Source organism: Allomuricauda sp. R78024 (genome assembly GCF_044596045.1).
Taxonomy (GTDB): Bacteria; Bacteroidota; Bacteroidia; order Flavobacteriales; family Flavobacteriaceae; genus Flagellimonas.
Window position 1 is genome coordinate 3,076,239 of sequence record NZ_CP138995.1, and the last position, 57,671, is coordinate 3,133,909.

A 57,671-nucleotide genomic window follows, 5' to 3' on the forward strand; every position below is an offset into this window, starting at 1 on the left:
CGGCTTCTCCAGAAGGAACCTGACTCATATCCGCACCACTTACCCATGGCAACCACTCAAACATTTGAGAATCATGTGCTGCTAAAGCCCTCACTTTTGTATCTATTACTTCATCTACCACCACTGCAATATCTTTTGAAAATGGATATGGTTTTTGAAAATTATCTTTCATATAGATAAAAACGGGGTTCTTTTTTAAAGGCGGAGTATCCGGTGTAACATTAGGTACGATAACCAAATATGCAGCATCTTGGACTACGATTCCCGCGTTTCTATGATCAGGATGGTAATCGTTGGGGCGTAAGCCTAAAACGACATCAGCATTCCATTCCCGAATTTTTCTGATTACTTGATGCCTAACATTCAACGTAGGAATTAATTCCCCATCATGGTTATCTAATACATCATATTCAATTCCTAAAATTTCTGCAGCTTTTTTGGCTTCGGCGCGTCTTCTTTTGCCTAGTGCACCACCTCCTTGGGTCTGATGACCTGCATCACCGTTGGTCAATGCTACAAACTTCACATTATGCCCCATTTTAGCAAATAATGCAGCAGTACCACCAAACTTGGAATCGCAGTCATCTGGATGGGCTCCAATAGCAATAATATTCAATACTTTTTTCTCCTGTGCTTGGACCATAAATCCAACACACATGCAAATAATAAATAAGATATTTTTCATTATAAAGTTCTTTATTTAAGGGTTTTAAACTGATAATTGATAGTACAACTTGTCTATTTTGAGTTCTAAATTTGACATCAATGCATTGCCTTTTATAAGCATAAGCAGGTAAAATTTGGTGTTGGGGATAACTAAACAAACTCAAATAACAAACTTAAAATTAATTATCATTCTGATTGAAATTGGGATTAATATCCAATTCTCTTTGTGGAATAAAAAACAGATTTCTGATGTCGCCTGCCTCAATAACATCTGATTCGGCTTCCAATAGTTTTTCAGTAACAACTCCAAATCTTTTTAAATCTGGCCAGCGATGGTTTTCAAATGCCAATTCCAATTGTCTTTCATCAAGAAGTTTATCCTCAAAAGAACCGGGTGTAGTTCCATCTATAGGACCCAATCCTGCTCTTGTTCGTACTTGATTTATCAAACCATAACTCTCTGTTGATTCACCTAATGCTTCTGCAAGCATCAACAATACATCTGCATATCTGAAGACAACAAAGTTTACGTCTGAATCATTTTCAGTTGGTGGGTCGCTTTCGTATTTTCTAACATAATTCTGTACCACTACTTCTGCATCTACGTTAATCCATTCAGTTCCCATAGAGGGTTCAAATCTTAAGTCACCTACCTCATAAGCATTTTCCAAAGTGGCGGTTGGTCTATTTCTTCCAAAACCTTGACCTGTTTGCAAATCTGAACTTGGCGAAAAATCATTGGTAAAAGCACTTCCTTGGCCAATACCTCCGCTAATGAACTGTACTTCAAAAATAGATTCAACATTATTTTCATTTGATGCACCCCATAAATCTGCATAATTTGCAACCAATGAATAATTGTAGTCATTGATTATTCTGCGCAAAACAGTTTCTGCATCTGAATCCTGTCCTATGGTCAACAATACCTTTGCCAATAGTGTTGCAGCTGCTCCTTTGGTTGCTCTTCCTACATCACTTGCCGGGTAAGATACCGGAAGGTTTGCTTCCGCAATGGCTAAATCTGTGACCAATTGTCCATAAATTGTATTTGCATCTACTTGAACCAATTCATCACCAGGTACAAACGGGGTTAGTTGCAATGGAATGTTACCAAAGGCAACGGCCAAATGATAGTACATTAAAGATCTAAGGAAAATTGCTTCTCCTATAATCCTTTGCTTTAAACTAGCCTCAATATCTATCGGGTCTATTCTATCCAAAATAACGTTGCAATTGGCAATTACTCTATACGAGCCACTCCATGCTATGTCTACCTGTTCATTTAAAGGGTCTTCCGTAAATGCATTGATTTCGGTAAATTGTCTTGCTAAACCAGTAGCATCTGGTCCTTGATCTGTGTTATCGGAGCGCATTTCAAACATGGTCCAATAAGCTCTTCCATAAACCCCTGGCTCTTGCAGTCCAGCATAACTGGCATTAAGTGATGCAACAAAATCATTGGCTGTGTTGAAGAAGTCAGCTTCATTTCGATTTGAAATTGGTGCTAATTCCGTAAAGTCCTCACTACAAGCTGATGTAATACACAGCGTTATTAGTATTATGATTATTTTTTTCATCTTTTACAGTTTTAAATTAAAAGGTCAGATTGACACCCATTGTAATGGATTTGGTCAACGGATAAGCTCCATAATCTTCCCCTGGGGTTAAACTATTGTTAGAAATATTACTGACCTCTGGGTTATACCCTAAGTAATCTGTAATCGTAAACAAATTGGTTCCAGTAACGTAAAACCTTAATCTGTTGATACTATTCCCAAAAAGTTTATCTGTAGGTAATGAATATCCTAAGGTAACATTTCGTAATCGAATAAAAGAGCCATCCTCTACTTGAAATGAAGAAGGTCTATTATTATTACCATGGTTTCCGGTTTGTCTATCGGCTCTTGGAATACTTCCATTTCCTGGATCTGAAGCAGAACGCCATCTATCATTGAAAACAGCGTATGAATTAAAGTTTGCCTCTCCATTTTTCAGGTGTCTAGAAGTCAGGTTCAAAATTTCATTCCCCTCTACTCCTTGAATAAGAAAGCTGAAATCCAGTCCTTTAAACGTAAACCTGTTGTTAATCCCCCAAGTAAAATCAGGAAAATAACTACCGGTAACCGTTCTATCATCTGGGGTTATTTCACCATCTCCATCAACATCCCTAAATCTAAAATCTCCTGGAGAAGCATCTGGTGCTTGTGTGTCAACTGGAGCTGCATCAATTTCTGCTTGAGTTTGATAAACACCATCAACCACATAACCAAAATAGCTTCCAACAGGATCTCCTATCCGCGTAACATGCCTTACCCCAGCACTACCTGCAGAGAAAATGGGTTCATCATTCTCTCCAAGCGACAATACTTCATTTTTATTAGTAGACAGGTTAAAATCGGTATCCCATGTAAAATCACCAACAAAATTTTTGGTCCTCAATGCTATTTCAAAACCACTATTCTCAATTTCCCCTATATTCTGAAGTGCTGTTTCAAAACCAGAAACTGATGAAATGCCCACTTGTAACAACATATCCACAGTTTTTGTATTGTAGTAATCTGCTAAAAGAAATACTCTATTGTCTATCAATCCCAACTCAATACCAATATTGGTTTGTTGTGATGTTTCCCAGGTCAATTCTGGATTGGGAATGGCGGTTTGTATTAATCCGTTGATTTCATTTCCACCTAGATTGTAATTGTCAGGAGAAAGTAGTCCGATTGCGCCATAGTTTGGTATCTCAAAGTTTCCTGTTCTTCCCCAGCTAAATTTGAGTTTAAGCTCTGAAATTGTTTCTATTGACTTAAAAATATCTTCCTCGTTTAAACGCCATCCTGCAGAAAACGATGGAAAATAGCCAGTTTGATTATTTAATCCAAAACGTGATGCTCTATCTGAACGAATAGACCCCGTAAACAGGTATTTGTCCTTATAGCTATAATTCATCCTGAACAGTGCCGAAGCAAGTGTCCATTGTTCTTGAATTGAATTTCCTGCAAATACTTGACCTCCACTGATGGTGGTAACCAGGTCGTCCGGAAAATTATCTGCCAATACTTCTTTTATGGTAATATTATCTCTTTGAGCGGTATATCCTAAAACTGCATTAAAAAAGTGATTACCAAACTCCTTTTCCCAGTTCAATGTATTTTCCCAAACCCAGTTCGTCTCGGTAGAAGATGTTGCTTGAGCATAGGATTCACCTTCACTCGCATTTCTATACAAAAGTGTATTTCCTCTATAGAAATCCTGGTTGTACAGGTTTACATATGTTCCCCCAAAAGTTCTAAATGTAAGCTCGGGCAAAATTTCATATGACAATGCCAACGATGCCCTAGTTTGAAATTGAAATATTTCATCATCAATTGCATTTAAAATGGCCAAAGGGTTACTTGCTGTTGTTGTACCACCACCCAAATACGATTGGTTGTTTAACTGGTTGACCGTACCATCTGCATTATACGGAGCTACGGTTGGGGAATGAACAATTGCAGAGTAAACAATACCAGGAGGGCGTGCAAAGTATGGTGCTGAAGCAGGTACTCTCTGATTTTCAGTTATTGACGGAGCAACTCTTAAATCTAAGTTCAATTTATCAGTCAATTGTGAGTTCAAATTCAACATCATATTATACCTGTCAAAATTGGATTTATCCAAAATCCCTTCTTGACTAAAATAACTAGCGGAAGCAAAAAAGCTTGTTTTGTTCCGTATTGGAGATGCATAGGAAAAGTTATAACTCTGCGTTATTCCCGTTTGAAAAATTACATCTTGCCAATCTGTATCCGTACCGTCCCAATTAATGAACGATTCTGGTAATTCAAAATTCGTATCCCCTCTGTCTCCATCGCCAATAGGATCACTAATGGATGCTCCATCAACCGATGAAAGGTAATTGTTGTTTCTAGCATCCGTAGTAAAATCAATAAGCTCTTGAGCGTTCATTAAATCAATCTTATTTGCTACATTTTGAATGCTGAAAAAAGAATCGAAAGAAAATTTCCCTTTATCAGATGAAGATCCTTTTTTAGTTGTTATCAAAAGAACACCATTTCCACCACGTGAACCATAAATTGCTGCTGCGGAGGCATCTTTAAGAACTTGTATGGACTCAATATCATTTGGATTTAATGTAGCTAATGGGTTTACCGGTGGTGGTTGAAAAGCGGCACGTCTTCTTGATACGCCTCCTATTACCGAAGTAGTAAGGTTTCTAGATATTGGAATACCATCTATAACAAATAATGGGTCGTTACCCGCTGAAATAGAAGCTGAGCCCCTAACTCTAATGTTTGGCGCAGCTCCTGGTTCTCCAGACACTTCTTGCACTTGCACACCTGCAACTTGACCAATTATTGCGGCCTCAGGTGATAATGCAGGTACTTCTACAATTGATTCGGCACTGATAGATATAACAGATCCTGTAACCCTCTTTTTTGCCAGTGTACCATACCCAACTACAATTACTTCATCCAATTGTGCTGCATCTGGTTCTAGGTTAATTGTAAAAGTGGTATTAGATCCAATTTCAACTTCTTTTGATCTAAAGCCTATATAGGATACCATTAAGGTAGTACCTCCTTCTGGTACAGAAAGCTCAAATTTCCCATCAAAATCGGTAATGGTTCCAACATTGGTGCCTTTAACAGCAATTGTGGCGCCCAGTAAGGGAACATTGTTGTCATCCAAAACAGTACCTGATATGGTTGCTTGTTGCTTTTCAATGGTTTTGTTTGGAGTTTTTTCTTTTTTGATTAAATCCTTTTTAGGTTTAATTACAATCTGTTTTGCTACGATTTGATGATTCAAATCCATCTCAGAAAACAGTTCTTGTAAAAATTCATCAATACAAGTGTTTGTCACATTTATGGACACTCTTTTGTCAATATTGATTTCAGAAGCCTCATAGAAGAAATTATAGCCATTGGTTTGGGCTATTTTTTCAAAGACCTTTTTTAATTCAATATTTTCAAAATTTGCAGTGACCATATCATTTTGTTCACATGTAGCAGCTTCTACATGAGCAAAACAAAGCATAGCTATACAAAGGAAACATGCCTTTATTAGCCAGTTGGTTTTGGGAGTTATTAAATAATTTTTCATCTAAGTTAAATTTTAGTTAGCATTAATTTTGAATGGTTCATTTTTAATCCATAGGCTTTAGTCTAGTTTAGTTTGTGGTTTATCAATTTTCAGAGTGTTTCCTTTCATTGCGTATGAAAAGTTGGTATGCGCTTGCATAGTCTTAAGTATCTCGTCAATATTTTCGTTTTTAAATCTTCCACTATACCTCATTTCATCAAGTATTTCGTAGTTGTTCTTAATGTCAATATTGAACCTTCTCTCTAGTTTTTTGATGATGCTTAGTAGGTTCTCATTTTCAAAGACCAGAACACCATTCATCCAGGCAATATGATTTGTCACATCTACATTTTCAATAATCAAATCAGTGTCAGCATTTTTCCCCACCGCTTTTTGGTTGGGCACCATAAGCTTTGGTACTGCTATACCATCCTCTTTATAGTTTTGAAATACTTGAACCGAGCCTTCTACAAGGATTACTTCTTTAAGAATCTCATCTTGATATGCCGAAACATTAAATTCTGTACCCAACACCTTGGTTGATAAACCTTCTACATTTACCTGAAATGGAACATCCGCCTTCGCAACCTTAAAATAGGCTTCACCAACAAGCGATACTTCCCTTAAATCAAATCCATCAAAACTTTTAGGGTACGTCAACTTTGAGCCAGAATTTAAATGCACCAATGAACCATCAGCAAAATGGACTTTAAATGTTTTTCCATACGGTACATTAATTGTATGATATTCAATGTTGTTGGATTCCCTTTCTTTTTTATTATCGGATGAATACTCTAGCAGCCCATTTGTTTTAAGTGCTACAGTTTTATCTTTTAAGGTGAAATCAGAATAATTTTCAAGAGAAAAGTACTTTGAAGACCCATTGTTTATCTCTAATGAAACGATATTCCGGTCCATTACCTGAAGACCTGATTGATCGTTGGAAAAGTATATAAATGCCGCAGAGGTTAAAACAGCGATAAAAAGAGCTGCGTACTTTAATACATTTAAGTGAGCTTTTTTTCTTTTAGATCTAGTAACAATGGATAACATTGAAAGATGCTTTTCAACATCTGATGAGTTGAAACTGTACTTAACCCAAATCTCCGTTTTTATAAAATTTTCAAAATAGGCTCTATTTTCAGGAACCTTTATCCATTCAATTAAAAAAGCTTTTTCCGCCTCTGAGGTTTCATCATCAAGAAACTTAGAAATGATGATATCTACTTTGTTATTCATTGATTATTTAGCGTTTTCTTAATAGTAGACTTTAAAAAAGAGGTCAACCCCTACTTTTAATTCTGTTTTTTTGAAAAAAACTTGAATAAATCGTAAAACGATATTGAAATGAAAGAAAAGTACTATAATCAGTTAAGTGTATTCTTTAGTCGAAGCATTGCCTTGGACATATGCACTTCTACTGTTTTTACTGAAATATTCAATTTTTCAGCAATTTCCTTATATGCTAAGCCTTCTTTTTTTGCTAGTAGAAAAACGGTTTTACACTTTTTTGGTAGTTTGTCAATTTCTTGATTCAAAAGTAGCATTTTCCGTTCTGTATCTTCTGGATCTTTCTCAATAAGGCTTGCGATTGCGGCATATTGCAATTCTTGTATAAGGGCAAGTTCTTTTACATTCTGTTTTTGCAAGTCTTTATAAAGGTTATATGCCATCCTGAACAGATATCGTTTGATGTTATCCTTTATAATTAAATTTTTACGCTTGTCCCAAAATTTAACGAAGGTTTGCTGCACAATCTCTTGGGCCATCACTTGATTCCCACATATTACAGCAATATAACTGTTCAATTCATTAAAATAACAGTTAAAAATATGGGTGAAAGCCGGCATAACGCCCTCTTTTAAGTCTCCTAGCAGAATTTCTTTGTTGCGATACTTATCTTTTTCCATACCCCTGTTTTTAACTTGTTATAACACCGAAATGTTTTCAGTAATAGGTACTTCCCTTCTCACAAAAGATGCCCTTTTTACTTTGTTATTTTGTAATTCAAAAATGGCGATGGCATGTATTGTTTTGCCCTCGTCAAAGCCCTCAATAAATTGAGATTCAACAACCACATTATCATTAACCATTCTATTTAGCGTAGTCACAAAAAGGTCTTTGTTTTCACTAAATCTTTTGCCATATACTTTTCTGGCATCTGCAATACCCGAGCACAAACAGTGTTGTGACTCATATAGGTATGATTTAAACTCTGGATGCATAAAGGATACAAACTTTTCCAGATTCCTTTCGTTGTAGGCGGCCATGAACTTGTGTATTATTTTGCTTGCTTTCATGTACCTTAAAGTTTTCTGTTAATTACATATCTGGCTTCTTCCACTTGTGATGTATCGCTGGACAAATGCCTCCATCTGTATCTTTCAGAAAACATATGGGACTTTCCTTCAATCATATCCGCGGCCATTGCGCCTAAAAGTGGTGCCATTTTAAGTCCGTGCCCACTTCCTCCCGTGCTCACAGACAGCCCTTTTATATCTGGGTGGTTATCTATCCAAAAATGTCCATCCAAAGTATCTATGTACAAACACCTACGTGTAAAAACCAAAGGCGCCTCTTCCAATTCTGGGAATGTCATTTTAACGAAAGACCTCATATCCGCAACTTCAGCATCCGTAATTTGTCTATCGTCATTTTCTGGGTGAACTGGGGTGCCATTGGAATGTTTTGCAATCTTCACTATGCCCTGTTTCTCTAAGTACGGAAAGCCGTACCAGCCAGAGTTTGAAATGTCCGCCGTAAATACCGAGAAATGTGGCGGAATAAAATTGGCCGGATTTTTAGGCTTAAGCCAAAATACTGGGTGCCCCGTAGACTTCATATAGGGTTGTAATTCTGGGAGCAAAATTGGAGTATGTGCTCCAGCCGCAACCAGTGCGTGACCACATTGGAAAGTTTCCCCTTCCTTTGTGTTTACTGCGGTTAACCTTCCATTTTTAACTTCAAAACTAGCAGCCGTTTGTCCTTCATGTATCACAACCCCTAATGATTGCGCATAATCAGCTAATTTTTGAACCGTCAAAGCAGAATCAGCATAGCCAGCCTTGCTATTAAAGTTTGCATCTATATATTCCGCGGTATTTACCGCTGGAAAACGTTCAGATATCTCTTTAGCATCTAAACGATCTGAGGCGTAACCCGCTTCTAACAAGTTTTGGTAACTATGTTTTTCAAAAGTGTGTTTTTCGCTTTCAATACTGTCTTTACAAAGCATTAAAAAACCAACCTCGTGATAGAGTTTTTCATCAAAAAAATCATTCCAAGAGTGCCATTTTTCAATGGACATTTCTACCATTTTAAAATATTCTTTATCAGACCCGTACTCCATTCTAACGGCTTTTGTAACATCTGTTGATGCTGCCATATGATGTGGTATGGTATCAGGATTAATCAAGCCAACACTGTATTTCCTCTGGGCCAATTCTACCGCTGCGGTAATACCATATATTCCTCCTCCAATAACTAGAATATCATATTTTTTCATAGTTCATATTTGCTTCGTTACCTGTTTTGGCCCAATCTGACAATCGCTCCAAAAAAGAAAGGCACTTCTTTAATTCGTTAGTTTCAATAAATTCATCCGCTCTGTGCCCTTGATCCATACTTCCTGGACCACATACCACTGTTTCAAAACCAGCTTTTGAAAAAAATCCTGCTTCAGAAGCAAATGACACCGCACTCGTGGATTCGTTTCCGTTAAAAGAATTAACCATTCTAACTATTTCTGAATTTTCTGAAGTATCCAGACTGGGCACAATTGAAAATTGTTTGCTTGTTTTTATTTTAAAATTGGGAACTGTCTCTTGTTTTTCGGCAGTTTTCTTTTCACAAAACCTTTCGAAACAATCAAGAATTTCTTGAATGCAATCTGACGGAATGTTTCTAACATCCCAAGCAAACTCACATTGGTCTGCAACTATATTTACAGCAGACCCTCCATTAATAGTACCTACGTGAATAGTTGAATATGGTGGATCAAACCGGTTGTCAAAATCCTGTTGTTCAATAAAATCATCCATCTTTCCCAATAACCACTGAATCAAATATGTGGCTTCCTCAATAGCACTTATACTTTTTCTAACCTCGGAGCTATGCGCTGCTGAGCTATAAACTGTTGTTTTAAAAAATGCAGCTCCTTTTTCCCCATTTACAGTTTGCATTAATGATGGTTCTCCAATAACAGCAAAGCTGGGTTGTTCCTTGTATGCAGATTTAATTGATGAAACCAGTTGTTCACTAGCCAAACAGCCAACCTCTTCATCATAGGAGAAGGCTAAATAAATCGGTTTCTTTAACTTTGATTCTTTAAGATGTGGAACCATGGCAAGGCAGCAGGCCAAAAAACCTTTCATATCTGAAGTGCCTCTTGCATAAAGCTTGTGATCTTCCTGCGTTAGTTTAAAATCTGGTTTTGACCACTGTTGCCCTTTGGTGGGAACAACGTCCATATGTCCAGATAAAATAATACCTCCATCCACTTCTGGTCCAATGCGACAATGAATACTTACCTTATCTTCTGATGAATTAAATACTTGATGATAGTCTATATTATTATTTTGTAATGTCGTTGAGATATATTCCGCTATTGACAAATTACTTTCACCGCCCAAAACAGAAAACGCAACCAAATCCCCAAGGATTGAAATGGTATTGTTAAGCCTATTTTGAATGTTCTTTTCCATCATTGTATTTAGGTATTTAATAAGCCATTGAGTAAAATAGTTATGAGCGATAAAGGCAATATCCAAATCAAAACAATCTTCCAAAAACCCTGTAGTTTCATTGTTTTAGTTCCTTCCAACAAGTGCATTTTGAGTTTCTTGTACCCAACTATATGTCCAGCAAAAAGTACAGTAAGCAATCCCCCTAAAGGCAACATTATTGTACTGGTGACATAATCCAATACCTCAAAGACCGTTTTATCAAATATTAAAAATGGATTATCAGAATAAGAAAAAACTGCCGCTATAGATATGACTACAATACTTCCTATTACAGATAGCAAGGCAATATTCTCTGATAATTTGTACCTATCCTTAAAGCTATCTTTTAAACCTTGTATCGCAGAGATAAGTGAAGAAAATCCTGCCAGAAATAACAACAGGAAAAACACCGCCCCAATAATCCAACCATATTCCAATTTATTGAATACCGTAGCCATTGTAACAAAAATTAGATTAGGCCCTGAATCTGGGCTAAGGTTGAAACTAAAAATAGCCGGAAACAACATGAGTCCTGAAATAAACGCAAAAAAAGTATCTGCCAGAACAATCCAAATTGTACTGCTTACAAGATTGTCTTTGGTACTGGTATAACTGCCAAAAACAAATGTCACCGCCATGCCCACGCCAACCGAAAAGAAAAGTTGGCCCATTGCACTCATAATCACTTGAAAATTGATTTTAGAAAAATCAGGTGATAGAAGCCAACGATAACCCTCAACTGCCCCATCTAATGTAGCGGCCCAAATGGAGAGTCCCAGTATTAAAATTACCAAGCCAAACATCATACCTTTGGAATACCGTTCTAAACCTGATTTTAAGCCCTGTCTTACTACAAAAAATGCAGCAAGCATAATCGAAAAGATTACAATAATAACCGTTGACAAGTTTGATGCGACCTTATCAAAATGACCAGGAATACTTGCAACTGGCAGTTTTGAGATTTCACCAGATAAGCACTCCCAGAGGTATATGCCTATCCATGCCATAATCATGATATAGAAACCCATAATTAATATGCATGAAATAGCACCCAACCAACCAATGCTGTTCCAAAAAGGTTTCTTACCAAGTTTTCCAAAGCCAAGTAATATTGTGGTTTTGGACATACGGCCTAAAGCAATTTCAATAGTTAATATAGGAATACCTATAAGAAGGATTAAAACAAAATAAACCAACAAAAAAGCTGCGCCACCCCCCTCTCCAGCAACATATGGAAATCGCCAAACATTACCCAAACCAATTGCAAACGCAGAGGTGGTAATGATAAAGGAAAATTTACTGCTCCATCGATTATTGGACATACATTAATTGTTTTCAAAATTTTAACCCTTTTGATATAATCAAGTTAGTTTTGAAAGGTTTTCAAAACTTTTAATCTTTAGAAAATATCTTGCGATAGAAATCAATACAATGAATGTATGAAAAATAATTAAAATTGCAATATTAAAATTGTTATTTGTTAAAAAGCAATATTAATAGTGTTTATTTTGTTACATTAAAGCATGGTTCTTTTAAATATTTCGTTTCTTGTGGCTTATGAAAACAATAAATGACATAGACTTATCAAAACTCTCTAAAAAGAGACGATTAATAATTCAATACGCTTTGGATTACCCTGATAAGGTGGTGTTAATGCGAATGGAAGAACTTGGAGATAAGTTAAGTGTTAACCCTGCTACTATTGTTAAAGCTTGCAAGGCCATTGGACTTAATGGTTTTTATGAATTGAAAGAACTTTTAAAGAATGAGGTTCAACTTACAAGGGTAGATTCTATTTTCAGTTCAATGATAAAGGAGGTTAGAGCCCACTCCAATCCGCAGAAGGTTGCACAAGATGCTATACTTGGCGATATAATGATGCTTCAAAAAACCTATGATACCATTGACTTTGAAGTAATAGAGAAAATTGCAAATGCCATAATTAATTCAAAACAAACCTACATCATCGGATTGGGGCATATTGGGTTAGTAGCCAATTACATGGAGCGAATTTGCCGATCAGCGGTTCCTCAAATACATGCCAGTACTGAATATCATGGAGAGCTTTTTTTGAATATGGCTCATTTTTCAGAAGATGATGTTGTGATAGGTATATGTTTGGATAAATGCCAAAATCAAACCATAAATGCGCTTAGGGTGGCTAAAACAGAGAAGAATGCTACCACTATTTCTATAGTAGACAGTGACCTTTCGCCATTAATTGAATGCAGTGATCACCACATCACTATAAACAGTTCCAACAGCTTTTACTTTGGCAGCATGGTTGGCGCTTATTGTATTGTAAATGCTATTTTTTACAGTATCGCAAACATCTTAAAACCAGAGACAGTCTCCCATTTCAAGTTTTTTAGGACGATGTCCGAAAAGGACAATGTTTATAAAATATAGTCCTCAGAACTACTGAACTGATTCTATGCTATTTTGTATTTGAACTTTTTTATCCTCTGGACCATATTTGAGAGCAAGTTCAAAGGCTTTTCTAGCTTCCTTTTTTCTTTCGAGCACCTTTAATGCATTTCCTCTATTAAAATGTGCTCGCCAATAGGACGAATTTTTCTTTATGGCCTGTCCAAACACGTATTCTGCCTTATCGTAATTCTTTTCTTTTAGAAGTCTTCGTCCATATCGTTCCAGATAAACATCACTTCCTACCGTTATAGCTCTTTCTATGGCCTTTTCGGCAGCAGCATTATCTCCCAATTGTTTCAACAATTTAGCCTTAACATCCCAATTAGAGAAATTCTCTTGAAACTGAATAGATTTGTTGACCCATTCAAGTGCTTCCTTGGTATTAATTTCATATTCTGCACAGTAATCTGCGGCCTGGCACCAACTGAACCATTCCCAATAAGCATCTGAACGCAATTGTTTTCTGATATTGTCTAAAGCAAGTTCGTCAATATTAAGCGTCAAATTTAATTCAGCGCTTTTATCAACCCAGCTTAACACAATGGAAACTCCACCTCTCTCACGCTTCTTGAAATCGAAACTCATCCACTCCCTCATCTCCGAGGTATTCTGGACTGGTACTGTTACGCGCAGCGCATCTTCATCTTCCTCGTAAAAGTAACTTCCCCAAGAAGTATGGTTTTTTGAAAAGATAAATGTCCATTGATTTGCTTCCGGAAGCAAGTGAATTCCATAACTCCCTGCTGCTAACTTCTGTCCTTCAATTTCAACATCATCCGTAATTGTGAATACCGTGTTCTCGTTAGCTCCTGCTCTCCACACTTTACCATATGGAACCATATTGCCCCAAACCACTCTACCTCTTGCCCCTGGGCTATGGTAGTTAACAGTAATGTCTGTATACCCAATACGCTGTGTAATAATAGACTGCTGACTTTTATCTGGTAAGGTGATTGGGTTATGGATATTAAAGTGCTGAGCACCTACATCTACCATTAAAAACAAAAAAAACAGGACAGGTAAGTATAATTTAGAATTCTTCATTGCGGAAGTTTAAATTGATTTTTTAAGTTCAATTAGTTGAAATCACTTCTCAAAACTAACAAAAAGCCACCTTGAATAATTATTTAATAAACCTTAATGTTCTTTATTTGGTTTGAATGGTAACATTTTTCAAAATCTGGTCTCCTACAAAAAGCTGATAAAAAGCAAACCAAATCGATGAAAAACAATCCTAATGTGAACTTGCCTATGTTTCATTGATTCACAATTGGATATTACTATATTGGGAAGTCGAAGCAAAAATTCAAGCAATTAAAAATGTTGGACAAGGATTTTACATCTAATCGGTACTCGGCCATCCTAGGGAATTTAAAAGACAATAATTACTTAACTCAAAGTGATGTTGATGTTCTTTTGAAAGACTTGGTTGCCAACAATTCCGTGATACTTACAAATGTTGGCGACGAAAAAGCAGAAATAGTTAGAAGAGCTCTATTTGCAAACAATAATCTTAGAAATTTTAGATAAGCCAAGATTGGATAATCTTTTTTGAACTTTTTTATTTCCGTTTATCAGCCTCAAATTGAAATCTTCCTAATTGGTCGGAAATAATTCTGATTAAACCACTGTTCAAGAAAAATACTCCCAGCGAAGATTTGGGAAAAGATATAAAAATGAAAAACCTCTATTTTTCATAGAGGTTTTATCTTTGTGATCGCAGCAGGATTCGAACCTGCGACCGTCTGCTTAGAAGGCAGATGCTCTATCCAGCTGAGCTATGCGACCTATTTTGCGGGTGCAAATATACAATTAACATTAATTAATGTCCAATTAAATAAACCAATTATTAAAATACATTCGAAAAAAATCTTCTATAACTTTTTTGGAATATCATTTTTAAAACAAAATACTTAAAATGGCTATCTTGAAAATTTTATAACTCTTCTTCTTTGATAAAATCTTGTCCTATTAAAATTTAAATCTACTATGTTAGAAGTTATTACAATAAGCAATTCAAACGGAGCGCAATTGGAAATTTCCAACTATGGAGCCACCATACTATCTTTAAAAATACCAGATAAAAATGGGGATCTTGTAAACGTAGTCGTTGGACTTGAATCACCAGAAGAGTACCCCAAGCAAAGTCATTTGGATAGTCAACTATTCTTGGGTGCTATTATTGGAAGGTATGCAGGGAGGATTTCTGGAGGAGCTATCTCAATAGAAAACCAAGAATACCCAATTCATAACCAAAATGGAGTGCATCTACATGGAGGAAAACAGGGTTTTGATAAAAAATTCTGGAATATTGATAAGGTAACTAAGGATATAAACCCATCGATTAAACTGTCATATTTAAGTGAGCATTTAGAAGAAAATTATCCCGGAAATCTTAGTGTTTCAGTAGTCTATGAATTAATGGAATCCAATTCCGTAAAAGTGACTTATCAAGCAACTACGGATAAAACTACATTGGTCAACTTAACAAACCATTCCTACTTTAACTTAGATGGTGGAGGAAGCATTCTGAAACATTGTTTACAAGTTCATAGCGATTCCCATATAGAAGTAGATCAACAGTTACGTCCTACAGGCAATATAATTCCCTCTGCGAATACCAGATTTGATTTTAATCACCAATCACAAATTGAGAATTCAAACTTTGTTGGCCTTGACGATACTTTTGTCCTAAAACAAACTCCATCCAAAGTGGCAACACTTCTATCCAAATCTAATGGAATTTGTATGAACGTTTACACAAACCAACCAGCTATGGTCATTTATACCCCAAAATCTTTCCCAAGCCTTAATTACAATGTTAATAGTAGTTACGGTAGGTTTCCTGCAATCTGTTTTGAGACACAGAATTTTCCTGATGCTCCAAACCACCCTCATTTTCCCTCAAGTGTATTGAAACCAGGTCAAATCTATTTGCATGAAACCATTTTTGAGTTTGATACTTTGAATGATTCTTGAGGGTTATTTAAAATTTCCCGTGTTCATTTCTTTTATACCATTATAAATTCTTCTAATAACAGAAAAGGCATCTGCATTTACTTATTTACTGTTTGTTCCTGTAACATTTGAGTGGTGACTACAGTTCTAAATCCTAAGTGTTCTAATGATGAATCAATACTAGTAGCCATTCGCGCCGAAACCCTATAACTTGCACAATAAGAGTCACTACATAAAAATGAGCCTCCTTTCATTACTTTTTCTTTGGCATAAGGATTCTGTTGGTTATAGGGAGAAATTGCTCCCGTTGGGTTTAAGGGCACCTTTTTAGCATTGGCCTGTTTCTGGTAGTGATGAGTGTTATACCAATCGCTAGTCCATTCCCATACGTTTCCTGCCATATCATACAACCCCAAACTATTGGGAGCATACGATTTTATTGGCGCACTTCCTTCAAATCCATCTTTCTGTGTATTTTCCACAGGAAACTCTCCTTCCCAGGTATTTGCATTTTCACCTAAAAGCGAGATATCATCACCCCAGAAAAAAATGGAATTTCTTTTATCTCCCTTCGCTGCCAATTCCCATTCCGCTTCAGTGGGTAATCTTCTCCCTGCCCAATCACAATAGGCAATAGCATCCTCAAAAGAAATGTGTACTACAGGATGATCGTCTTTTCCTTCAATGGAGCTTTCCGGACCATATGGGTGTTTCCAATTTGCTCCAATGGTCCACCTCCACCATTGCGAAAAATCATAAAGATTGGGTACTGAATTCTTAGTTTTTTTGAAAGTGAGTGACCCAGGTTGTAAAATACTATCATGCGGCTTGGGCGTTCCCTCTGGGAGTTGTTTTTTCATTTCCTGCCAATCAATTTCCCTCTCTGCAACAGTTACATAATCTGTTTCATTAACAAATTTTCTAAACTGCTCATTGGTCACCTCAGATATATCCATAAAAAAACCATCTACAGCAACTTTATGTGCTGGCCCTTCATGATTCATGGCCATTTTGTCTTGGGCAACAACGCCTTTACTGAAATAAGCTCCAGGAACCCAAACCATACCTTTTGGAGTTTCTACCCCTTTAGGAACCTGTATGTATGGGTCTCTCTCAATATTATTGGAATCTGATTTCTCCATCAATTTTGATTTTTCACTCCTGCTTTCTTTTACATCTTGCTCTTTGCAACTCATTTTGAAAGTGACAAAAACGATAATTGCTAACCATGATGTATACCTAATAAACTGTTTCATTTAAGGTTGGAATTTGGAGACTCAGCAGATTGTTTTGAGTTTTTTTTAAATATAAATAGAACTATTCTAATGAAGGTCTTAAAAGCAAAAAACCTGTGAAGGAAAAGATTGATCCCAATAGAAATTAAGATAATATTTGGTTGGGATCAAGTCTTATGGAATTTGTTTAATTTATTCATCATTTCAGTTTTTGTGAAACATTCAACTAAAACGAAGGTTAAATCAAGGTTTGTGCAGGTATTCTACACCCTTACACCATAAGAAATTTGAGCATATAAAAACCACAAAAAATCCAATACGGCATTGAATAGGATATCATTAAATATGGTCTCAAAGCGGCATAAAAAAACCAGTAAATCAATATTTACTGGTTTTTATACGATTAGGCTTTATTTGTTTTGCTCAAAAACCTATAAGTCGGGGTGGCAGACTTAACCACCCTTTTATATTGCACTGTTATTCAGTATTTTACTTCATTTTTTCAAAATGTGCACACCTAATTGCACACTAAAACCAAAAAAAGAACTTTGAAGATATAATTTGATCTTCTTTGATATCATAAAGATACAAATTTTATTAGCCTATTCAACTACACCGTTTATTTGTGTCATAATCGTTTTTCAACCAAGTAAAAGTATCCTCCATGCTTTTTACAATTATGGCTATCAGTTAAGTTTTTGCTCAACAGTTATTCTATTTGATTGCTTTTAGAAATGGAGGTTGGATAAAAGATAATTATTGCTAAAAACCAATTAAACTTTGGCAAATATTTTGTAATTTGCCAAAATTTAATTAAAGAATAACAAAATTGGACAACACAATAAGAGACAAAATACAATCTTATTTTAAGGGGCAAAGAACCATCCCCAAGAATAAGTTGGTAGAATGTATTTTAAAAGATTTCCCTGAACTAAAGGAAAGTTCTATTAATGTGTATTTGTCACGTTTAAAGAAGGAAGGGCTTCTAAAAAATCCCGCCAGAGGTCTTTATGCGATGAAAGGCAAAGAAGAGTTTTGTCCAATTGTTGATGTTAGGCTAAAGCGTCTATTCAATAAGATTAAGAAAGACTATCCTTTTATAGAATTCTGTATTTGGAATACAAAATGGTTGAATGAACTTATGAGACATCAGCCGTTTAAATTTTATACCATTTTAGAATTAGAAAAAGATGTGACAGAATCAGTCTTTTATAGTTTAAAAGAACAAGGGAAACAGGTCTTTTTAGATCCAGATGCCGAAACATTTGAGTTATATATCCATAATAGTGACGATGTAATTATTTTGAAGCAGCTTATATCAGAAGCACCTCTTCAAGAAGTTGAAAATATAGTAATTCCATCATTGGAAAAACTATTGGTCGATATGATTATTGATACAAAAGTATATGCAGCACAACAAGGAGAATTAGACTTTATTTATACATCGGCATTTGAAAAATTTGAAGTTAATAAAAGTAGGATGAAACGATATGCATATAGACGCAATAGAGAAAAAGAAATAGAAAATATAACTAATTTAACTTTGGCAAAAATACAAATTTTTGCCAAAACTTAATTGCTAATGATTGAAGCTATAACATACCATCCAGATTGGATTTACGAAGTCAAAACAAAGCTAGGTAGGAAATATGACCCAAAACTTATTGAGAAGGTTATATATGCTTTAGTATTTCTAGAACAGCTTAAAGTTAACGGATTAAATTTCATCTTTAAAGGAGGAACAGCGTTATTATTGGCTACGAAAGAGCCAAAAAGATTTTCAATCGATATAGATATTATAACAGAACATACTCAAAGTGAAATAGAATCTATTCTAGAAACAATAAGTAAAGAAACAATATTCACTCATTGGGAAGATGACAATAATAGAAAGCATAGTCCTGATGCCCCTATAGGACATTTTAAAATGTATTATAAAAGTAATGTTGATGGTAGTGTAGAACCCATATTGCTTGACATTTTATACACGCCAAATCCGTACCCTGAACTCATGGGACTACCTATTGCGCACGATTGGATTAAAACTACTGATGCAATTACAACAGTAAAGATGCCAACCTTTGATTCTATATTAGGAGATAAATTAACGGCTTTTGCTCCAAAAACAACAGGAATATTATATACCAAAGGAAGGCCTGTAGAAATTATTAAGCAATTATTTGATGTAGCTTTTTTAATGGATAATATTACTGATTTGGAAATGGTACGCAACAGTTACACAAAAGTGGTTAAAGAAGAGATAGCTTTCAGAAAACTAAAATTATCATCAGACAATGTTTTAGAAGATACACAAGAGGCTTGTTATGTTCTTTCAATAAGAGATATTAAATCTGAAGAGTTTAAGCATCTCCAGCTTGGAGTTAGCAACTTTACAAACTTTACACTTACCAAATTTAATATAGAAGAAGCCATAACAGCAGCTGCAAAAGTGGCTTACTTATCTGAAATTATAAAAAATACTGAAAAAACTACGATTGAAAAATTTGATAATCCATTAGAAGTCAAAGATTGGTTGATTGAGGAAGCTCAATTTAATAAGCTAAATAAACTTAAAAAAAGTAATCCAGAAGCTTTTTTTTATTGGTATAAAGCATCATTGTCTTTTGCTCCTAACGACCTTGTTTTTTCTATGAACTCTGCTATATTAAAAGATAAAAACAAAGTAAGTCCTAAAAAGAAATCTGTCGGTAGCAATACTTTTTCCAGCAAAGAAATTAAATCCTTAAATGATGCAATTTATTGGCAGAGGGCTAGGGATGGTAAGTTTTCTGATAATGATCCATTACTCTCTATTAAAGATAAATTGAATAGTAATACCAAGGTTGTTATAAGCAATTTTAGTGAAAATGAAAAATCACTAATACTTAATACCATAAATAAAAACATTAGTTATTTAAATAATTATAAATATATAGGTTTAACAGAAGAGCAAGCAATTTCAAATAAGCAGGAAATTCTAATTCCTCTCTTTAAATTAAGAGAAAAATTAAAATGATAGAATCCCATTAATTATGGACAAGAACACCAACATATGGCCTAAAGTTATTACTGTAGATAAAAGTCTTATCAAGACTTTGAGTCAATCTACATATGATAGTTTTCCAAATGCTCTAAAAGAATTAATTACTAATTCTTACGATGCCCTTGCAACAGAAGTGAAAGTGGATGTTGATTTGAAAAATGAAAGGATAACAATTAGCGATAATGGATCTGGAATGTCCGAAAGTGATTATGAATTCTATTTAAGAATAGCAGGAACCAAAAGAAATATTGAAGATTTCACAAGTGTAAAGAGAAAGAAAATTGGAAAATTTGGTGTTGGTTTTTTATCTGTATTTCCGTTTTTTGAAAACTATAAAATAGTAACGAAGAAAGCAGGAGTAGAAGAAGAAATGCATGCTAATATTCCATGCAATTTATATTTCGGAGATAATCAATTTATTAATATTGGAGACATAAAAATTGAGGGAGGAACCAGAATTAGTAATCAAGATGTTTCAGCACATTTTACTACTATAATATTAAACGGTTTCACCAATGTTGCTAGAGATTTTTTGTTTCCTAATCGTGAATCACAAATAGGTAAATACTCTATTGATAATCCGAAATATTTTAGTCCCATAAAAAAATTAGAATGGGTTTTGGCTGAAGATTTACCATTAAAATTTGAAAATCCTGTTTTCCAGAATTTGTTTGCGGATAAAAACAATAGTCTCCCTTTTTCTGTTTATTTTAATTCAAATGAATTACTGAGAAAGGTTTATGCTGATGAACGAATACTAGACCAACATACCGAAACCTATAATTCTATTGGAGAAATAAAATTCAGATATGTAATAACCACTGACGAAACCCCTATTCATCCAAACGAAGGAAGGTTTTTGAAAATAAGAAATTTAAATGTCGGAGTAGGGAATAGAGAGAATTTTATAGGAAAAGTTAAACAAGGTGGATACCCGAGGCTTCAACAATTAACAGGGGAAATACATATTTTAGATGGGATGAATAAGGATATTAAAGTCTCGAGAGACAACTTTAATTACAATCCTGATTATGAAAAATTAAAAGCTTTTTTTGCTTCAAAGATGATTCATTATTCAGCTAAATTACAAAAGGAAAGTGATGACAGAAAAGCTGAAGATGAGAAAACAATACGTTCACTAAAAAATATCAAAAAGGTTGATAGCTCACCCCTGTTAAAAGAAAAAACTGGTAAGACTGCAAGTGATGATAAATCTAACATTTCCATCACTTCTGAAAAAACTGTCATAATTAGCCCTGAAAAACAGAGTGCAGACAATATCAAAAAAAATGAAGATATAGATGTACATAAAAGTAGTATCCTAAATGTTGCGGGGCATACATTTTATGTAAAAACAGATGATTGGGATTATAATGATTCTGATTTTCCAGCGTGCAAATTAATTGATGAGAAACAACTAATAATAAATTCAAAATACCCCCTATTTAGAGGAGTCAAACATACCGATGTATTTATAAAGATGCATTTGTTTCTATTATTGAATTATAAAGATGGCCTAATTAATAATGCCAGCTACTCCTCTATGGCTAAACAAATTTTAGAATTTTACAAAGAATATTATAAAACTAATTAAATGAAAATTAAAGAAGTAAATATCAAAAACTTTAAGAGTTTCAAAGAGCTTAATTTTAATCCAGATCATTCTTTTGGAGTGGTAAATATGATATATGGCTATAATAATAGTGGCAAATCAAATCTTATGAAATTTTTGCATCTATTATTTAAAAAGAAATATGGTGGAGAAATTGTGATTTTGACTGAAGATGATGGTACTGAAAAAAGGGTTAATAGGTTTGAAGACAATACCCAAAATTTTTGGGAAGGGCAATTAGTTGATTCCCCATTTTTCTTCACTAATAATGATGTATCGAAGAATGTTTGGTTTTCTGTAAAAATTGAAGAAGTAAGAGACTCATTGCCTGATATTCCTGAATTATTAGCACTTTATGATGATAATAACTCATTTACTATTGAAGGTGAATTTGAATATAAGGACTATGGTGTGTCCAATGTAAATTTGTTGAAGTGTTTTCTAAATGGCATTGAAATTTTCGCTAATGGAGCATATTTTGATAGTACAGCAGCTCTAAAAGGAAATAGTCTTGTTTTTAATCAGTTATTATCAACTTTTAACAATTCAGTATTACTAATTGATAGTGACAGGTATTTTAGCAATGAGTCTGACAAATCTAAAAAAAGGGAGCTAACTCCGAAAAATTTCAAAAATTGGTTGTATCAACTTTATCTTGACCCTGCTTCTTATGAGCAATACATGGATTTGCTTTCTAATTTAGAAAGTTTTAAACCTAAGGCGGCAGGAAGTAAACCATTATTAACAAAAAATTTAAATAATTATCCATTAAACGATATTGATTTAGGGTTTTCCAAAAGCAAAGATATTTTAACAATTATGCTAAACAAAAACGGAAGATATCCTATTGAAAACTACGGCACGGGTGTACAACAACTAATGTATATTCTTGCGAAGTTTATTAGCACAAATCCAAAAGTACTTTTGATTGAAGAATTAGAACTCAATTTGTCACCTGAGTATCAAAAAGAAATTTTGAATTATTTCAAAAGCCTTACTAAAAACACTTCATATAATTTAGAACAGATAATATTTACCTCCCATAGTTCTTATATGGCAAAAAATGATAAGGTTGATAGATTTTATGCAGTAGCAATTAATGATAATGGGAGTTCAAAAACTGCTCTTATTCCGAGAAATTATGCTCAAACATATTTTGATGACCCCTATGCACAAGATACAATTCCACTAACTTAATGACAAATAAATTACATAATCATAAATCAGGGTCTTATGAAGGCATATACTCTTTACATAAATATTGGTCGAAAAAGCCTCCAAATATTATTAAGAACTTAATTGAGAAAAATTCAAAAGAAGGTGATTTAATAATTGACCCCTTTCTTGGGTCAGGAATATCAGTAATCGAGAGTGTTGTTTGCAATAGAAGAGCTATAGGTGTGGATATAAACCCTGCGTCAGTTTTTATTACACGTCAATTGCTTTCTCTAATAAATATTGAATTACTCAATGTAGAATATAAAAGAATTGAGGATTTTGCAAAACCAATAATTAACGAGCTATATGAAATTAAACGTAATAATACTTCTCATATAGCTTCGCATTTTATATGGAAAGACAAAGTTTTAGATGAAGTTTGGTTTAAAAATGGTAAGCCAAAATATGAAAAAACCAAGGCGCAAAAGGATGATATAATAAAAGCGAAGTCCTTTACCTATGAAGGAATAAAGCAAAGGTTTCCAAAAAATAAAATGTTTGAGAATTCTAGAATTAACGTCAAGAAAAATGACAAGGTTCACCAACTTTTTACTCCTAGAAATCTTTATGCTTTATCAATTTTATTTAATGAAATTGAACAGGTTAAAGATGATAAAGTACGGGATATATTAAAGTTTTGTTTTACGTCTTCTATGGGGCAAGCAAGTAAAATGGTTTTTGTTATAAATAAAAAGATTGATAAGAATAACGGAGAAAAAACTAAGCTTAAAAATAAATCTGTAGGAAGTTGGGTTATTGGCTATTGGCAACCCAAAGAACATTTTGAAATTAATGTATGGAATTGCTTTGAAAGAAAGTATGAAAAAATACTAAAGGCAAAATCTAACCAGCTTCAAGACTTCCCTTTTACCGAAGAGTCCAATTCATTTTCGAACTTATTAAATAAAAAATCTGGTTTCCATTTATCCAATCAGCCTGCTCAAAAATTTTTGATTAATATTCAAGACAACTCTGTTGATTATATCATTACAGACCCTCCTCATGGGGATAGAATTCCATATTTAGAATTAAGTCAATTATGGAACAGTTGGTTAGGAAATAAAGTTAATTTTGAGGATGAATTAATCGTAAGTGGCTCTAAAGAAAGACAAAAGGATCAGGCTAGTTATAATAATTTATTAAACGATACTTTTCGTGAAATATATAGGATTTTAAAACCTGGTAAAAAGTTCACATTAATGTTTAATAGTTTAGATGATGAAACTTGGATTAATATTATTAACTCTTTGAATGAAATAGGGTTTAAACTTAAAAATATAGAAACATTAAGCTATTCTGCAAATTCAGTTGTGCAAGATAATAGAGAAATAGGTTTAAAAACTGATTTTGTTTTGACATATGAAAAAGCCACTACTCCTCTAAACAATATCTATTTACTTAATGGAGTAAAAGGTGAAGCTACTCTCGGCAAATTAATTGGAAATGTAAAGGAGAAAAAAGAGGGCATTGAAAAATATGAGATATTAAACGAACTTTTTTTTAAACTTTTAAAGAAAAACCAATTTTTTAAATTAAGTCAGGCGATTAAGCTTATCAATAACTTAAATTAGTTTTTAATAGAATATGGCTAGCCATATTCTATTAAAAACTAATTTCACTTATTAGATTGTTCTCTAAAGTTTTTGGAAAAAATAATACGACGATTGTCTTTAAGTTTCTAAAAATTCTAACAAAAGACTCTATAATAATCCACAAATAGAATGATTAATAATTTTCAGAAAAATCACCAATGTCATAGACTCTCATCTTTTCAGATTTCTTTTAAACTTATCAAGCTCTCCTTCAGTAAGCCCTAACTTAAAATAAGGTTTCCCAAAACTGCTTTTTACAAGTTTGACGTTGTCCAATACATAACTAAAGTCCTTTTTTAGAAAATCCATTTTATCTTCTAATCGGTCATAGCTAATTCTGGGAACGGTAGTCTCTTCAATCCACTCTTCTTCTGGTTTTCCATTGGGAAATTTCTTTTCTATAAAATCAAAATCATCCTCAAAATCACTATCGTTTTCCTGATGTTCAAATAAGGATTGTAACATCGCCATGGTTGGTAAGGTTTGGCTCTTTTCTATATCCTTTATAATGGCAATCGATGCATTGGTTCGTTTTCGGTTCTTTATGATTTCCTCTACCATACTCTTTCCAAAACGGTCAGATGGCAAAAAACCATGCCACTCGAAAAAGTCCATGACCATATCCAATGTTTTGGAATAGTTACCACTAACTTTCCTTGAAAACTTTTTGAACCTTAATAGGGTCTTCTTTTTTATCCGTACCGTTTTAAAATCATCCATTTGGGTTATGTTTTATAGTCTATATTGTGACAATATTTTTTAATGTTTATGGGGTTTTTCAAAGGTTTTGTGACAATTTGTTTTATCGTCTCAAAGCTTATAAAAACCCAAACCATCTATAAACAGGGGCTTTACGGAGTAAATGGAAAACGTAGCGCTGCGCCAGCACGCTACCCTCTTGCTTCTCCATTTTTCCCGCTGGTCAAAATTCCGAGCCACCTGACTAAAAAGTCAGATGCCTTTTTTAGGAACTTACATTCCTTCCTATATTACATATTGATGTGTATGGTTCATCTGGAAAGTCAAATCAAAAAAAGTAGATAACCGTACTTAAAAAAATGCTGTATTCAGCTTTATAAATATAGTGTATTCACCATCGAAAGAAAAACGTTGTCTGCCCCCATTTGATGTGTTTTGGCACTAAAAAATATGGTTCTGGAAAAAACTGAAAATTAAAAAATATAATGATGATGGAATGCTTGTTGGACTGGAAACAACTCGACCTTGGGAAGGGTTGTTCCATTTCAACAATGCCAGGGCAACCTAAGTACCCTTATTTTACCACACAGTAGCTCATACCGACCCTACGATCGGTATTATATATCTTTGTTTGCTGCTGTTCCATATATATTTGAACTGTTGTACCTGTACACGCCACATAGTTTATAATTGGTGTATGCTGCTTGTCCCCGCCCTATTCTTGTGTTCGTGCTTGTTTTCCCGCAATCCGTATCGGGAACTTCAATATCACCTCATGGTTGCCCCTTCTATAATTGCTTACCGGTGTCAGGGAAGCGTCATGGGCATAGCCTATCCGCACACTGTTTTTCTTTTTTTTAAAACGCCCTCGGCCCATCGAATAAAGGGTTTGATCGTTCGTTCCCAAAATTATTCTTGTCCAAGTGTCCGGAACAGGGACGGGCCGCTATCGGACATGGACATATTAAACCCAATTTTTTTTATTATTGCTATGGGGAAGCAGGGAACGATCAATAATTGACATAGATCATCCTTGCTTCGTGGCCCAGTCCCGGTTCGTTGTAGTCTATCACACATACGTAGGAGCCAACGGGCACCAGTCCGCGTTTATCGGTGCCATCCCAACCATCGCCCGGTCCACCATAATGGGAACTGAACAGAAGGCGTTGGCTCAGGTCATATATCATCAACACGTTGTTCCCATATTGTTCAAGACCTTCGATCACCAAGGTATCGCCAATGCCATCGCCGTTGGGGGAAAACCCTCTCTTGAAATCCACAAGGGGCCTAGGCTCAGGTTCAGGGGTGCAATTTCCGCTCGCCTCCACGGTCACCGTGGCGGTCGCCGTTGCCGTTTCACTACCTTGTGTGGCCGTAAGCACAACGGTTGCCATACCCACATCGTCACAGGTAAAAACATCCCTGTCCAGACTCAATGAAATGGTGCTGATGTTGTTACAACCGCTCCCGGAACCATTGTCGATCTGGCCAGGGCCGATGGTGGCCGTTCCATCGGCATCCAGTTGAACGGTAATATCCTTGGCAACGGCCACAAGGCTGTTGACAGTACTTTCCACGGTCACCACAGCGGTCGAGATATCCGTTTGATCTCCAGAGGTAGCGGTAAGGGTGACCGTTACAGTGGTGCCCACATCACTGCAATAAAAGGTATCGATGTCCAGGCCCAGTTCCGGGGTGCCGCCACAGCCATAAGCGGAACCATTGTCCACATCCCCTGGCAGGATGGTCGCCTGCCCGCTGGCATCGAGCTGAACGGTGATATCCTTTGCATTGGCCACCAGGTCGGGATTCTCCTCCACGGTTACCAAGGCGGTGGCCGTAGCACTTTCCGTACCTTGGGTCGCGGTCAGGGTGACCGTTACAGGAGTGCCCACATTGCCACAATCAAAGGTATCCATATCCAAGCTCAGTTCCGGGGCGTTGCCACAGCCATAAGCGGAACCATTGTCCACATCCCCTGGCAAGATGGTGACCTGCCCGTTGGTATCCAGCTGAACGGTGATATCCCTTGCGGCCGCTACAAGTAGGTCGGGATCCTCTACTACGGTCACCGTGGCCGTTGCCGCCAAATTGGCCATATCCGTTGCATTTGCAGGGACATCGATCCGGACGGTACCGTTACAGGATGTTGGGGCGATCTCTACGGTATATGTGGAACCGCTGCCCGTAAAATGGTCTGCCGTGGCATTGACCAGATCAATGTCGTCCACAGTAAAACCTGTCACATCCATATCAAACCGAATGGTGACCGTAAAGGACGATAGATTGATCGTTTCCGCCGGCGAGTCTATTGAAACCTCGATCTTTTCCGATATGGACCTGAAGCCGCCCCACCCGTTATCCTCATAAGCTTGTCTCTTGCCCGTGGGCACCACAAGGTCGATTTGGTGGCGGTTCGCATTGGCAAAGGCAGTTGCATCGAGTACCGGTGGATCATTGGCCTCTACCGTCACCAACGCAAGGCCCGGGTTGTTATGAAAGGCGAAGCCATCTATACGTTCCACACCGCCCGGTAGGGTAACCGCTGTCAATTGGTTGTCACTAAATGCCCCTTCCCCGATACTGGTGACACTGGATGGAATCCCAACATCGGTCAGTCCCTTGTTCTGAAGGGCTCCTTTTCCGATGGCGGCCACCGTGTAGGCGTACTCGCCATCATCCGCCGTTTCGGGGATGGTGACGGCCGTGTCCGTACCGGTATAGCCCACCACCATTACCTCGGTTCGGGAGGTAATTCCGTATATGATGTTATCAACGGTAAAGATCCCGTAGCTGATGGACCTGAACCCGTGCCACCCATTGTCCAGATACTCCTGTTTCCTGCCCATGGGCACCACAAGGTCTATTTGGCCGCGGTCCGCATTGGAAAAGGCAAGCTCATGGAGGGATGGGGGATCGTCGGCCTCCACCGTCACCAGGCGAAGGTCCGGGTTCCCCTGAAAAGCATACAGATCTATGGTCCTTACATTGCCCGGTATGGTCACCCTTTCCAAATCGTTCTCAAAAAATGCCTGTTCCCCGATATATTCCACATTGCCCGGTAGGGTCACCTCTTCTAAACCGGTTTGGGCAAAGGTCCACTTCTCGATTCTGGTGATACCGTTCGGTATGGCCACCTCGGTAAAGTCGTTATGTCCAAATGCCCGTTGCCCAAGGCTGGTCACACTTTCCGGAATCTCGACACCGGTCAATCGGTTTTGCCAAAAAGCATCTTGCCCGATCGATGTCACACCATCGGGGATGTCGACCTCGGTCAATTGGTTCTGTGCAAAAGCAGAATTCCCGATTGATCTCACGCCATCGGGTATGATAACCTTAGTCAATTCCCTTCCTAGAAAAAAATCATTATTAAAAGCTGAGTCCCCAACAGCGGTGACCAAATACATATTGTCTTCTAAGAATGAGTGGTATGTGACTTCTGAGGGAATTTCCACTTCACCTGCCGGACCACTATATCGCAAGAGCTTTACTTTATTGGGAGATATCGATGTGATTTCCCAAAGGAAGTGATGAGCGAAATGTTCCCGCCCTATGAAGGAAGAGATGGATTTGAAACCCGTCCACCCTGCATCCATATAAACTTGCTCCTTACCTTCGGGCACTATCAGGTCTATGATTTCGGTACGGTATGGATACTCAAAGGCATCTGCATCGAGCGTAGGTGGATCGTCGAGCTCCACTCTTACCCGTTTAAGGTCCGGCACATTATAAAAGGCCTGGAACCCAATACTCTTTATTTTGCTCGTGCTCGGTATGATGACATCTACCAGATTTCGCGTACGAATGGCATTATCGGCTATAGCGGTCACGGGGTAGGGGCTCCCGTCAATATCCACCGTTGGGGGAATAGTCAATGTAGATGGGATCTCAGAAACAACATCCATTAACGTTGCCTCGGGTTGAGCGGTAGTAATTCCGTATCTAACACCATCAACGACAGTGGTTCCCATGGTGACGGTATTGATCCCTATGTCCTTCGTCCACCCTGCATCTCTATAAGCTTGTATAGCACCAAAGGAGCCTACCAAAAGATTTATGTTGCCATTGCCACTACTTTGAAAGGCAGTTGGATCAACCGTTGTTGGTGGATTACGTTCGGCCCTTACCTGGGTAAGGTTCCCGTTTATATAAAAGGCCTGGTACCCAATAGATTCCACAGTGGCCGGTATAAACAATTCTTCTAACTTGTTTTGGGCAAAGACCCACTTCTCAATTTTGGTGATACTTTCCGGAATGACAATACTGGTCAATTGGTTTATATCAAAAGCACCTTCCTCGATACTGGTCACATTGCTCGGAGGGGTGAAGGTTACCTCGGTCAATCCCTTTTGCCTAAAAGCTCTTTTACCAATAACGGTCACCTGGTAATCGTTGCCTTGGTCGCTGACCGTTTGGGGGATGGTCACGGCTGTGGCGGTGCCAGTATAGCCCATCACCCTTACTTCAGTAGGAGAGGTAGGGACAATTCCGTATGTGATGCCATCAACGGTAAAGGCGTGAGAGGTAATAAATCCGAAATCTTTCCAATAATCTGCGTCCTTGTAAGCTTGTACTTTATTGGGTGGCACTACAAGGTTTATATTGCCACGCCCCTGAAAGCTATACTGACCGATCACAGGTGGATCGAGAGCCTCCACCGTCACCTGGAAAAGGGGGTTGTTCCAAAAAGTACCATGCCCAATATGGGTCACGCTTTCCGGAATGGTCAGATGGGTCAATCGGTTGCCACTAAAAGCTTCTCCCCAGATTCTGGTCACATTGCTCGGAGGGGTGAAGGCCACCTCGGTCAATTGCTTTTCTTTAAAAGCATTATTCGCAATAAAGGTCACCTGGTAATCGGTGCCTTGATAGCTGACTGTTCGGGGGATGGTCACTTCTGTTCCGGAATTGGCATCATAGCCCACGATATCAACTTGGGCTGGAGTGGTAGAGGCAATCTCGTATTTGATGCCATCAACGTCAAATTGGTCCCCTACACTTCGGCCATAGGTGGTAAGGCTCGCCAATGCCATAAAGATGACGGACATTATTAATTGTAATTTTTTTTTCATTTTGATAGTTTTTGACTTAATGAATATTAATTACAAGCAAAAAATGACCATACAAGGGAAATATCCAATATTTAGTGTCGAACCCTATTAAAAAAGGGACATAACTGAGTGTTTCTGGGATTTTGAAAATCCAGAAATCCCATTTGATGGTCTGTTCGTCCTCAGTTTTAAACGATATGGGCACATTTTATCGTCCCCTCCCGTACCGAAACCTACCTTTGTCGCCGACAAAGGCTATCCAACAGAAAGTATTCCCAATCGAGTGATGGCATGGGGCCAGATTGACCATTGGTCTTCATAAGGGTAAAGCGTTTTTTTTTTGGCTTTTGAGTATATTAATGGCAACGGCGGGGATCGGAAACAACGATTCCCCTCGTTTTTTGTGGGAGAAGGGCTCAACAATTGCTTAAACTTTTGTTTCTCTTTTCCTCAAATCGTTCCAACAAGTTGTTTATATCCTCGCTTATCTTGCTCTCGACCACTCTGGCATATATCTGGGTAGTGGACAGCTTGGTATGTCCCAATAGCTTGGACACCGTTTCTATGGGCACGCCATTGGACAGCATTACCGTTGTGGCAAAGGTATGTCTGGCAACATGAAACGAAATGTCCTTATGGATACCGCAGGACTTCATTATTTCTTTTAAGTAAGTATTTACTTTTTGGTTGGAGCTTATGGGCAACAGATTGTTTGTGACACCCATATCTTGGGCTGCTCTATATTTTTCAAGTATTGACCATGCCTTGGGCAATATGGGCACTTTTACTGGTTCATCCGTTTTCTCTCGTTTGGTATAAATCCAATTATTGTTATCTATGCCCTTAACAATATTATCTTCTGTAAGCTCCTTTACATCTACATACGATAGTCCCGTATAGCATGAAAAAACAAAGCAATCTTTTATCCGCTGTAAGCAGTCACTTTTAAAATCCGTGTTCTCCAATAGTTCCAGTTCCCTTTCCGTTAAAAATGCCCTATCGTATTTATCGTATTTTAATTGGAAGCGGTCAAACGGGTTTTTATGCATCCATTCCAGTTTAATGGCTAGGTTTATCATTTTCTTGAAACGTTCCAAATGCTTCATTACCCCATTGTTTCCCATAGATAGTTGTTTCTTGGAATCCTTGTAATCACGTAGGTAATGTTCAAAATCTGTGATAAATCTATAATTTACCTGTTTCAGGTACATGTCTTTTACTTTTCTTTTTTTGTCCAAAAATCGGTGCAAGTACTTTTCCGTGGTATAATAGTTTTTCATGGTTCCTGCTTTCAAAACACGCACCATATTGCCATTATGGTAGCTTATTAGTTCCTGTAGGGTCTTACTGCTATCATCTTCTCCTAAATATCTGGTTTTTATCGCATCCGAGGATATGATTTTATCTTCCCCTAACAGCTCTTTGTGACATTGGAGCAGTTTGGTATATACTTGGTCTAGATAGGCGTTCAGAATCCTTATCTTTTCCGTATTGCCCTTTCCTTTGGTTTTGGTACTGTCCCATTGGGCTACATGGACATTTCTTTTTAAACTGATTTCAGCACGCTTGCCCGCTACGGTAATGCGTACATAGATGGATAATTGTTTGGGATTACTTCTTGACTTTCTGGTGAAGAAAATAAGGGTGAAGGTGCTTTTTGATTTCATTCTTAATGACTTTGATTCAACAATAATTTGTAAGGACGAAAGTCAAATCATGCCTCAAAGCTCCATAAAGTTAATACAATTCCAGTGAAACATTGCACACCTAATTGCACACCTTTTTATTGGTTTTAATTGATATTATTTGATATCAAAAAAAATGAACAAAAACAAAAAACACTGATAATCATACGATTAACAGTGTTTTGATATTACCTATTACTAGGTTCGTCGGGGTGGCAGGATTCGAACCTGCGACCTCCGCGTCCCAAACGCGGCGCGATAACCGGGCTACGCTACACCCCGAATTGTGATTATCCTTGTAATTAAAAGAAAATTGCGGAGAGAATGGGACTCGAACCCATGCGACACTTACGCGTCGACAGATTAGCAATCTGCTCCGTTACCACTCCGGCACCTCTCCAATAATCTTACCTGTGTATGAACCTACGCAAAACGCGGATGCAAAAATACCCTTTCATTTGTAACATCGCAACTATTTTTCGATTTTTTTAAACCGTAATTATTTAGTAAATAAATTACTCAGGGTACTCCACTCTTAAATGGTAAATATTGGTTAGTTTTTGTTTTAAAACTTTCTTTACCATTTCTATTTCTTTAAGGGTAATATTGGCGTTTAAAAACTGATTGGCCTGCATTTGCCCTTTTACAATTTTCTCCACAAATTCATCAATAATGATGTAAGTTGGGTTCTTTAAACTTTTTGAGGCCGCTTCAACAGAATCTGCTATCATTAAAATTGCAGTCTCTTTGGAAAATGGAATAGGACCTGGATATCTAAAATCTTTTTCGTCTACTTCTTGTTCCAATTCCTGTTGTTTTTTAAAAAAGTAAAAAACCAAGGTTGTACCGTGATGCGTTCTTATAAAATCTATTATCCTATCCGGAAGGTTATTTTTTCTTGCTATTTCAATTCCATGTATCACATGATCAATAATAATCTTTGCGCTTTCCTTAGGCGGCAAATCATCATGCGGATTCACGCTTGTTATTTGATTTTCAATAAAAAAACTTGGTTTACCCATCTTTCCAATATCATGATACAAGGCCCCTACCCTAACCAACATGGCATTAGCCCCAATTTCGTTGGCAGCAGCTTCTGCAAGATTGGCTACTTGAAGAGAGTGATGAAATGTACCCGGGGCTTTATCCGATAATTCCTTCAATAACTTGGAATTGGTATCTGAAAGCTCCAATAGAGAAACATCTGATATTAAACCAAATATTTTTTCATACATATAAATAAGAGGTTGAGCAAAAAGCGTTAAAAGTCCATTTAAGATGAAAACCCCAAACAGTATCCATTCAATATTTTCAAGATTACCCTCATGGATTGCATGAAACGCAAAATACCCAATAATATATATCAACGTAATCTGCCCTACCGAGATAAATAGATTGGCACGTTTATAGAGTTCTGATGCGGTTAAAATGGTTACGATACCTGCAATAATCTGTAAAAAGATATATTCAAAACTATTGGGAACCACAAACCCAAGTATAAGAACGGTTAGCACGTGAACAAACAATCCCAATCTAGCGTCAAAAAAGTTTTTAAGAATCAAAGGGAGAATGCAAAGAGGCACCACATAGACATAGCTCTCATTATTCTTCACCATTAGTGTGGTTGCAAAAACCATTAGCAAAACGTTCACAAAAATGAATGTGACCTTATTGTTATTCTGGAATATTTCGGTCCGATACCTTTTTAAGAAAAGGAACAACATAATCAACACTAAGGCTACCAAAATAGTATACCCCAAAAGGATGAAATAATAATTATCTCCTCGCCATAATTCGGATTCATATTCTTCCTTCAAAGAATTTAGAATCTTAAAATTTTCTGCCTCTACTACTTCACCTTTAGCAATGATTAATCTTCCTTCTGAAACTTCACCTCTTGTAAAAGAAATTTTAGATAATTCTTCTTCCAATGCCCTTTCAGTAAGCGCTTCATCAAAAAAGACATTTGTTTCTATTACTCTAACTATCAATGTTTCCAAAACTTCCTTAGCTGGAGTTCTTTTAGTGGATAAAATTGATGAAACTCTTTTCTTGGACTCAGGTAAATCCTTAAAGCTATTGGAACCTAGCGGGCGGGCCTCATTATTCTTAACAAGTAGAATAGAACTGGAAGTTGGCAAATCTTGAAATACACCTACGCCATAAATACTATCTAATACTTCCAGTCCAGCATTCTGTATAATTCTTTGTTGTGGGCTTGGGTAGGCACTTTGTGCAAAAAACCCTTCTAAATCGGTTTGTAGTGCCTTTTTTGCTGCAACAGGTACATCACCATCAAAAGTGTAGTAATCTGTTTTGTTATCACGGAGTGAACGTTGCTCATCAGCTATCTCTACTTCAGTCTTCTTTATAGAGAAATCAATAGGGGCATATAGGTTTTCATACTGCCAGGGTTTCCCCTTTTGAAATTCATATTTGAACTTACCTCCCTTTGGAAAAAAGAATACAATAAGTGCTACAGAAACTAAATACAGAAAATACTTGTAGGCAAGTGATTGATGCTTGTAAACATTATCCAAAGTTTTTCCCATTCTGTGTACTGTTAGCATCAAAAATAGAAAATATAAATAAGAAGTAGTGCTCCTCTTACAGACTAGAGCTTTGCATTTAAATTTAGTATTTTCGCATCAGTAAAAATGCATACATGAATAAAGTAGTTATTGTTTCAGCAGTTAGAACTCCAATTGGAAGTTTTATGGGTTCATTGTCAAGTGTTCCCGCACCTAAATTGGGCTCTATTGCCATAAAAGGAGCATTGGAAAAGATTAATTTAAAACCAGAGCAAGTAGAGGAGGTTTTAATGGGCAACGTTGTACAAGCAGGAACCGGTCAGGCTCCCGCAAGACAAGCCGCTATATATGCAGGAATCCCAAATACGGTTCCTTGCACTACAATCAATAAGGTATGTGCTTCTGGCATGAAAGCCATAATGCAAGCAGCACAATCCATTGCTTTAGGAGAAAATTCTATCGTAGTGGCCGGAGGTATGGAAAACATGAGCCTTATCCCCCATTATGCTTATATGAGAAATGGGCTGAAATTTGGACCTGCAACTTTTGTGGATGGTATGCAAAAGGATGGGTTAGTTGATGCTTATGATCAAAATGCCATGGGAGTTTGTGCTGACGCATGTGCCGCAGAGCACAACTTTAGTAGGGAAGAACAGGACGCATATGCAATTCAATCTTATAACAGGTCTGCCGAAGCTTGGAAAGCTGGCAAATTTGCCAATGAAGTTGTTCCTGTTGAAGTTCCCCAACGTAGAGGAGAGCCAATCATTGTTAGCGAAGATGAGGAATATGCTAATGTAAAAATGGAGAAAATCCCTGCGTTAAGACCTGCTTTTTCCAAAGACGGTACCGTTACTGCTGCCAATGCTTCGACCATCAATGATGGTGCAGCCGCCGTAGTGCTCATGAGCGCAGATAAAGCTTCTGAATTGAACCTTACTCCTTTAGCAACAATAAAGGGGTATGCTGATGCAGCACATGAACCTGAATGGTTTACCACTGCTCCAGCAAAGGCCTTGCCCAAAGCTTTGGATAGAGCCGGAGTCCTTATAGAAGATATAGATTTTTTTGAGCTCAATGAAGCCTTTTCTATTGTTGGTCTTGCCAATATGAAGCTTTTGGGTTTACAAGATTCTAATGTAAACGTAAATGGTGGAGCTGTTTCATTAGGGCATCCTTTGGGTTGCTCAGGAGCACGAATTACGATTACCTTGCTTAACGTACTTGAGCAGAACAATGCAAAACTTGGCGCTGCGGCTATTTGTAATGGCGGAGGTGGTGCTTCTGCAATTGTTTTAGAAAGAAATTAATTTATTCAAGCTCATTAAATAGATGCAATACGGAATTTGCCATCTAAGTATTGTTCCCATTAGAACACTCCCTGATGATAGCAGCGAAATGGTCTCTCAATTATTGTATGGGGAACATTTTAAAGTTTTGGAGCATAGAAAAAAATGGAGTAGAATTAGAGTTGCATACGACCATTGTGAAGGTTGGGTTTCCAACAATCAAATTACTTTGATACCCGAAGATGAGTTTGACATACTAAACTCAAGTGGAAATCAAAGATTTTCATCAGATATTATCTCTCATGTATGTACCAAAGATGAAATGCTGATGCCTATTCTACTCGGGTCTATGGTTTCTAAAACGGAAGCTTTACAGCACATTTTTGAAGGGAATTACATAGAAGGAGCAAACCAGAAATCAAGTTTGATAGATATTGCTTTGTTATACTTGAAAGCACCCTACCAAAGCGGTGGAAAGACTCCGTTTGGCGTGGATTGTTCTGGATTTACTCAAATGGTCTATAAAATAAATGGACATGCACTAAAAAGAGGTGCCGAACAACAATCCAAACAAGGTGAAGCTTTAAGTTTTATTGAAGAAAGTGAAGCAGGAGATTTAGCTTTTTTTGATAATAATGAAGGAATTATTGATCATGTTGGGATTATTTTGAAGGACAACTATATCATCCATGCCCATGGGCATGTGCGCATTGACCGTATTGATCATACGGGTATTTTTAACACGCAAAAAAAGCAATATACCCATAAGCTCAGGGTTATTAAAAAAGTGATATAAAAAAAGCCCCGATTATCGGAGCTTTTTTATTTATCAGTACAAGGGAAAATTATTCTCCCAGTAGCTTTTTAATTCTCATAAAGTTTTCAGTATCACCCAAAGCACCATATATGTTCTTTAGTTGAGCCAAAACACTTTGATTGTCTGGATTTGTTTTTAACGCATCCTCCAAGATTTTTCCACCTTCCAAAAACAAATCATCTTTTTGCTTTTTCAATTCATCATATCTTGCAATATCTGATCTTGAGCTGCCAAGAGTGTTCATTTCATCAATAAGGCCGTTACCTTCGTTTACATAAGTTGTTGAAAGGTTCAATAGGGCATTAATGTAACCAGGATCAATCGCCAAAGTCTTTTTATATGCTTCTCTGGCCTCTTCCAAGTTACCTTGCTCCATATTTATAACGCCAATATTATAAAGCAAATCTGCATTATCAGGAGCCATGTCAGAAGCTTCGGCCATCAAAACCTTGAATTTATCCTTATCACCCATGGCATAGTATAAATTAGCTTCACCTAAAACCAAGTTAACATCATTTGGATCTACTGCTCTTGCCTCTGCATATGCTGCTAGGGCTTTGTCATTATCTCCCAATTGTTGGTTTATTAAGGCAATGTTTTTTACAATTTCAGCCTTTTTTGAAGGAGATTTTTCTTCTTTTGGATCCTTATGGGTTCCAGCTTTAACATAAAGGTCCCTGGTATTCTTGTCCATGGTCTCAACTTCTCCGGTTTCAATATTTACCGCAGTGAAAGTAACATCACTACCATCATAGCCAACTTCCTTCAGCTCATCATAATATTCCAATGACTTCTCGTAGTTTTGACCATTTACCGCACTACTGGCAGCATAGTATAAATAGAGTGTGTCTGTTGGACTCAATTTATATGCCTGGTACAGTTTTTCAGCGGCTTCTCCAAATTTCTTGTCGTTATTGTCCGCAACGGCAGCATTTACTAAATCTGCTGTTATTTGGGCCAAACTCTGTCTAGCCACTGTAGTGTATTTTTCTTTACCAGCTGCTTCCTCAATAGTAATGACTTTGTTAAAAGCATCAATTGCGGGTTGAAAAGCTGTTGCATCTCCTTTCTTGGCCAAATCAGAATAAGTATTACCCTTAACAGCGTAATATTGTGCTTGTACTTTGGCATCAGCAGCATCAATTAAAGATGCAGCTCCATCCAGAGCGGTCTTAGCACTTTCGGAATCTCCTACTTTAAGTGCTTTTTCTGCTGCCTTGATTTCATTTTTTTGGGAAAAGCCCATCGTAGAAATCCCTATGGCTAGTAGTATTAAAACTTTAGTCTTCATTTTAAATGTAATTATAATTATTAGTGTTTATGTTTACTCTTTTGTTTCATCTGAACTATTATCAATTGCTGTGCCATCTTCTCCATTAACCTCAATATCAAGGATATCCACTTCATCTACGGCATCTTCGTCCTTCATAACCTTAGCAACGGCAGCAATGGAGTCATTATCCTTTAAATTAATGAGTCTCACACCTTGCGTAGCTCTTCCCATAACCCTTAAATCCTCAACGCTGGTTCTAATAGCAATACCTGATTTATTAATGATCATTAAATCATCCGAATCAGAAACATTTTTGATGGCAACCAAATTACCCGTTTTATCAGTAACCGAGATTGTTTTGACTCCTTTACCTCCTCTGTTGGTAACTCTATAATCATCAATAGTTGAACGTTTTCCGTATCCGTTTTCAGAAACTACTAAGATATCATCCTCAAAGTTATGCACTGAAACCATGCCTATAACCTCATCATCAACATTGGCCAGGGTAATCCCACGCACTCCAGAAGCATTTCTGCCCATAGGTCTGGTCTTTCCTTCTTCAAAACGAATTGCCTTACCAGATTTCAACCCTAAGAAAATTTGACTGGTACCCGTGGTTAACTTAGCTTCAAGCAATTCATCTTCATCTCTAATGGTTATTGCATTAATACCATTTTGACGTGGTCTTGAATATTGCTCCAAAGAGGTCTTTTTAACAGTACCTTTTTTGGTGGCCATAATCACATAATGACCATTAACATAATCTTCATCCTTTAAATCTTGAGTACAAATAAAGGCTTTAACCTTATCTTCATTTTCAATATTGATTAGATTCTGAATGGCTCTTCCTTTGGATGTTCTACTTCCTTCTGGTATTTCATAAACACGCATCCAGAAACATTTTCCTTTTTGTGTAAAGAACAACATGTATTGGTGGTTGGTCCCCACAAAAAGATGTTCCAAGAAATCTTCATTTCGTGTTGAAGACGCTTTCTGGCCTACTCCACCTCTATTCTGCGTCTTATATTCTGTTAAAGGTGTTCTTTTAATGTATCCCGCATGCGAAATTGTTATAACAACCTGCTCATCAGGAATCATATCTTCAATGCTCAAATCACCACCTGCAAAATTTATTTCTGACCTTCTTTCATCCCCATACTTATCCTTTACCTCTTGCAATTCATCTTTAATGATTTGCATTCTTCTTTCTTTCTTATCAAGGATGTCTTTTAAATCTTCTATGGTTTTTTTAAGCTCATCATATTCTTCCCTCAACTTATCTTGTTCCAGTCCTGTAAGCTGGCGCAAGCGCATTTCTACAATAGCTTTGGCCTGAATTTCGGTCAGTTTGAAGCGCTCCATCAAGGTGGCTCTCGCTTCATCAACATTCGAAGAAGCCCTGATTATCGCAATTACCTCATCAATATTATCAGAAGCTATGATAAGACCTTCAAGGATATGTGCTCGGTCTTCTGCTTTTTTAAGCTCGAACTTGGTTCTTCTAACCACTACTTCATGTCTATGCTCAACAAAATAGTGGATAATTTCTTTAAGATTGAGCAATCTTGGTCTTCCGTTTACAAGAGCAATATTATTAACACTGAAAGAGGATTGTAATGCCGTGTATTTGTACAGCATGTTCAGAACAATGTTAGGAATGGCATCTCGTTTTAAAATGTAAACGATGCGCATACCTTTTCTATCTGATTCATCACGAATTGTAGAAATTCCCTCAATCTTTTTGTCATTGACAAGGTCAGCAGTCTTTTTAATCATGTCTGCCTTATTGACCTGGTATGGAATCTCTGTCACAATGATACATTCTCTACCCTGCACTTCTTCAAAAGTAGCTTTGGCTCGCATTACGACGCGTCCTCTACCAGTATGAAAAGCTTCTTTAACGCCATCATAACCATAAATGATACCTCCAGTAGGAAAATCTGGTGCTTTTATATGGGTTATTAGCTCATCTATTTCAATATCGTTATTTTCAATATAGGCAACAGTACCATCAACTACTTCGCATAAGTTGTGGGGAGCCATATTAGTTGCCATACCTACTGCAATACCAGATGCTCCATTCACCAATAAGCTTGGAACACGTGTTGGGAGAACGGTAGGTTCTTTTAAAGAATCATCAAAATTTAACTGATGATCAACGGTATCTTTATCAATATCCGCTAACATATCATCAGCTATCTTACGCATTCTTGCTTCAGTATAACGCATTGCTGCAGGACTGTCTCCATCTACTGAACCAAAGTTCCCCTGTCCATCAACAAGCATATACCTCAAACTCCATTCCTGTGCCATACGCACCATTGAATCATAGACCGAGGTGTCACCATGTGGGTGATACTTACCTAATACCTCCCCTACAATACGGGCAGATTTCTTGTGTGCACTATTGGATCTAACACCTAATTCGTGCATACCATACAATACCCTTCTATGAACAGGTTTAAGTCCGTCCCTTACATCTGGCAGGGCACGTGACACAATGACCGACATTGAATAATCAATGTAGGCAGATTTCATCTCATCTTCAATGTTGATAGGAATTAACTTTTCTCCTTCCGCCATGCTAAAATCTTGTAGTTTTTTGTGGTTAAAATATCATGCCAATATACGCAAAATCGTACCTTTCAAAACAACTGATGCTTACTTTATTAAAAAAATTATCAACAGTATTACTTTCGATTTAATATCAGTAATAAAGCTATGTTAAACCTTGTAAAAAGTGTCCCTTATTTCGACTTTAACTACTACTTTATCGAATATGGGTACAGTATTTGACTACGGTAAGGATACTTTTATTAATTTTAATTGCTGAAAAGGAAGTGTATGGACGATAATTTTTCCCCTAGAGTAAAAGACGTTATTGCTTATAGCAAGGAGGAAGCCCTTAGATTAGGGCATGATTTTATAGGAACTGAGCATTTAATGTTGGGACTTTTAAGAGATGGAAATGGCAAAGCCATTAATATTTTGGATGCCTTAGATGTGGATTTGGATCATTTAAGAAGAAAAGTTGAGATTCTTAGTCCAGCTAATCCAAATACCGGTACAATACAAAAAGACAAAAAGAACTTGCACCTTACAAGGCAAGCAGAACGTGCTTTAAAAACCACTTTTCTTGAAGCTAAGCTGTTTCAAAGTTCTTCCATAAATACAGCGCATCTTTTACTTTGTATTCTTAGAAATGAAAATGACCCCACTACAAAACTATTGCACAAGCTTAAAGTGGACTATGACAATGTAAAGGAGCAATTTAAATCTATGATCACCAGTGATGATGATTATTTAGATACTCCACATGCAGAATCTTTTCCGAGTGACTCGGATGATACTGGGGATTCTAAGGAAAGTACTTTTGGTTCTGGCTCAGCACAAAAAGGAGCCAAAAAGTCTAAAACGCCTGTTTTAGACAACTTTGGTCGTGATTTGACCAAAATGGCAGAAGAAAATAAATTGGACCCTGTTGTTGGAAGAGAAAAAGAAATTGAGCGGGTATCCCAAATATTAAGCAGAAGAAAGAAAAACAATCCCTTGCTTATAGGTGAACCTGGTGTTGGTAAAAGTGCAATAGCCGAAGGACTGGCTTTGAGAATTATTAACAAAAAGGTTTCAAGAATTCTTTACAACAAGCGAGTTGTAACATTAGATTTAGCCTCATTGGTAGCTGGTACAAAATATCGTGGACAGTTTGAAGAACGTATGAAGGCGGTGATGAACGAGTTGGAGAAGAATGACGATATCATTTTATTCATTGATGAAATACATACTATTGTAGGTGCTGGCGGCGCAACAGGAAGCTTAGATGCTTCAAATATGTTCAAACCTGCACTTGCAAGAGGTGAAATTCAATGTATAGGTGCAACCACTCTTGATGAATATCGTCAATACATTGAAAAAGATGGTGCTCTTGAGAGAAGATTTCAAAAAGTAATTGTTGAACCCACAACAGTGGAGGAGACTATTGAAATTTTGATGAACATTAAAGGAAAGTATGAAGATCATCATAACGTTACATATACTGATGATGCAATTAAAGCTTGCGTAAAGTTGACCAATCGCTATATGACGGATCGATTCTTGCCAGACAAAGCAATTGATGCTTTAGATGAGGCAGGTTCAAGAGTACATATTGTAAACATGGATGTTCCAAAACAGATTTTGGAACTTGAGGGTCAATTGGAAGATGTTCGTGAGCTTAAGAACAGTGTCGTTAAAAAGCAGAAATACGAAGAGGCAGCTAAACTAAGGGATGACGAAAAACGATTGGAAAAGGAACTAGCTTCAGCTCAAGAGAGATGGGAAGAAGATAGTAAACTGAATCGTGAGACGGTTTCTGAAGATAATGTTGCTGATGTAGTTTCAATGATGAGCGGTATTCCCGTAAACAGAATTGCCCAAACTGAAAGTAATAAACTTGCTGAATTACCTGAGTTAATAAAAGGTTTTGTTATTGGGCAAGATGAAGCAGTTGCCAAAGTGGCCAAGGCAATTCAACGTAATAGAGCCGGATTAAAAGATCCTAACAAACCTATCGGCTCTTTTATTTTTTTGGGACAAACCGGGGTTGGAAAAACCCAATTGGCCAAGATTCTTGCAAAAGAACTTTTTGACTCTGAAGATGCCCTTATCCGAATTGATATGAGCGAATACATGGAAAAATTCGCCATTTCTAGATTAGTAGGTGCACCTCCAGGATATGTTGGTTATGAAGAAGGTGGACAATTAACTGAAAAAGTGCGTCGTAAACCATATTCAGTAATTCTTTTAGATGAAGTTGAAAAAGCTCATCCAGATGTTTTCAATATGTTGTTGCAGGTTTTGGATGATGGATTTCTTACAGATAGTTTAGGTAGAAAAATCGATTTTAGAAACAGTATAATCATAATGACCTCCAATATTGGAGCACGTCAGTTAAAAGATTTTGGACAAGGTGTTGGATTTGGTACTGCAGCCAAGAAGGCACAAGCAGACGGTCATCAGAAAAGCGTTATTGAAAGTGCATTGAAAAAAGCATTTGCGCCAGAGTTCTTAAATAGAATTGATGATGTCGTTGTCTTTAACTCATTAGAACGTGAAGACATTCATAAGATTATAGATATTGAACTTGACAAGTTATTTGGCAGAATTAAAGATATTGGATACGACCTTAACCTTACCAAAAAGGCCAAGGACTATATTGCCGAAAAAGGATTTGACAAACAATATGGTGCAAGACCTTTAAAGAGAGCAATTCAGAAGTATATAGAAGATGCCCTTGCTGAGGAAATTGTAAATTCCAAACTGGACGAAGGTGATAGTATTTTTATGGACTTGGATGAGAAAAAAGAAGAGCTCACCATAAAAATCAAAAAACCTGAAAAAACGCCCAAAACGGAACAATAAAAGACAATCATAGTAAAGAGTCGACAGTTTTGTCGGCTCTTTTTCTTTTAAGCAAATTTACCGTACACACGATATTTGCGCCTTTAGTCTAATATTTTTCTGCTCCTATTCTATTAGGTATATTTTCGTCAAAGAGACACTATAATATATTGGAGAATGAAAATTGCTTCTAACAAGAAAGCTATTGTTGTACGTGAATACCAACTAGACATTGGAAGTGTTCAGGTTTTTAACAACTATATGGTTTCTACTTTTGACGAAGGTGCTACATTAACACTGGAGAGAGCTTATCAAATCATTGGAATTTCAGAAATACACTTTAGGGATAAAGACTTTGGTTACATAAGTCTTCGGAAAAACTCATATGCCGTGGATCCCACCATCTATAATTATTTAAGAGGGATGGAAAATCTAAAAGCTTTCGCAATTGTTTCCAAGAAAGAAATTGACATGCACAATTTTAAAATAGAGAAGCTTTTTTACAAAAAGAATATGGAATTCTTTATAGAGTATGACAATGCACTGGCTTGGGTTAAAAAAAGACTCAAAAAAAAGTAACTAGAAAATAAAATTTAAGCTTCTTCTTCATTTTCTTGATTGGGTGGTCTTAATAATTCCATATAAGCCTTACCAATATTTTCAACTATACTAGAAGCTTTTAAAGCTTCATAACCATCCATGGAGACACCAATGTCTCCAGCCAGACCATGCAAATAAACTCCAAAAATAGTGGCATGTAAAGGAGCATATCCTTGAGCCATTAAACCTGTGATCATTCCTGTTAAAGCATCTCCACTTCCAGCTGTGGCCATACCTGGATTTCCTGTTGTATTCACAAACCCTTTATCCTTATAGATAGTAATGCTATGAGCTCCCTTAACTACCAAAATACAGTCATTTTTGATTGAAAAAGCTTTGGCTTTTTCCAGTTTATCAAAGTCATCGTTCCACTCCCCTATTAAACGTTGCAATTCTTTTGGATGAGGAGTCAAAACTGATTGCTTGGGAATATCTTTTATCAAGATAGGTTGTTTTGCCAAAATATTTAGACCATCCGCATCGATTACCACAGGGATTTCAACCTTCTTTAAAAACGAACCAAAAGCCTTGACTGTTTCATCTTTGGTCCCCATACCCATTCCTGTTCCTATCGCAGCAGGTTCAAAAGGAACATTAATCTCACTTATACTTTCATCCTCATCATCCGTAAGAACCATTATTTCAGGAATTGCAGTCTGTAAAGAATGATATCCACATTCTGGCACAAAGGCAGTTACCAATCCGCTGCCTACAGACAAACAAGCATTGCTTGCCAATTGCACTGCACCTATCTTACCATAACTTCCACCAATAATTACAGAATGCCCGTAAGTACCTTTATGAGAAAATTTAAGCCGGGGGCGATACATTGGTAAGATTTCTGGTCTACCCATCAGTTCATAATCTGCATCAGTATTAACCAAAAACTCAGCATCTAATCCAATATCCAAGATTTCCCATTGATTTTGGTATACTCCCGTTTCTGGGAGAAAAAATACCAGTTTGGGGACTTGAAAGCTTAACACATAACTAGCGCGTACAACATGTTCTGCTTCCCATGGACTTCTATTTGAAGGTAATCCTGAAGGAATGTCCACCGAAAGGACAAACGCAGAAGAGGAATTTAAATGTTTGATAAGTTTGGCAACCCATACATCTGGCGCCCTATTCAATCCTATTCCAAAAATTGCATCTACAATAATGTCATTGGGCTTTATCTCAGGAAAAGAACAATCAGAATCTAAAAACTCGGGCCACAATTTTCGTTCTTTTAATCTATCCAGATTTATCAAAAAATCTTTCGACCGTTTTTCACTGTAATTGACCACATAAACCGCAATATCGTACCCATTCTCATGAAGGTGCCTTGCCAATGCAACACCATCACCTCCATTATTGCCAATACCGCAAAACAGATGAATTTTAACTTGCGCGCCCTGTAATCTGGTATGCATCCACTCAAATAGCTTGGTAGCAGCTCTTTCCATTAGGGTGTCACTTGTAATTTGCTGTTTGTTTATTGTGAATTTATCAGCTTCATAGATTTGACTGGCGGTAAAAATTTTCATTCAACAAGAAAAATTGATTATTACTATAGATTTCGCAAAAATTTTAGAATCATTTGAGGAAGAACTCAAAAGTACTACTTTTGATTTCGATTATTGTACTATGCAATTTAAACAAACGGATATTAACCCTTTATTGATGGAATCTTTTTCATCTATCTTCACTATTGCTACTACCACCCCTTTGGGGTAATCTACTAATTGTTTCCGTCTGCATTTAATCTATTTCAACATTTTACAACACAATTTAATCATGAAAGTCTTAAAATTTGGTGGCACATCGGTAGCCAATCCAGAAAATATAAATCGAGTTAAAGCAATTGTTCAAAACAGTAATGCTAAGAAAGTAGCTGTTGTAGTATCTGCATTTGGTGGTATTACAGATCTACTGCTCAATACCTCTCATTTGGCTTCAAATCAAGATCTAAGCTATAAAAAAGGCCTCAAAGAAATCGAAGATAAACACATTGAAGCAATTAGAGAGCTCATCCCCGTTCAAGCTCAAAGCACCATTTTAAGCAAGGTAAAAAGTGATTTAAACGTTTTGGAAACCCTTTTGGAAGGTTCATTTTTAATTGGAGAACTCACTCCCAAACTATCAGATAAGATAGTAAGCTATGGAGAACTACTTTCTTCATTTATAATTAGTGAATTCTTTAAAACTGACGGTTTAGATGCAGAATTTAAGGACAGTAGACAATTAATTACCACTGATGAAAAATATGGCAATGCAAATGTTAACGTTGAAAAGACCTATAGCAATTGTAATACTTATTTTGAAAAAGCCAAACATCGGATAACTGTACTTCCCGGGTTTGTTGCTTCAAGCAGTTCTGGGAATTCTACTACTTTAGGAAGAGGTGGTTCAGACTATACGGCAGCAATTATCGCTGCAGCCCAAGAAGCAGATATTCTTGAGATTTGGACAGATGTTAGCGGTATGTTTACGGCCAATCCCAAATTGGTGAAACAGGCAAAGTGTGTATCCAACATTAGTTATGAGGAAGCGATGGAACTATCGCACTTTGGAGCCAAGGTGCTTTATCCTCCTACTATTCAACCTGTTTTGAGCAAGGAAATCCCAATTGTCATCAAAAATACTTTTAAGCCTGAAGATGAGGGAACCTATATTGCCAAAAACAATAATGGCAACGGAAAAACAGTAAGAGGTATAAGTCATGTAGGGAATATTAGCTTACTTTCTTTAGAAGGACCTGGCATGATAGGTGTTCCTGGAATATCAAAACGTTTTTTTGAAACCTTATCCCTAGAAAATATAAGCGTAGTACTCATAACACAAGCTTCTTCTGAACATTCCATCTGCGTAGGTATTTCTGATGAGGACGTTGAAAAAGCAATAGAAGCGGTGAATACGGCTTTTGACTATGAAATTGCCAGTACAAAAATAAAACCTGTACTGGTTGAAAAGGATTTAGCCATTGTTGCTCTAGTTGGGGACAATATGAAAAGCCATCAGGGGCTGAGTGGTAAAATGTTCAGTACTTTAGGAAAGAACAATGTAAATATCAGAGCTATTGCGCAAGGTGCTTCAGAACGCAACATTTCTGCGGTAATTACAAAAACAGATGTGAAGAAAGCTCTTAACTCATTGCATGAAGAGTTTTTTGAAGAAAATATAAAACAACTCAATCTCTTTGTAATGGGAGTTGGGAACGTGGGTTCCAAATTCCTTAACCAAATAAAACAACAGAAAAAATACTTAAAAGAAGAGCTTAAACTAAATGTTAGGGTTATTGGCATAAGTAACTCTAGAACTATGACCTTTGATGAAGATGGAATCTCATTAAAGGATTGGGAAACTACTTTGGCAAATGGCCAAAAAGCGGATAAAGAAGCGTTTTTTAAAACTGTAAAAACATTAAACTATCGTAATAGTGTTTTTGTGGACAATACTGCAAGTGGTCAGGTTTCGGAAAGCTATCCTGATTACCTTAAAAATAGCATCTCGGTGGTGACTTGCAATAAAATTGCCTGTTCTTCTGATTATGACTATTACAGAAAGTTGAAACAATTGGCAAAGCAATACAATTCGCCATTTTTGTTTGAGACCAATGTTGGGGCCGGGCTTCCTATAATTGATACTTTAAAACATCTTATTGCTTCTGGAGATAAAGTGAAAAAGATTCAGGCAGTACTGTCTGGTAGCTTAAATTTTGTCTTTAACAATTTTAATGATTCCGTTACCTTTCATGATATTGTAAAGCAAGCTCAAGAAGAGGGATATACCGAGCCTGACCCGACTATAGACCTAAGTGGTATAGATGTAATGCGAAAGATTCTAATTCTAGCAAGGGAGAGTGGCAACCAATTGGATATAGAACAAATAGAAAACGATGCCTTTTTACCTAAAGAAAGTTTGGAGACCAATTCCAATGAAGCCTTTTTCGAATCCTTGAAGAAAAATGAGGTAACGTTTCAAAAACTGTTTAAAGAAGCTAAAGATGTTGATAGTAAACTTAAGTATGTAGCGCAGTTTGAAAATGGGAAAGCAAAGGTTGGGCTTCAAAGAATACCCAAGGGACACGATTTTTATAATCTAGAGGGTAGCGACAACATTGTGTTGTTTTATACAGAACGATATCCAAATCAACCCCTAATTATTAAAGGTGCAGGTGCAGGTGCCGAAGTCACAGCTTCTGGTATCTTTGCTGATATCATACGAATCGGGAATTTCTAAGATGGAAGAAATAAAGGTTTTTTGTCCGGCAACTATTGCCAATGTATCCTGCGGGTTTGATGTCCTTGGACTAGCATTGGATGCTGTGGGTGATGAAATGATAGTCAGAAAAACATCAGAAAAAGGAATAACAATCACCAAAATTTTAGGGCAGAAACTACCATTGGAAACCAACCTAAATGTTTCTGGCGTTGCGGGTTTAGCACTATTAGAAAAAAGTGATTATCAAGGAGGTTTTGAAATTGAAATAGATAAAAAAATCAAGCCAGGAAGCGGAATAGGGAGCAGTGCTGCTAGCTCCGCAGGAGCAGTATGGGCAATGAATGAATTGTTGGGAAAACCTTTTTCCAATCTGGAATTGGTTCAATTTGCCATGCAAGGGGAAAAATTAGCAAGTGATGTTGCCCACGCGGACAATGTAGCTCCTGCTATATATGGTGGATTTACCTTGGTAAGGAGTTACAAGCCATTGGACATTGTTTCTATACCAACTCCAAGTGAGCTTTTTGCTACCGTAATTCATCCACAGATTGAAGTTAAAACCTCTGATTCCAGAAAGATTTTAAAGACGAATATTACTCTTGAAAAAGGAATACAACAATGGGGCAATGTAGGCGGTCTTATTGCCGGTCTTTTTAAGAATGATTACGATTTGATAGGACGTTCTTTAGAAGATCATATAGTAGAGCCTATTCGGTCAATATTGATTCCAGGCTTCGATGATATAAAATCAAATGCAATAGAAGTTGGAGCATTAGGATGTGGAATTTCGGGTTCCGGTCCTTCCATTTTTGCTTTGAGCAAAGGAGAAAACGTGGCCCAAGCAGTAGCAGAATCCATGAAAGAAACCTATAGGAATATTGGAATTCCTTTTGATATTCATGTTTCCAAAGTCAATACAGAAGGAGTAAAAAGAATAGCATAAATCTATGAAGTTTTATAGTTTAAACAATTCCAGCATTCAAGCTTCCTTTAAAGAAGCAGTCATTGCAGGTATCGCTCCAGATAAAGGACTTTATTTTCCAGAAGAAATTCAGTCATTGTCTTCAGATTTTTTTAAAAACATAGATTCCTACTCTAATCATCAGATAGCCTTCAAAGCAATTCATCAATTTGTGAGTGCTGATCTTCCTGATGAAATTTTAGAGGAAATCATTAAGAATGTGCTGGATTTTGATTTTCCAGTAGTGGAAATTGAAGAGAATGTCGCTACACTTGAGCTTTTTCACGGTCCCACCATGGCATTTAAAGATGTAGGGGCAAGATTTATGGCCAACTGTCTAGGCTACTTTTCAAAGGATAAAACTAGTCAGGTTACAGTACTTGTAGCTACATCCGGAGATACTGGCGGTGCTGTGGCAAACGGCTTTTTGGGTGTTAAAGGGGTAAATGTGGTCATCCTTTATCCTAGTGGAAAAGTAAGTGACATTCAAGAGAAACAGTTAACTACTTTAGGACAAAATATTGTAGCCATGGAGGTGAGTGGCACTTTTGATGATTGTCAGCGTATGGTAAAAACCGCTTTTCTGGATACGGAAATTACCAGTCAAAAGAAATTGACCTCTGCGAACAGTATTAATATAGCACGATGGTTGCCGCAACTGTTCTATTTCTTATTTGCATACAAACAAGCAAAATCCAAAAACAAAGAAATTGTCTTCTCAGTACCCTCTGGTAATTTTGGAAATATTTGTGCTGGAATAGTAGCCCAAAAACTGGGAATGCCCGTGAAACATTTTATAGCATCTACAAATGCCAATGATGTGGTTCCAAGTTTTATGCAGAATGGTGTTTATGAACCTATGCCATCCGTAGCAACAATTTCAAACGCAATGGATGTTGGTGACCCCAGTAATTTTGTACGAATTAGACATTTGTATCAAAATGACTTTTCAAAACTTCAAGAAAACCTTTCATCCTACTCTTTCTTGGATGAAGCCACAAAATCAGCGATGCAAAAGATTTATTCTGAATCTGGATACGTGGCCGACCCCCACGGTGCGGTAGGTTATCTTGGCCTTAAAGAATATCAAAAATCAAATCCAAATGTGTACGGCATCTTCTTGGAAACAGCGCACCCAGTGAAGTTTTTAGATGTTGTTGAGGATACGCTAGGTCTTTCTCCAGAAATACCTCCCCAAATCCAAAAAGTAATGGGCAAGGAAAAAAAATCAATCAAAATCAGTTCGTATGAAGAGCTAAAATCCTATTTGAAGGATAGTTAGCTGGTTTCTCTTCCCAATTAACATCACATTGTTCAAAACATTAGTTGGTAAATAAGCTCATCTTGGGTGAAATCAATAAATTTATCCCATAAATTGATGTCATGAAATCTACCGCATTAAGTGAAACACATATTTCTTTAGGAGCTAAAATGGTTCCCTTTGCTGGCTATAATATGCCAGTGTCTTATGAGGGAATAAATATTGAACATGAAACTGTTAGAAAGGCCGTTGGCGTATTTGATGTTTCGCATATGGGCGAATTTCTTCTTGAAGGCCCCAAGGCATTGGAGCTCATCCAAAAAGTAACGTCTAACGATGCTTCCAAACTGTTAATTGGTAAGGCACAATATAGTTGCTTTCCCAATGAGACAGGTGGGATTGTCGACGATTTAATCGTTTATAAGATAAAAGAAGAAACGTATCTATTGGTGGTGAATGCTTCAAATATTGAAAAAGATTGGAATCATATTTCAAAATACAATGAAGTGATTGGGGCCACACTACGTGACCTATCTGATGAGTATTCCTTATTGGCAATTCAAGGCCCCAAAGCTGTTGATGCTATGCAATCCTTGTCTTCCATTGATCTTTCCTCAATAAAGTTCTACAACTTTGTTGTTGGTGATTTTGCAGGTATAGAACATGTTATTATTTCAGCAACTGGCTATACAGGTTCTGGAGGGTTTGAGATTTATTGTAAAAACACTGAGGTCAAACAGGTTTGGGACAAGGTATTGGAGGCAGGAGCAGGTTTTGGGATAAAACCTATTGGTTTAGCTGCCAGGGATACACTTAGGTTAGAAATGGGATATTGTCTCTATGGTAACGATATTGATGACACTACTTCTCCGTTAGAAGCAGGATTAGGGTGGGTTACCAAATTCACCAAAGATTTTGTCAACAGCAAAGCTTTGGCAAAAGAAAAGGAAGAAGGACCCAAGCGAAAATTAATTGCTTTCCAAATGGAAGAGAAAGGAATTCCAAGAAGTGGTTATGTTATATTAAATGAAGAAGGGAATGAAATTGGAAAAGTCACATCTGGCACCATGTCCCCTTCTCTTTCAAAAGGGATTGGTTTGGGATATGTTACTACGGAAAATTCAAAAGTAGATAGTAAAATACACATTCAGATAAGAAAAAATCAAGTTCCCGCCACTATTGTAAAACTTCCATTTTACAAATCATAAATGAAAGACTTTCAGCCCATCATAAAAAAAATTGTCAACGAAGCCAAAAGGCAAACTGACAAGGGCAAAGTGGCAAACTATATCCCCGAACTATCCAACATTGATCCCAACAAATTTGGTATCTGCATATTGGATAATAATGGCGTTGAATATAAAGCTGGGGATTCCAATGAACAGTTTTCAATACAAAGTATTTCAAAAGTGTTGTCCTTATCCATGGCTTTTTCCATGATTGGTGAAGATTTGTGGAAGCGTGTTGGTGTGGAACCATCTGGGGACCCATTCAACCATCTATCCCTATTGGAAATGGAGAACGGTATTCCTAGGAACCCCTTAATAAATGCAGGAGCCATAGTTATAAGTGACATTTTAATTTCAAATCTAAAAGATCCAAAATCAGATTTTTTAAAATATGTTCAAGGCATTGCCAATGACCCTTCCATCTCTTATGATGAAAAAGTTGCAGAATCAGAAAAAAGAACCGGTTTCAGAAACTATGCTGCCGCGTATTTAATAAAATCCTTTGGAAACTTAGAAAACGATGTTGAAACGGTATTGGATTTTTATTTCCATTCTTGTTCCATTAAAATGTCATGCGAACAATTGGTGAAGGTTTTCTACATTTTCATGAACAGGGGAAACTGCTTGCAAAATAACAACTACCTAAAATTGCCACAGGTAAAACGTATTAATGCCATAATGCTTAGTTGTGGTTTTTATGATGAGGCAGGGGAATTTGCCTTTGAGGTAGGCTTGCCTGGAAAAAGTGGTGTAGGTGGAGGAATTGTTGCCTTATTACCCAATACGTTTTGTGTAGCTACATGGTCACCTGGATTAAATAAAAAAGGAAATTCCAAACTAGGTATGCTGGCTTTGGAAAAACTAACGACCGATACCGGTTTGTCAATATTTTAATATTTGGATAAAAAAAAGATACTCATACTTGGGGCAAGTGGTTTTATAGGCAACGCCATCTACAAAGAACTCTGCTCCTACTTTGACACATATGGCACCTATTGTTCCAATACCTCTTTCTCTAAAAACCAGCAGTTTTACAGATATGACTTAGAGGAAGACGATATTTTTCATGTTTTGGAAAAGGTAAATCCCGATTTCATTATTTCTGCTTTACGTGGAAATTTTGGCTCCCAGATTCAAGCGCATCAGCATTTAATGGAATACATTATAAAGCATGAGTCCAAATTATATTTTATCTCTTCTGCCAATGTTTTTGATGCATATAGTAAATTTCCTTCATACGAATCTGACAAAACACTTTCGGAAAGTGTTTATGGCAGGCTTAAGATCAAGATAGAGAATATGATGATGCGGTTACCGAAAGAGAAAACCGCTATTTTGAGAGTCCCAATGGTTTTTGGAAATACATCGCCCAGGGTTAAGGAAATTAGAACATGTTTGGAAAATAATGAACCTATAGACGTGTTTCCAAACCTTATTATAAATGTTACCAATGATGACAAACTTACCCAACAAATTCATTATTTAATCAATAGGGATAAAAGCGGTGTTTTTCATTTAGGTAGTGTAGATCTAATTCAACACGAGGAGTTCATTAAGGAGGTTATAAAACGTATGGGGAATTTTCATCCCTTGCTAAAACGAGTCTTTACCACTAATGAAGATCGCTATTTAGCAGCATTGCCCAAGGATAATAAACTACCTAAAAACCTTAGGATTCGCTATCAAGATATTATTGATCATCATATTACGGTTGATTAATTTTTTGAAAATTGTTTTTTGAAAATTTAAAAGTGATTTAGCTAACTTTAGGAAAATTGAAAGTTAATGGAAAAGTTAAGTATTGACCAGATTGAAGAGTTTCTAAAGGACATAGACGGATGGGCTTATATGGATGGTGCAATTTGGAAATCATTTAAGTTCCAAGATTTTAAAGACACCTTTTCCATAATGACGAGGATTGCCTTTGAATGTGAAAAACAAAATCATCATCCTAACTGGGAAAATGTATACAATAATCTCACCATCAAATTAAATACACATGATGTAGGTGGTATTACCCAAAATGATTTCAACCTTGCTAAAAGCATAGAAAAAATTGTCAATAACAAATAGTGATACAGCTATAAGTTGCACTTGACAAAGGGGCTTTTTTTGCTAAATTTGCCCCCTATCCATAACCAAAAATAATTCATGGGAAGAGCATTTGAATTTAGAAAAGCGCGAAAAATGAAACGTTGGTCTGCAATGTCCAAAGCCTTTACACGTATAGGCAAGGATATTGTAATGGCAGTAAAAGAAGGTGGGCCAGATCCCGATTCCAACTCTAGGTTACGAGCGGTCATTCAGAATGCCAAATCCGTCAACATGCCCAAGGACAATGTGGAGCGAGCAATAAAAAGAGCGAGCGACAAAAGTCTAGGCGATTATAAAGAGGTTTTGTTTGAAGGTTATGCACCGCATGGTATCGCTATACTTGTAGAAACTGCAACTGATAATAATACCAGAACAGTAGCTAACATCAGAAGTTATTTCAACAAATGCAATGGTAGTCTGGGAACATCGGGTTCTGTAGAATTCATGTTTGACCATACATGTAATTTCCGTATTCCTGCTGAAGGAATAGATCCGGAGGAGCTTGAGTTGGAAATGATTGATTTTGGAGCGGAGGAAGTATTTGTTGACGAGGACGGCATATTAATATATGCACCTTTTGAAAGCTTTGGAGCCATCCAAAAAGAATTGGAAAACAGAAGTTTGGAAATCTTATCCTCTGGATTTGAACGTATTCCACAAGTTACAAAGGCATTAACCGAAGAACAAGCCGCTGATGTGGAAAAGCTATTGGAAAAAATAGAAGAGGATGATGACGTCCAGAACGTCTATCATACAATGCAAGAATAGAATTTATTTAAAATTATCGTTTGTAAAGTGAGGCATTCTTTGTCGACCAATTAACAAACTCTTCCGCCATGCGTATCATAATTGTCAGTTTTGTTCTGTTCCTTACTCTTGGAATCTCGTATTCTCAAGAAATGACCTCTACCCAACTTCTTGAAATCATAGAACAAGAGGCCGATACGGTTAAGGCTAATGGCAATTCCATTCAGTTCTTATTGAAAGAGACCGTGCTGATTTGTATTTACGATGAGAATGCCAACAGAATGCGCATTATCTCACCTATTGTTAAACGTGAAGAAATTGGGGAGGAAGAATTATTAAATGCATTTGTAGCTAACTTTCATTCCGCATTAGATGTAAAGTATGCTTTAAGTGATGAGATTATCTGGTCAGTTTTCACTCATCCGTTAATGGAACTTTCGGGGCATCAAGTTGTGGATGCCATAAACCAAGTATATTCTGCCGCCGTTACCTTTGGTGGTTCTTATTCAAGTACAAACATTGTATTTCCGGGGAATACAAAAAAGACGGAAAAGCCTAAACCTAAGCTTTTAAATAAAATTTAAAAACTATATCCAGGTATTTTGCCTAAAACTCCTTTATAGAACTCATGGAATATTTTAAAATCTTCTTTCATTTCACCTGTGGGGTAAATAGCTTCTGATATTTTGACTTGTTTTTTTCCAAAGTCAAAAGCAACAGCTACAATGGGTACTTGGGCCATTACTGCGATATGGTAAAACCCAGTTTTTAGTTCAGTTACTTTTTTTCGGGTACCCTCTGGTGCTAATGCAAACCTGAAAATCTTTCTTTCCCTGAAAATCTCAACAATACTTTCAACCGTATTGGAACTTTTTGAACGATCTATTGGCGCACCACCTGTCCACCTAAAAAACCATCCGAATGGAGGTTTAAAAAGGCTTTTCTTTCCTATGTAATTGATTTCTTCATTAAGTACTTTGCGGACTATTAACCCCAAAAAGAAATCCATCCAATGCGTATGTGGAACCACAATTACCACACATTTATCCACATTGGGAAATGAACCAATGAGCTTCCAGCCTAAAACTTTAAAATATAAAAACTTGGAAAGCTTGTGCATGCATTTTGTTTAATCTACTTATGTGAAATGTAGAAGTGGGCCAAAGCCCTATATTTTTTGATAAATTTCTTGAAGACGCTCTGGAGTCATGATATTTTTCCAATCTTTTCCTAGCGCATTTTCCCAAAGGGCTTCCATGCCCAACGCAACATTTACCAATATATCAAAATCATTCTGTGTCAAATTAGCGCAAACTCCTTGCGGAAGGTGAATGCTATGTTTTTCCACCATTCTGTGAAATAACTGAACTCCTTCTGGATAAAATTCCTCGAGATGTTGAAAAACCAAGCAGTTTCCTATTCCATGTTTAATGCCAAGAAGGTAGGAAAGTCCATAGCTCATAGCATGGGCAATCCCTACTTGAGAATAGGCAATACTCATACCTCCATGCCAAGAGGCCATCATCAATTTATCTCTTGATTCTTCAATTGAAACATCTTCTAAAAAAACTTCAATACAAAGCTCAAGGGCTTTCTCTCCATAGCTTTGACTAAATGCATTTAAATATGTTCCATTCAACGATTCTATACAATGAATAAAACAGTCCATACCTGTAAAGAACCATTGTTCTTTTGGTACTGTAATTGTTAAATCTGGGTCTAAGATTACCTGGTCATACGTAGTAAAGTCAGAATTGATTCCAAGTTTTTTCTCAGGGCCTAGCAGAACCGTTGTTCTAGAAACTTCTGCTCCCGTACCACTAATTGTGGGGATTCCAACATGGTACAGAGATGGTTTACTAACTAAATCCCATCCTTGATAGTCTTGAGCTTTACCTTTATTATTTAAAAGTATGGCAACCGCCTTAGCCAAATCTAACAGGGTTCCGCCACCTATGCCAATAATTCCAGATGGTGATTCTTCAAATGTTTCTCTGATTCTTTGGACTATAGCATCTACCTGTTCTGTCTTTGGTTCTTCCTCAGCAGATACAAAAATGATTTCATCATTGAACATTATTGGAATACGACCTACTAACCCTTTATCTTCAAAAAAATCATCTATTAAAAAAATAAATGGAGCTTCAGAATTATGACGTTTGGGCAATAAGACATCACCTAATTGATTAAAACTTCCCTGACCAAAAACTACTCTCGGCACCATGGGGAAATTGCGGTACGAAGTGTTCTGATTTGATGTAATTTCCTTTTTCTTCAAATTGTTCTCTGTCTTCATCAGTTATCCAAATACTTCAAAATGTCCTTTAAGCTATTCAACTTCAAATGATTGTTCACTTGTTCCGCATCTGTAACCATTTCATGTGCCCAAGTTGTATGGAAAGGCACATGTACTGCCTTCGCCCCAATATTCAATATAGGTAATACATCCGACTTTAAAGAATTTCCAATCATTAAAAACTCACTGACATTAATCTCCAAATGTTCCAATAAGTTGCTGTAATTGTTCTCTTTTTTATCGCTAAGTACCTCCACATGGTGAAAGTATTTAGAAATTCCCGATTTATCCAATTTTCGTTCTTGATCCAGTAAATCTCCTTTGGTAAGTACTATTAACCTGTATTTATCGGCCAACTTGCTTAGCACCTCCTCTACCCCGTCCAATAATTCTACAGGATGAGAAATCATCTTTTTGCCAAGGTTTAAAATTTCTAAAATGGTTTCTTGAGGAATCTTGCCGTTTGATAAATCAAGTGCCGATTCTATCATGGAAAGAACAAACCCTTTTACGCCATAACCATAAAGCTCCAAGTTCTCCATCTCCATTTTAAAAAGCTCCTGATCTACTTTGTTTTTGGTTTCGTAGCCTTCCAATAATTCTGCAAAACGTTCTTCGGTTTCCCTAAAATAGGTTTCGTTCACCCATAGGGTGTCATCAGCGTCAAAGCCTATTACCTTAATATCCTTAAAATCTATTTCCATGCCTTTTTAGCGCGTTCTAAGTCCTCTGGGGTGTCAATTTCTATGCCAGTAACGTGTGTTTCCACCATTTTAATTTTTTTTCCGTACTCCAAAAATCGGATTGCCTCTATTTTTTCCTTTGCCTCTAATGGAAGCATTGGCAATCGCTGAAAATCCAACAAAGCTCTTTTTCTAAAGGCGTAAATTCCTTTATGCTTAAAATAAGTTGCCTCAACATTTGTATCTCTGGGGTAAGGAATCGGTGAGCGTGAAAAGTAAAGTGCAAAATCTTGATTGTCCACTATTACTT

General features: G+C 36.9%; 43 protein-coding genes and 3 tRNA genes (2 of these 46 cut by a window edge). 21 read left to right on the top strand and 25 right to left on the bottom strand.

The genetic code is table 11. From position 1 onward, the window contains the following. The 9 genes from SJY44_RS13860 to SJY44_RS13900 all read right to left on the bottom strand — a co-directional run. Nucleotides 1-685, bottom strand: partial view of a PIG-L deacetylase family protein gene (locus tag SJY44_RS13860; RefSeq protein WP_396590192.1) — the 5' portion only. It extends 200 nt beyond the left edge of the window; 685 of the gene's 885 nt are visible here — the first part of the coding sequence; it begins with the start codon at nt 683-685; its stop codon lies beyond the left edge, outside the window. A gap of 160 nt (nt 686-845) precedes the next feature. Further along, a complete protein-coding gene (locus tag SJY44_RS13865) occupies nt 846-2,243 on the bottom strand; it encodes a RagB/SusD family nutrient uptake outer membrane protein (protein WP_396590193.1) in 1,398 nt (465 codons plus the stop codon). A 16-nt stretch (nt 2,244-2,259) separates the two neighbouring features. Next, nucleotides 2,260-5,769 (bottom strand): TonB-dependent receptor, encoded by a 3,510-nt coding sequence (locus SJY44_RS13870; protein WP_396590194.1) that lies wholly within the window; start codon nt 5,767-5,769, stop codon nt 2,260-2,262. A gap of 57 nt (nt 5,770-5,826) precedes the next feature. Continuing rightward, entirely contained in the window at nt 5,827-6,987 is a 1,161-nt protein-coding gene (locus SJY44_RS13875) for a FecR family protein (RefSeq protein ID WP_396590195.1), read from the bottom strand. 128 nt (nt 6,988-7,115) lie between these two features. Continuing rightward, nucleotides 7,116-7,658 carry an RNA polymerase sigma-70 factor gene (locus SJY44_RS13880; RefSeq protein ID WP_298927481.1) on the bottom strand — a complete coding sequence of 181 codons (543 nt, stop codon included), beginning with the start codon at nt 7,656-7,658 and terminating at the stop codon, nt 7,116-7,118. An 18-nt stretch (nt 7,659-7,676) separates the two neighbouring features. Beyond that, on the bottom strand, nt 7,677-8,048 hold the full coding sequence (locus SJY44_RS13885; RefSeq protein ID WP_298927484.1) for a nuclear transport factor 2 family protein: 372 nt from the start codon (nt 8,046-8,048) through the stop codon (nt 7,677-7,679). Between the two features lie 5 nt (nt 8,049-8,053). Beyond that, nucleotides 8,054-9,253, bottom strand: coding sequence for an NAD(P)/FAD-dependent oxidoreductase (locus tag SJY44_RS13890; protein WP_396590196.1), 1,200 nt, complete (start codon nt 9,251-9,253; stop codon nt 8,054-8,056). Then, a complete protein-coding gene (gene argE, locus SJY44_RS13895) occupies nt 9,240-10,454 on the bottom strand; it encodes an acetylornithine deacetylase (RefSeq protein ID WP_396590197.1) in 1,215 nt (404 codons plus the stop codon). The genes SJY44_RS13890 and argE overlap by 14 nt, the downstream gene beginning before the upstream one ends. 5 nt (nt 10,455-10,459) lie before the next feature. Further along, nucleotides 10,460-11,794, bottom strand: coding sequence for a sodium-dependent transporter (locus SJY44_RS13900; RefSeq protein WP_396590198.1), 1,335 nt, complete (start codon nt 11,792-11,794; stop codon nt 10,460-10,462). Between the two features lie 235 nt (nt 11,795-12,029). Between SJY44_RS13900 and SJY44_RS13905 the strand changes: the two genes are divergently transcribed. Next, on the top strand, nt 12,030-12,881 hold the full coding sequence (locus SJY44_RS13905; protein ID WP_147744822.1) for a MurR/RpiR family transcriptional regulator: 852 nt from the start codon (nt 12,030-12,032) through the stop codon (nt 12,879-12,881). 9 nt (nt 12,882-12,890) lie between these two features. Here the strand turns inward: SJY44_RS13905 and SJY44_RS13910 are convergent, their stop codons facing one another. Beyond that, nucleotides 12,891-13,946: a DUF2911 domain-containing protein gene (locus tag SJY44_RS13910; RefSeq protein WP_396590199.1), complete on the bottom strand. Its 1,056-nt coding sequence runs from the start codon at nt 13,944-13,946 to the stop codon at nt 12,891-12,893. Between the two features lie 276 nt (nt 13,947-14,222). On the opposite strand from SJY44_RS13910, the gene SJY44_RS13915 reads away from it, so the two are divergent. Further along, nucleotides 14,223-14,432: a hypothetical protein gene (locus tag SJY44_RS13915; protein WP_299214279.1), complete on the top strand. Its 210-nt coding sequence runs from the start codon at nt 14,223-14,225 to the stop codon at nt 14,430-14,432. A gap of 184 nt (nt 14,433-14,616) precedes the next feature. Here the strand turns inward: SJY44_RS13915 and SJY44_RS13920 are convergent. Continuing rightward, a tRNA-Arg gene (locus SJY44_RS13920) sits at nt 14,617-14,690 on the bottom strand. Between the two features lie 201 nt (nt 14,691-14,891). Between SJY44_RS13920 and SJY44_RS13925 the strand changes: the two genes are divergently transcribed. Beyond that, nucleotides 14,892-15,881, top strand: a complete 990-nt coding sequence (locus SJY44_RS13925) for an aldose epimerase family protein (protein ID WP_396590200.1) — start codon at nt 14,892-14,894, stop codon at nt 15,879-15,881. Between the two features lie 77 nt (nt 15,882-15,958). Here the strand turns inward: SJY44_RS13925 and SJY44_RS13930 are convergent, their stop codons facing one another. Next, nucleotides 15,959-17,116 carry a formylglycine-generating enzyme family protein gene (locus SJY44_RS13930; protein WP_396590201.1) on the bottom strand — a complete coding sequence of 386 codons (1,158 nt, stop codon included), beginning with the start codon at nt 17,114-17,116 and terminating at the stop codon, nt 15,959-15,961. An 808-nt stretch (nt 17,117-17,924) separates the two neighbouring features. Here SJY44_RS13930 and SJY44_RS13935 point away from each other — a divergent pair. Genes SJY44_RS13935 through SJY44_RS13955 form a run of 5 tightly spaced genes read left to right on the top strand, consistent with a single transcriptional unit; the run spans nt 17,925 to nt 24,539 of the window. After that, nucleotides 17,925-18,671 carry a DUF6577 family protein gene (locus SJY44_RS13935; RefSeq protein WP_396590202.1) on the top strand — a complete coding sequence of 249 codons (747 nt, stop codon included), beginning with the start codon at nt 17,925-17,927 and terminating at the stop codon, nt 18,669-18,671. Nucleotides 18,672-18,677: 6 nt separating this feature from the next. Next, the gene (locus SJY44_RS13940; RefSeq protein ID WP_396590203.1) at nt 18,678-20,111 is read left to right on the top strand and encodes a nucleotidyl transferase AbiEii/AbiGii toxin family protein; all 1,434 of its coding nucleotides are present in this window, start codon (nt 18,678-18,680) and stop codon (nt 20,109-20,111) included. 16 nt (nt 20,112-20,127) lie between these two features. After that, entirely contained in the window at nt 20,128-21,732 is a 1,605-nt protein-coding gene (locus tag SJY44_RS13945) for an ATP-binding protein (RefSeq protein WP_396590204.1), read from the top strand. Beyond that, nucleotides 21,733-22,947 carry an AAA family ATPase gene (locus SJY44_RS13950; protein WP_396590205.1) on the top strand — a complete coding sequence of 405 codons (1,215 nt, stop codon included), beginning with the start codon at nt 21,733-21,735 and terminating at the stop codon, nt 22,945-22,947. Continuing rightward, nucleotides 22,947-24,539 (top strand): DNA methyltransferase, encoded by a 1,593-nt coding sequence (locus SJY44_RS13955; RefSeq protein WP_396590206.1) that lies wholly within the window; start codon nt 22,947-22,949, stop codon nt 24,537-24,539. Before SJY44_RS13950 ends, SJY44_RS13955 begins: the two co-directional genes overlap by 1 nt. A 192-nt stretch (nt 24,540-24,731) precedes the next feature. On the opposite strand, the gene SJY44_RS13960 is transcribed toward SJY44_RS13955, so the two are convergent. The 6 genes from SJY44_RS13960 to SJY44_RS13985 all read right to left on the bottom strand — a co-directional run bounded on the left by SJY44_RS13960 (nt 24,732) and on the right by SJY44_RS13985 (nt 34,547). Then, nucleotides 24,732-25,280: a BfmA/BtgA family mobilization protein gene (locus SJY44_RS13960; RefSeq protein WP_396590207.1), complete on the bottom strand. Its 549-nt coding sequence runs from the start codon at nt 25,278-25,280 to the stop codon at nt 24,732-24,734. 989 nt (nt 25,281-26,269) lie between these two features. Next, nucleotides 26,270-30,331 (bottom strand): leucine-rich repeat protein, encoded by a 4,062-nt coding sequence (locus SJY44_RS13965; RefSeq protein ID WP_396590208.1) that lies wholly within the window; start codon nt 30,329-30,331, stop codon nt 26,270-26,272. A 395-nt stretch (nt 30,332-30,726) separates the two neighbouring features. After that, nucleotides 30,727-31,977, bottom strand: a complete 1,251-nt coding sequence (locus SJY44_RS13970; RefSeq protein WP_396590209.1) for a site-specific integrase — start codon at nt 31,975-31,977, stop codon at nt 30,727-30,729. 225 nt (nt 31,978-32,202) lie between these two features. Then, nucleotides 32,203-32,277, bottom strand: a tRNA-Pro gene (locus SJY44_RS13975). Between the two features lie 34 nt (nt 32,278-32,311). Then, nucleotides 32,312-32,395, bottom strand: a tRNA-Ser gene (locus SJY44_RS13980). Nucleotides 32,396-32,510: 115 nt separating this feature from the next. Continuing rightward, entirely contained in the window at nt 32,511-34,547 is a 2,037-nt protein-coding gene (locus SJY44_RS13985; RefSeq protein WP_396590210.1) for an HD family phosphohydrolase, read from the bottom strand. 113 nt (nt 34,548-34,660) lie between these two features. Between SJY44_RS13985 and SJY44_RS13990 the strand changes: the two genes are divergently transcribed. Together SJY44_RS13990 and SJY44_RS13995 are read left to right on the top strand one after the other, a co-directional pair. Beyond that, nucleotides 34,661-35,836, top strand: a complete 1,176-nt coding sequence (locus SJY44_RS13990; RefSeq protein ID WP_396590211.1) for an acetyl-CoA C-acyltransferase — start codon at nt 34,661-34,663, stop codon at nt 35,834-35,836. A 22-nt stretch (nt 35,837-35,858) separates the two neighbouring features. Then, on the top strand, nt 35,859-36,611 hold the full coding sequence (locus SJY44_RS13995) for an NlpC/P60 family protein (protein WP_396590212.1): 753 nt from the start codon (nt 35,859-35,861) through the stop codon (nt 36,609-36,611). Nucleotides 36,612-36,660: 49 nt separating this feature from the next. Here the strand turns inward: SJY44_RS13995 and SJY44_RS14000 are convergent, their stop codons facing one another. Together SJY44_RS14000 and gyrA are read right to left on the bottom strand one after the other, a co-directional pair. Continuing rightward, the gene (locus SJY44_RS14000) at nt 36,661-37,923 is read right to left on the bottom strand and encodes a tetratricopeptide repeat protein (protein WP_298927521.1); all 1,263 of its coding nucleotides are present in this window, start codon (nt 37,921-37,923) and stop codon (nt 36,661-36,663) included. Nucleotides 37,924-37,956: 33 nt separating this feature from the next. After that, the gene (gene gyrA, locus SJY44_RS14005; protein ID WP_299167875.1) at nt 37,957-40,488 is read right to left on the bottom strand and encodes a DNA gyrase subunit A; all 2,532 of its coding nucleotides are present in this window, start codon (nt 40,486-40,488) and stop codon (nt 37,957-37,959) included. Nucleotides 40,489-40,749: 261 nt separating this feature from the next. On the opposite strand from gyrA, the gene SJY44_RS14010 reads away from it, so the two are divergent. Together SJY44_RS14010 and SJY44_RS14015 are read left to right on the top strand one after the other, a co-directional pair. Further along, the gene (locus SJY44_RS14010) at nt 40,750-43,305 is read left to right on the top strand and encodes an ATP-dependent Clp protease ATP-binding subunit (protein WP_298927527.1); all 2,556 of its coding nucleotides are present in this window, start codon (nt 40,750-40,752) and stop codon (nt 43,303-43,305) included. A 156-nt stretch (nt 43,306-43,461) separates the two neighbouring features. Continuing rightward, nucleotides 43,462-43,863, top strand: coding sequence for an STAS/SEC14 domain-containing protein (locus SJY44_RS14015; protein WP_163423429.1), 402 nt, complete (start codon nt 43,462-43,464; stop codon nt 43,861-43,863). 14 nt (nt 43,864-43,877) lie between these two features. Here the strand turns inward: SJY44_RS14015 and SJY44_RS14020 are convergent, their stop codons facing one another. Further along, entirely contained in the window at nt 43,878-45,413 is a 1,536-nt protein-coding gene (locus tag SJY44_RS14020; RefSeq protein WP_396590213.1) for an NAD(P)H-hydrate dehydratase, read from the bottom strand. Nucleotides 45,414-45,663: 250 nt separating this feature from the next. On the opposite strand from SJY44_RS14020, the gene thrA reads away from it, so the two are divergent. The 9 genes from thrA (at nt 45,664) to SJY44_RS14065 (ending at nt 54,966) form a co-directional block, all read left to right on the top strand. After that, on the top strand, nt 45,664-48,108 hold the full coding sequence (gene thrA, locus SJY44_RS14025) for a bifunctional aspartate kinase/homoserine dehydrogenase I (protein WP_396590214.1): 2,445 nt from the start codon (nt 45,664-45,666) through the stop codon (nt 48,106-48,108). A gap of 1 nt (nt 48,109) precedes the next feature. Beyond that, on the top strand, nt 48,110-49,033 hold the full coding sequence (locus tag SJY44_RS14030; protein ID WP_396590215.1) for a homoserine kinase: 924 nt from the start codon (nt 48,110-48,112) through the stop codon (nt 49,031-49,033). A 4-nt stretch (nt 49,034-49,037) separates the two neighbouring features. After that, a complete protein-coding gene (thrC, locus tag SJY44_RS14035; RefSeq protein ID WP_396590216.1) occupies nt 49,038-50,333 on the top strand; it encodes a threonine synthase in 1,296 nt (431 codons plus the stop codon). Nucleotides 50,334-50,434: 101 nt separating this feature from the next. Next, entirely contained in the window at nt 50,435-51,520 is a 1,086-nt protein-coding gene (gene gcvT / locus SJY44_RS14040; protein ID WP_396590217.1) for a glycine cleavage system aminomethyltransferase GcvT, read from the top strand. After that, nucleotides 51,521-52,435: a glutaminase gene (locus tag SJY44_RS14045; protein ID WP_396590218.1), complete on the top strand. Its 915-nt coding sequence runs from the start codon at nt 51,521-51,523 to the stop codon at nt 52,433-52,435. 3 nt (nt 52,436-52,438) lie between these two features. Beyond that, nucleotides 52,439-53,260 (top strand): sugar nucleotide-binding protein, encoded by an 822-nt coding sequence (locus SJY44_RS14050; RefSeq protein WP_298927556.1) that lies wholly within the window; start codon nt 52,439-52,441, stop codon nt 53,258-53,260. A gap of 66 nt (nt 53,261-53,326) precedes the next feature. Continuing rightward, on the top strand, nt 53,327-53,614 hold the full coding sequence (locus tag SJY44_RS14055; RefSeq protein ID WP_298927557.1) for a 4a-hydroxytetrahydrobiopterin dehydratase: 288 nt from the start codon (nt 53,327-53,329) through the stop codon (nt 53,612-53,614). 78 nt (nt 53,615-53,692) lie between these two features. After that, nucleotides 53,693-54,403 (top strand): YebC/PmpR family DNA-binding transcriptional regulator, encoded by a 711-nt coding sequence (locus SJY44_RS14060; protein ID WP_396590219.1) that lies wholly within the window; start codon nt 53,693-53,695, stop codon nt 54,401-54,403. Between the two features lie 68 nt (nt 54,404-54,471). After that, nucleotides 54,472-54,966, top strand: coding sequence for a hypothetical protein (locus SJY44_RS14065; protein WP_396590220.1), 495 nt, complete (start codon nt 54,472-54,474; stop codon nt 54,964-54,966). Here the strand turns inward: SJY44_RS14065 and SJY44_RS14070 are convergent. The 4 genes in view from SJY44_RS14070 to kdsB are tightly spaced (at most 48 nt apart) and all read right to left on the bottom strand, a layout consistent with a single transcriptional unit that may run on beyond the window. Further along, nucleotides 54,963-55,502 carry a 1-acyl-sn-glycerol-3-phosphate acyltransferase gene (locus SJY44_RS14070; RefSeq protein ID WP_396590221.1) on the bottom strand — a complete coding sequence of 180 codons (540 nt, stop codon included), beginning with the start codon at nt 55,500-55,502 and terminating at the stop codon, nt 54,963-54,965. The genes SJY44_RS14065 and SJY44_RS14070 overlap by 4 nt on opposite strands. A 48-nt stretch (nt 55,503-55,550) precedes the next feature. Then, a complete protein-coding gene (locus SJY44_RS14075) occupies nt 55,551-56,678 on the bottom strand; it encodes an iron-containing alcohol dehydrogenase family protein (protein ID WP_396590222.1) in 1,128 nt (375 codons plus the stop codon). Beyond that, nucleotides 56,678-57,382 (bottom strand): HAD family hydrolase, encoded by a 705-nt coding sequence (locus SJY44_RS14080; RefSeq protein WP_298927570.1) that lies wholly within the window; start codon nt 57,380-57,382, stop codon nt 56,678-56,680. The genes SJY44_RS14075 and SJY44_RS14080 overlap by 1 nt, the downstream gene beginning before the upstream one ends. Then, nucleotides 57,373-57,671, bottom strand: the end of a protein-coding gene (gene kdsB / locus SJY44_RS14085; protein ID WP_396592094.1) for a 3-deoxy-manno-octulosonate cytidylyltransferase. 415 nt of this gene lie beyond the right edge of the window; 299 of the gene's 714 nt are visible here — the last part of the coding sequence; its start codon lies beyond the right edge, outside the window — the gene reads right to left on this strand; it ends in the stop codon at nt 57,373-57,375. Before kdsB ends, SJY44_RS14080 begins: the two co-directional genes overlap by 10 nt.

Excerpts from the sequence above, each read along its gene's own strand:
- SJY44_RS13880 (WP_298927481.1), bottom strand. The coding sequence starts at position 7,658 with ATGGAAAAAGATAAGTATCGCAACAAAGAAATTCTGCTAGGAGACTTA.
- argE (WP_396590197.1), bottom strand. The coding sequence starts at position 10,454 with ATGATGGAAAAGAACATTCAAAATAGGCTTAACAATACCATTTCAATC.
- gyrA (WP_299167875.1), bottom strand. The coding sequence starts at position 40,488 with ATGGCGGAAGGAGAAAAGTTAATTCCTATCAACATTGAAGATGAGATG.
- SJY44_RS14045 (WP_396590218.1), top strand. The coding sequence starts at position 51,521 with ATGAAAGACTTTCAGCCCATCATAAAAAAAATTGTCAACGAAGCCAAA.
- SJY44_RS13955 (WP_396590206.1), top strand. The coding sequence starts at position 22,947 with ATGACAAATAAATTACATAATCATAAATCAGGGTCTTATGAAGGCATA.
- SJY44_RS13930 (WP_396590201.1), bottom strand. The coding sequence starts at position 17,116 with ATGAAACAGTTTATTAGGTATACATCATGGTTAGCAATTATCGTTTTT.
- SJY44_RS13915 (WP_299214279.1), top strand. The coding sequence starts at position 14,223 with ATGTTGGACAAGGATTTTACATCTAATCGGTACTCGGCCATCCTAGGG.
- SJY44_RS14055 (WP_298927557.1), top strand. The coding sequence starts at position 53,327 with ATGGAAAAGTTAAGTATTGACCAGATTGAAGAGTTTCTAAAGGACATA.
- thrA (WP_396590214.1), top strand. The coding sequence starts at position 45,664 with ATGAAAGTCTTAAAATTTGGTGGCACATCGGTAGCCAATCCAGAAAAT.
- SJY44_RS14065 (WP_396590220.1), top strand. The coding sequence starts at position 54,472 with ATGCGTATCATAATTGTCAGTTTTGTTCTGTTCCTTACTCTTGGAATC.
- SJY44_RS13910 (WP_396590199.1), bottom strand. The coding sequence starts at position 13,946 with ATGAAGAATTCTAAATTATACTTACCTGTCCTGTTTTTTTTGTTTTTA.
- SJY44_RS13950 (WP_396590205.1), top strand. The coding sequence starts at position 21,733 with ATGAAAATTAAAGAAGTAAATATCAAAAACTTTAAGAGTTTCAAAGAG.
- SJY44_RS13870 (WP_396590194.1), bottom strand. The coding sequence starts at position 5,769 with ATGAAAAATTATTTAATAACTCCCAAAACCAACTGGCTAATAAAGGCA.
- SJY44_RS13865 (WP_396590193.1), bottom strand. The coding sequence starts at position 2,243 with ATGAAAAAAATAATCATAATACTAATAACGCTGTGTATTACATCAGCT.
- SJY44_RS13885 (WP_298927484.1), bottom strand. The coding sequence starts at position 8,048 with ATGAAAGCAAGCAAAATAATACACAAGTTCATGGCCGCCTACAACGAA.
- SJY44_RS13970 (WP_396590209.1), bottom strand. The coding sequence starts at position 31,977 with ATGAAATCAAAAAGCACCTTCACCCTTATTTTCTTCACCAGAAAGTCA.
- SJY44_RS14020 (WP_396590213.1), bottom strand. The coding sequence starts at position 45,413 with ATGAAAATTTTTACCGCCAGTCAAATCTATGAAGCTGATAAATTCACA.
- SJY44_RS13890 (WP_396590196.1), bottom strand. The coding sequence starts at position 9,253 with ATGAAAAAATATGATATTCTAGTTATTGGAGGAGGAATATATGGTATT.
- SJY44_RS14000 (WP_298927521.1), bottom strand. The coding sequence starts at position 37,923 with ATGAAGACTAAAGTTTTAATACTACTAGCCATAGGGATTTCTACGATG.
- SJY44_RS13900 (WP_396590198.1), bottom strand. The coding sequence starts at position 11,794 with ATGTCCAATAATCGATGGAGCAGTAAATTTTCCTTTATCATTACCACC.
- SJY44_RS13990 (WP_396590211.1), top strand. The coding sequence starts at position 34,661 with ATGAATAAAGTAGTTATTGTTTCAGCAGTTAGAACTCCAATTGGAAGT.
- SJY44_RS13960 (WP_396590207.1), bottom strand. The coding sequence starts at position 25,280 with ATGGATGATTTTAAAACGGTACGGATAAAAAAGAAGACCCTATTAAGG.
- SJY44_RS13945 (WP_396590204.1), top strand. The coding sequence starts at position 20,128 with ATGGACAAGAACACCAACATATGGCCTAAAGTTATTACTGTAGATAAA.
- SJY44_RS13985 (WP_396590210.1), bottom strand. The coding sequence starts at position 34,547 with ATGGGAAAAACTTTGGATAATGTTTACAAGCATCAATCACTTGCCTAC.
- SJY44_RS13965 (WP_396590208.1), bottom strand. The coding sequence starts at position 30,331 with ATGAAAAAAAAATTACAATTAATAATGTCCGTCATCTTTATGGCATTG.
- SJY44_RS14075 (WP_396590222.1), bottom strand. The coding sequence starts at position 56,678 with ATGAAGACAGAGAACAATTTGAAGAAAAAGGAAATTACATCAAATCAG.
- SJY44_RS14010 (WP_298927527.1), top strand. The coding sequence starts at position 40,750 with ATGGACGATAATTTTTCCCCTAGAGTAAAAGACGTTATTGCTTATAGC.
- SJY44_RS13875 (WP_396590195.1), bottom strand. The coding sequence starts at position 6,987 with ATGAATAACAAAGTAGATATCATCATTTCTAAGTTTCTTGATGATGAA.
- SJY44_RS14015 (WP_163423429.1), top strand. The coding sequence starts at position 43,462 with ATGAAAATTGCTTCTAACAAGAAAGCTATTGTTGTACGTGAATACCAA.
- gcvT (WP_396590217.1), top strand. The coding sequence starts at position 50,435 with ATGAAATCTACCGCATTAAGTGAAACACATATTTCTTTAGGAGCTAAA.
- thrC (WP_396590216.1), top strand. The coding sequence starts at position 49,038 with ATGAAGTTTTATAGTTTAAACAATTCCAGCATTCAAGCTTCCTTTAAA.
- SJY44_RS13925 (WP_396590200.1), top strand. The coding sequence starts at position 14,892 with ATGTTAGAAGTTATTACAATAAGCAATTCAAACGGAGCGCAATTGGAA.
- SJY44_RS14060 (WP_396590219.1), top strand. The coding sequence starts at position 53,693 with ATGGGAAGAGCATTTGAATTTAGAAAAGCGCGAAAAATGAAACGTTGG.
- SJY44_RS14030 (WP_396590215.1), top strand. The coding sequence starts at position 48,110 with ATGGAAGAAATAAAGGTTTTTTGTCCGGCAACTATTGCCAATGTATCC.
- SJY44_RS14080 (WP_298927570.1), bottom strand. The coding sequence starts at position 57,382 with ATGGAAATAGATTTTAAGGATATTAAGGTAATAGGCTTTGACGCTGAT.
- SJY44_RS14070 (WP_396590221.1), bottom strand. The coding sequence starts at position 55,502 with ATGCACAAGCTTTCCAAGTTTTTATATTTTAAAGTTTTAGGCTGGAAG.
- SJY44_RS13940 (WP_396590203.1), top strand. The coding sequence starts at position 18,678 with ATGATTGAAGCTATAACATACCATCCAGATTGGATTTACGAAGTCAAA.
- SJY44_RS13995 (WP_396590212.1), top strand. The coding sequence starts at position 35,859 with ATGCAATACGGAATTTGCCATCTAAGTATTGTTCCCATTAGAACACTC.
- SJY44_RS13905 (WP_147744822.1), top strand. The coding sequence starts at position 12,030 with ATGAAAACAATAAATGACATAGACTTATCAAAACTCTCTAAAAAGAGA.